Genomic DNA, 52,070 nt, shown 5'->3' on the forward strand with positions numbered 1-52,070 from the left:
CGGCCCAGCCTGATCGTCCACTTTCTGACGTCCACGCTTGGTTTCAAACAGCGTCCCGGCCTGCTCCAGGATCTCCTTTTTCCACTGCCCCACCTGGACCGGATGGACTCCATGCTCCTGTCCGATCTCGTTCGTCGTTTTGACCCCGCGGATCGCCTCCAGGCCGACTTTGGCCTTGAAGGATGCCGTGTACGTCTTGCGCTTCGCTTCGCCCATTATGATATGCCCCTTTTGGTTCGACGCGAGCTTAAATTACTGTCCGGTTTTCAGGGTCCACTATATCCGGCCTTGGGCCCGCAGCTCACACAACGCGACCGCCAGCGCATGGACCCGCTGGTGCAACGCTGCGATGGACTGGAAGGCCGGCCGTGCGCCATGGCGGCCGGGGCCATCGGCATCCAGCCAGATACCGAAGCAGGACTGCGGGTCATCCAGCGGCGGCGGGGCGTCACGCGCGCCCGTGAGGTAGCCTTCCACCGCGGCCATCCAGGCGCGATACGCGGCACCGGCAAAGAGCAGCGGGACCGCATCGCGGCTCACCGCGGCGCAAGCGACCCAGACCGGATCGGGCCGCCAGGTCGCCAGCCAGCTTGGGATATCCGCGGCCGGCATCGGGCGGGCAATGCCGTAGCCCTGGGCCAGTTCGCAGCCGAGTTGCAGCAGCATCTGACCCTGTTCCAGGGCCTCTACCCCCTCGGCAATGACCTGGCGGTGGAAGGCGGCGCACAGGCCGATCACGCCATCCAGAATGGCCAGGTCATCGGGGTCGTCCAACATGTCGCGCACGAAGCTCTGGTCGATCTTGATCAGCTCCACCGGCAGGCGTTTCAGGTAGGTCAGCGACGCATAGCCAGTGCCGAAGTCGTCCAGGGCACACGGCACTCCGATCTCCCGGCAGCCATCGATCACCCGGGACACCCGGGCCAGGTCTGCCAGGGCGCTGGTTTCCAGTACCTCGATCTCCAGATCCCCTGGTCTCACGTGCGGATGCGCTGCCAGGAGCGTGCGCAGGCGCGCGACGAAGTCCGCCTGCTGCAACTGGAGGGCGCCGACATTGACACTGACCGGGATCTTGAGCCCGGCGGCCTGCCAGCGCTCCATCTGGCTCAGTGCGGTCTCGATCACCCATTCGCCGACCTCCACGGTCAGCGGATGATCCTCAATCATCGGCAGGAACTCCGCGGGCGGCAGCAGACCGCGTTGCGGGTGCTGCCAGCGGATCAGGGCCTCGGCACCGAGGACGGCCCCCGTGCGCATGTTCACCTTGGGCTGGTAATGCAGCACCAATTCGCCCGCGTCCAAGGCGCCGCGAATGCGCTCGAGGCTTTCATGATAACGGCGGACGCTGCGGTCCAGTTCGGCATCGAAGACGTGGTACCGGTTCTTACCTGCCAGTTTCGCCTGATACATCGCTTGATCGGCTTGGCGCAGCAGTTGCCCCGCATCGATGACGTCCGCCTGCGGGTAGAAGGTGACACCGACACTGGCGGAGACTTGCAACACCTGCTCACCAATTGGTACCGACTGGGCCGCGGCGGCGAGCAGGCGGGTGATCAGCGGCACGCTGGCCTGGATGTCGGCCAGGTCGAGCAGCACGGCGACGAACTCGTCCCCGCCGATACGGGCGAGGGTATCGCCTTCGCGCAGGACCTGCTGCATGCTGGCCGCCACGGCGATCAGCAACTGGTCGCCCACGGCATGCCCGTGCTCGTCGTTGATGGCCTTGAAGCCGTCCAGATCGAGAAAGGCGACCGCCAGCAGGCGCTCATAGCGCTGCGCCTGGACCATGCCTTGGTGCAGGCGGTCCGCCAACAGGACACGATTGGGAAGGCCCGTCAACGCATCGTAGTGAGCGATGTGCTGCAGCGTCTGTTCTTGCTCTTTGATCAGGGTGATGTCGGAGAACAACGAAACGTACTGCAGGGTGTTGCCCGCGGCATCGGGCACAGCGCTGATGGTTTGCATCACGGCGTACACTTCGCCGTCATTGCGGCGGTTCCAGATCTCGCCGGACCATTGGCCGCGCGCGATGAGGCTGTCCCACATGTTGGCGTAAAATGCCTGATCCTGACGGCCGGAGCTCAGCAGGCGCGGGTTGCGGCCCAGGACGTCCTCGCGACGGTAGCTGGTGATCCGACTGAATGCGTCATTGACATCGATGATGGTGCCGTCAGCGGCGGTGATCATGATGCCTTCATAGGCGTGGGTGAAGACGCTGGCCGCCAACTGGACCTTCTGTTCCGCCTGCTTCCATTCGGTAATGTCCTCGTAGATTCCCAGCAATCCGAACACGACGTGGTCCTGATCCCGGAGCGCGACCTTTGACGTACGCAGCCACATCGTCTGTCCGCTCGGGGTCGTCTGCTGCTCATCATAGGACAGTTTGGGGATACCAGAGGCCATGACGGACTGGTCATCGGCCTGATACAGAGCGGCCTGATCAGACCATCCCAACTGATCGTCGTCTTTTCCGATCACATCCTGTACGTGCGCCATGCCGGCGTCCCTGGCAAAGGCCGTATTGCACCCGAGATAACACAGGTTGCGATCCTTCCAGAACACCCGGATCGGCACGGTATCGATGACCGTCAGGAGCAGCGCCCGCGTTTCCGCAATCTCCGCTTCGATCCGTCTGCGCTCGGTGATGTCGGCGATAAAGCCATGCCACAGCGTCGCGCCGTCCGCTTGCCGGTCCGGCAGTGCGTTGCCCAAGAGCCAGCGGCTGCTGCCATCGTCAAATATCAGCCTGAACTCTTGATCCCATTTGGTTAAGTCGCGGGCCGATTGTTGGATGGACGCCTGGACACGGTCAAGATCGTCCGGGTGAACCAGCGCAAAGAGGCTTGACGCATCGTGACGGACGTCCTGCGGGCTGACCCGGAACATCTCACGGAGGGCCTCGCTGGCGAACGGCATGCAGCTACTGCCATCGGGGTGCAAACGGTATTGAAAGACAACCCCTGGAACGCGGTCAGAAATCTTCTGGAGAAGACGAAATCCCGCTTCCCGTTCATCCTCCAGCCGCTTGCGCTCAGTGATGTCATGAAGACTCGCCAGAAGGGTCGTTTTCCCTTCAAGTTGGATGGCACTGAGCAGGGTTTCGGCGATGAAGGTCTGACCGTTATCCAGCCGTTTGTGTATCCACTCGAAACGGCAGCCCCCGTGCTTCATCGCCATGGCGATATGCCGATTGGACAGCGTCATGGAGTCCGTGCCGCACGGCTGTTGCGGCGGCGATACATCGGCAGGGTGATAGGAGCAGAAGTCCTCCGGTGTCGCGCAACCGAATAACGCCACGGTTGCCTTGTTGCAGTCGAGGAAACCTCCTTCGCCCAGCAACATCACTGCGGCGTTGGTCGAATCGAAGAACGCGCGGAACATCGTCTCGGATCGACGAAACGCCAGTTCCGCCTGTTTACGTTTGGTAATGTCGGTATGTGTGATGACGACACCAGCGCTGGTGTCGCGCCCCAGTGGCGTGACGGTCATCGTGAACCAGCGCTGTTGCGCCGGTGAATGGTAGGGGTATTCCAGTGTGAAGCTGGGTAAGCGGCCGTCCAACACCGCCCGGATGCCCGCGCCGGCGCTCGCTCCATCATCCTGCGCACTGCAACCGGTGCCGGTCCGGCAGACCTCCAGATAATTGATGCCGACTTCCGTATGCAGCGCCGGCTGGCCGGGTTCGTTGCCGTTGTCCAGGGCGAAGCGCCGCCAGGGTTCGTTGATCGCCAGGATCATCCCGTCGTGCCTCACCACGACGATCTCGGCGGGGATAGCATCCAGAATGGCTAGCGTGAAGGCTTCACTCTCCCTCAAGAGCGTCTCGTGCCGTCTGATCGCTTCGGTGAGCTTGCCGGCGATGCGTTCGGCGTTGGTTCGCGTGTTGATTACCGCGAGCATCAACCAGAACAGCAGGCCAGTGAGCGCCAGGCCGCCGGCCAGGGTTGCCCAGACCGGCGCGTCGCCGATGCCGGGGGCGCTTGCGGTGCGCTCGAACATCAGCAGCCACGGCTGGCCGTTGAAGTCGAGCACCCGCTGTTGGTGCAACGGCGAAGGCCCAGCGGGTGCGCTGTCCGGTTGGCTGTCGAACAGGAGTCCGGCGGGCGCCGCCTCGCGACCATCGTAGATGGTCAGGTCGACGGCCTTGCCTTCACGGCTGCGCCAGTCACCGAGGATGCCGGTCATCAGGTCATTCATGCGGTAGGGGCTGTAGGCCCAGCCGAGCAGCGCGGCGCGCCGTTGTTCAAGCGTGTCCACCGGTGCCCCATTGCGATAGACGGGGACATACATGAGAGTCCCGGCCTGGATCTCAGTGCCGGTCTCCTGTACCAGTTCCACTTTACCAGACAGGGCCGCCTCGCCGGTGTCGCGCGCCTGGTCCATGGCAGCCCGCCGGACCGGCTCAGCGTACATATCAAAACCGAAGGCGCGCAGGTTGCGGTCGCGGAAAGGTTCGAGGTAGATGATGGAGGTGTAGAGGGCGCGGGGGCCGGACGGACGGACGCTGTAGTCGGGAAATCCTTCGCTCCGGATGCGGGCGAGGTGGGCGGCGAGTTGCTCCGGGGGGATGACTTCTGCAAACCCGATCCCTTGAACGCCGGGAACACGGCCACTCGCCCGCAGGGTCTCGACGTAGGCCCGCCATTCGTTGCGCTCCACCGTGGTCAACGCGGCAAACAGGGCGGCACCGCCGCGCAGCATCAGGGCATAGGCGCCCAAGCGCTCCTGGACTTTGAGGGCGATCTGATCGCAGTTGAAGGCGAACTGCCGCACCGCATCCTGTTGGATGCCCTGCCTGACCTGAAGGGCAGCGAAGACGCTCGCCAGTAACCCGACGCCGAGGGTGATCCAGGCGAGTCGCGTCTTGCGGAATCGATGAAATTTCTGCATCGGGATCGCGTGTATAGCGGGCAGCGCCGAGCGCGCCGCCCATTATCCACCCAGACGGGGTCGCCGCGGGGTCCTGCCACGACGCTGCCGGCTTCAAGCTCGAACAGGTCGGTCTCGCCGACTGGCTCATTCAGGCTGTAGTCGAGCCGGATCGTCGTCGGCACCCGGCTGGCCAGCAGGCGCTTGTGGGCGTTGCGGTCATCTTTGTCGGCGTAGCCGATGGTGACCTGGATGGTCGGGAAGGTCGCATCGGCGCGTGGCGGATTTTGCTTGCAACGCTGGATATGGTAGATGCCGCCGCACAAGTCAGGCGCGCGGAGCATGTCGAGAAAGGGGCGCCCGATGGTGGCGACGCGCCGCGGCTTGCCCTGCACGGTCACATAGGCTCCGGGGTCGCACTGGACGCTGGTGTGGACGCTGATGATCTTGCGGTTGATTTTGTCGAGCCGCAAGCGGCGTAGCGGCGGCAAGCCGGCTTGGAGGTAGGTGGCGAGACCCTCAGCCCCGAGTGCCCTCTGCATGGATTCGGTCGCCCGCCGGCCCCACTGCGGCGAGGGCAAGGAGGTCACGAACAGCAGCTTGGGCAAGCGGTCGGTGAGGCCGTGGTAGTTCATGGCGCTCAGGTGCGAGAGATAACAGAATGGGTCGACGCAGCAAGAGAAGGTCGTCGCCTTGTACCGAGTGACCCGCGGTGATCCCCGTGAGGCTGACGTTTTTCGCGGCCGGGACCGGATTCCGACCGAGCGAAGGGGTCCGACAATCTTTGGAACCCTTTTAGCGGGTCGGGTCGCTCTCGATCATGGCCGTCTCGCGGATCAGCGCCCGACCCCGGGCGTCCGCCTTGCGGTACATCCCGAGTAGGTCAAGCTCGTCGGGGCTGAAGCGCATCAGCGGCTCGACACAGAGCAGGTAGCCCGGCGTGACCGTGCCCAGGGCCTTGGCCAACAGGCAGGCCTCCTCGATGCCGATGCGCCGTTGGGCCCGCTCATAGTTGCTGATCATCGAAACTGAAACCTTGCCTTCGGTTCGGTCGGACAATTGCGCTAGGGATAGGCTGGACGCGCTGCGGGCGAGGCGCAGCCGCTCGGCGATCTGAAAGTTCAGGGTGAGCCGGTCTTCGATCATGATGCCGCGGCTGGTTTGGCGGTTTGCTCGAACGCGCACCCGTTCAAAACGGGATGTCATCATCGTAGAACGGCACCGGCTCCGACTCAACTGGGGGCGCCGGGTCCCGCGCCGGTTCGCCTCGGCTCTTCGCGCGCGCCCCGCCGGTCGGCTTGGCCGAGGTGGTCACCACCAGCGAGTCGCACAGCATGGCCCAGGACTCGCGCGGTTCGCCGTCCACGGGGGTATAAATGCCGCGCGTCATGCGCCCCAGGGCGGCGACCATCTGGCCCTTCTGCGCCCGCTGCAAGGTCTGCGCGGCGACGCCGAACGCGAGAAGACCAACCCACAGGGTTTCCGGCGCCGCCGCATCCCGGGGCGTGACATCGACGGCAACCTGGACCGTGGTCATGTCTTTGCCGCTCTTGGTGGTGCGGGCCACGGGATCGCCACCCAGGCGACCGTACAAATTGGCGATCAGGCTCATCGGGCGGCTGCTCCTTGGTTGACTAAGTGCTATGGACTTGTGTCGCTTGTTGAACGGTTCCCAACGCGATTGCCGGCAATCGCCTTAACCCGGAGCGTCCACCATGACCAGCGCGGCCGCAATCGCGGCGCGCAGACTCCCGAGGTCGGCGCGATCCGTTCCCGCCAGGTCCAGCGCGGTGCCATGATCCACGGAGGTGCGGATGATCGGCAGCCCCAGGGTGATGTTGACCGCCTGACCGAACCCCAGGTGCTTGAGCACCGGCAGGCCCTGATCATGGTACATGGCCAGCACGACGTCCGCGGCCGCCAGGCGCTCCGGTAAGAAGGCGGTATCCGCCGGCAGGGGGCCGGCCAGGTCCCAGCCGCGTTCGCGCAGTTCGTTGAGGACCGGCGTGATCACCTCGATTTCCTCCCGCCCCAGATAGCCGCCTTCGCCCGCGTGGGGGTTGAGCCCACAGACCAGAATGCGCGGGGCGGCGATGCCGAAGCGTCGGCTGAGATCCGCGTGCAGGACCTCGATGACGTGGCGCAGGTGCGGCCCGGTGATGGCGGCGCTGACTTGACTCAGCGGCAGGTGGGTGGTGACCAAGGCGACCCGCAGACCCGGGGTGGCAAGCAGCATCACCGGATGCGCGTGACACCGCTCGGCCAGGAACTCGGTGTGTCCGGTGAAGTGCAGGCCCGCTTGGTTGAGGATGCCCTTATGGATCGGGCCCGTGACCAGCGCATCAAACATGCCCGTCAGACACCCATCGCAGCCGATTCTCAGTGTTTCGAGCACATAGGCGGCATTGGCGGTATCCAGTCGGCCCGGCAGCACGGCGGCACCCAGCGGCACCGGAGCGACCCATAACTGCGCCGCTGCACTCGGGCGACGCGGGGTGTCGGCCGCAAAGGTGAGACAGCGCAGCGGCAGCCCGAGTGCGTGCGCACGCGCGGTCAGCAAGTTGGGGTCGGCGACGGCGATCAACTGGGCCGCGCCGGCTTCCTGAGCCAGGCGAACCAGCAGATCGGGGCCGATCCCGGCCGGTTCTCCCGGAGTGATGACGAGCCGCGGAGTCATGCGTGCGTTCCTCTCAGCGTTCAGCGTTGGCGGCATCGAGCCGCAGTTCGACATAGGCCTCATCGCGCAGCCGCTTCAGCCAGGCGTCGGTGGCCTCGTCCACCTTGCGCCGCTGGATCGCCTCTTTCGCCTTGAGCCGCAGCAATTCATCCGCGGTGTCCTGGCTGCGGCGCTCCTGCACCTGAATGATATGCCAACCGAATGAGCTGTGGACCGGTTCGCTGACCTCATTGGGGGCGAGCTTATTCATCGCTGCTTCAAACTCCGGCACGGTTTGCCCCGGATTGACCCAGCCCAGGTCGCCTCCCTTCAGGGCCGAACCCGTATCGTCCGAGTGGGCGCGGGCCAGGGTCGCGAAATCATCGCCGCCGACAATCCGCATGCGCAATTGCGCCAGCCGGGTCTTGGCATCTTCATCAGCAACCAGTTCGTTGGGGCGGATCAGGATATGGCGGGCCCTGGTCTGGGTGACGTTACCCGGCACGCCGCCCTTGATCTCCGCCAAGCGGATGATATTGAAGCCGCTCGGGCTGCGGATCGGATCAGTGATCTCACCCTGCGCCATGGTTTGGGCCTTGTCTGCGACCAGGCTCGGCACGGCGGCCATCTCGAACCACCCCAGATCGCCGCCTTGCAGGGCGGTGCGCCCCTCGGAACTGGCGGCGGCAACCGCGGCGAAATCCGCTCCGCCGCGTAATTTGGCCACCAGTTGCTTGGCCTTGGCCTCGGCTTGGGCAATCTGGGCGGGTGACGGATCATCGGGCAGTGCGATCAGGATGTGCTGCAGCCGCACCTGTTCACGCGGCATCAGTTGACCCTTTTCCCGTTGGAGGAAGCGTTCCACCTCCTGATCGCTGACCTGGATGGTGCCCACGACCTCCTGGTTTTGCAGTCGGCCGGTGAGGATCTGCATGCGGGTGTCCTCGCGAAAGGCTTCAAAGCGCATCCCACTGCTCTCCAGCGTCGCCTGCAGTTCTTCGATCGAAAGATTGTTACGGCTCGCGATCGACCGGATCGCGCTGGTCAGGGCCGCCTCGTCGACCGTGATGCCGAGCTGTTTGGCACGCTGTTGCTGGAGCCGTTTCAGGATCAGCCGCTCCAGCACCTGTTTGCGCAACTGCTCCGGCGGGGGTACCGGGGTGCCCTGTTCCTGAAGTTGGGGGATCGTCTGCGCCATCTCGCGGGACACCTCGCTTTGCACCACCACGTCATCATTGACAATGGCGACGATCGAGTCGAGTTCTTCGGCGTTGGCGAGCGGGTGCGTCAGGCCCAGGCAGAGCAGGCCGACGACCAACCAGAACAGCGCCCCGAAGGCGGTGCGGGTCGGTGTGTGTGGGCCGTCACGATCAGTCCGAGTCATAGCCATAGATTCCGTATTCCAGGAGTTTGTCGATCTTGTTGCCGAGTGAGCCCAGGCCGGCGAGTTCGAGTTGCAGCATTACGCTGGTGTTGCCCTCGCTCTCGGCCGTGGTTTTGAGATGACGCCCGAGGATTCGCAAACGCCAGCAGCAGCGGCCGAATTCGATCCCCACAAAGGCATCGACGGTGTCGGAGTCGAGTAGTGAATAGAGCCAGCGCCCGACCAGGCTGATCTGCCGGGTCACCGGCAGGCGAAATGACAGGTCGGTATTCTCATAGCGTTCGGCCTCGGTCTGACCCAGGTTGTAGCGATACGCGAAATTGAACACACGATCATCCCCCGGGGCGTAGCGGAACTGCACCACGCGTTTCTCCCATTGATTGATCGAGAGATTCGGGTCCCACTGAAAGCTGGCCCGCGCGTTCCACCCCGGTGCGGGATTGGTCGACAACTCGCCCGCCACCGACGAGGTGGTGGTTTCATCCGCTGACTGGCCGGTGAGTTGGACCCGGCGCGGGTCGAAGTAATACACCTGACCCAGGCTGGCGCGCAACCACTCCCGACCGCTCTTGTTGCCCAGGGTGCGGGAGGTCAAGCCGATCGTGAAGCGGTTCTCGTCGCCGATGCGGTCATACCCGGTAAACCGATTCGGTCTGAACAGGCTGGCGTAGCTGAAATCCAAAAGCGTGGTGTCGAACAGCGGGGTGTCGGACTGGTTCTCATAGGGTGTCGCGACGTAATAGAAACGGGGCTCCAGGGTCTGCAGGGCACCCTGACCGAACCAGTTGAGATCGCGCTCGAAGACCAGTCCGGCGTCCACGTCGAAACTGGGAATCAGGAAGGACTGCACCGACGGGGTGCCCGGTTGCGTGTCCGCCAGATCATAGCCGGTCGCATACAGGCGCACGCGCGGAATCAGGTGACCGAAACTGCGCCGCAACGGCAATCGCAACGAGGGCAGCAAGACGCCGCGATTGCCGTGGACCTTCGCGTGATGGTCGAAGTAATCGTAACGTCCTTCGAAGGCATATTCGAGCAGGCCCCAGCGGGTCCGCGGGACATCCACTTGGATATGCGGGAGTTGGCCGTAGGGGCGATCGGCGGGCGCGATGGTCGGGTCGACCGTCTGGAAGCCCTGCAACCAGGCTTGCACGCTGTAAGTGCCGCCGTTATACGAGAGATTGCCCCGCTGGACCAGATTGCGAATGCTGGTGACATCCAGGCGGTTGCCGAAGTCGGCCAGGTACTGGTCGTCCGAGACCATGCTGTAGTCGAGCGAGGTACTCCAGCGACCGCCCACGGTGCCCGTCTGCTCCAGCCGCAGCGCTCCGCGCGTCCCGAGGTCTGGGTCCGCGGCATCGTGCGGCAGGATCTCGCCGTTGATCTCGATCTTCTGACTCCCCATGAGGTGACGCACCTGGACGCCGAGCATCAGCCCGCGTGTGCTCATGAAGCGGGGGGTGATGGTCGCGTCCAGGTTCGGGGCAATGTTCCAATAGTAAGGAAGGAGGATGTCCGTGCCGGTGGTGTCGGACGAGCCCACCGTCGGGATCAATAATCCGCTGCGCCGCCGGTCATCGATCGGAAAGCTGACGTAGGGTGTGTAGAACACCGGCAGATTGCCAAACTGCAAGCGCGCATGACGCGCTGTGCCCAAGCCCTCCGGGTGGTCGAGCAGCAAGCTGCGCGCATGGATAGACCAGTCGTAACGGCCGGGCGGACACGTGGTGTAGGTTACCTCGCGATAGCGGGTGATCTTGCCGGGCAAGAGTTCGGCCGTGGCGGCAGTGCCGCGCAGGTTGGCATCGCCGGACAGACGATAATGGACATCCTGCAGGGTGCCTTCCTTGGTTCTCAGATTGTAGTCCGCGGAGTCGGCGGTCAGCCGTGCGGGTGGATATTCCAGATAGACGTTGCCCTGTGCGTCGACCGCGCCGGTGCGCCGATGATAGCGGGAGCGATCCGCTTCCAGGCGTTGGTCGCCCTGGAGGATCTCGACTCCCCCTTGCAGTTGTACGATCTCGCCGGTTTGATCGTAATCGACCTGATCGGCGGTGGCATCGACCGGCACCTCGAGGTCCGCGGCGGGGACCGCGGCGCTCCCGGTTCCGTCGCCGCGGCCTGAGGGGCCGCACTGCTCCCAGGGCAGCCCGGCGTGCAGACGCGCCTCGTCATCGCGCGGCACCACTTTGGGCCGCGGGCCAATGGCCGCGTTCAGCCGTGCCGTGTCCGCCGCGGTGGATGGTTGGTCCGGCGGCGGCAGGACCAGCGGGGCGATGCCGGTGAACACCGGACGTGCGGGGTCCAGCACGATCGGCAGCGTCAGACGGGCCGGTTCCGGGGGTAGGGACACCGGGGACGACGGCGGCGTTGCAGTCGGGATCGGGGGCGCATCCAACCGCTCGGGGATGGGGTCGGCCGTCGGTTTCGGGGCAGTGACTGCTGCCGGCCCCGCCGCCGCGGGAATGGGATCGATCGCGCCCGCGTTGGTCGGCGGCGGTGTGGCCGTCGCCGCGCGGTCAGGCGGGGGTGGCGCCGGATCGGCAGGGGACGGGGTCGTCGTACCTGATGGGCCGGTGGCCGCCGCCGGTACCACGGCAGCGTCGGCTGGGAGCGCCGGGGCTTGGGCTGCGGTCGATTCCAGGTCCGTGACCGGGGCGGGTGGCGCCGCGCCGACGTCTGACTGAGCAGGGTTGCCGGCTGTCGGTTCGGGGGCAGGACAATCCCCGTTGATGCCCAAACCGTCGGCTGCGCTTTGGCCAGGCACTTGGCCGTAGTCTTGGTAGGCACAAGGCCGCGGACCAACCGTGGCGCCCTCGGTAAGCGTCTGCGATGGACTCACGGCGGCCAGGATCAGCGCAACGGATAGGATTAGGGAACGCACGACATGGACGGATTGGGAATTCGCTGCAACCATGTCACATTCTTCGCGGGCCGGCAATGCGGTTATCCTGGAAAAAATCGGTCAGCCGTCAGCGGTCGACCGACCGCTTGCGCCGGAACAGCGCGTCGGGTGCGATGCCGCGGCCCCGTCCGGCCACGTAAACCGCGGCGAAGGCGACGCTGAAGGCGCGTGGCTGATGAGCACTGGCCGCGCGGCTTGGGGTTATTGTTGTCACCATTGCTGAGGGGATCGTCTTGACTGCACGGCATGAGTTATTAACACATTGGGTCGCCATGGTACTCGGAAGGAACGACTTCGCGCTGGAGCCGGCCTCCTCCGACGCCAGCTTTCGCCGCTATTGGCGGGCGCGCTGGCAGGGAAACACCATGATCCTGATGGACGCTCCGCCGGCGCACGAGGACTGCGGTCGTTTTGTCGACTTGGCGCGGCGCCTGCGCGCCATCGGGCTGCACACCCCGGAAATCCATGCGGAGGATCGGGCCAACGGCTTTCTCGCCTGCTCCGACCTGGGCGATCGGCTTTATCTTGCCGAGCTCGATGAGCAGAGCGCGGACCGGCTCTATGGAGACGCGCTCGCCGCCTTGGCGGTCATCCAGGCCTGCGGTCCGCTGGACGGTCTGCCGCACTATGATGACGCCTTCCTGCGTCGCGAGTTGGAGATCTTCCGCGAATGGTTCCTCGTCCGCCACCTGGGACTGGTGCTCACCCCGCGGGACACGGCCGGTTGGGTTCGTGCGGGCGACCGGCTGGTGGCCAGTGCACTGGAGCAGCCTCAGGTCTGTGTCCATCGGGACTATCACTCGCGCAACCTGATGATCACCGATCCGCCGAGTCCGGGCATCCTGGATTTCCAGGACGCGGTGGTCGGACCCGTCACCTACGATCTGGTCTCCCTGCTCAAGGACTGTTACATCGCCTGGCCGCCCGAGCGGGTCACCGACTGGGCCCTGGGCTATCTTCAACTGGCCGTCCAGTCCGGGGTGCTGCCCGAGATCGAGCCGGCGCGCTTCCTGCGCTGGTTCGACCTCATGGGCACCCAGCGTCATCTGAAAGCCTGCGGCATCTTCGCCCGGCTCAACCATCGCGACGGCAAACCGCATTATCTCAACGACATCCCGCGCACTCTCGACTACGTCCGTGTGGTCTGCGCCCGCTATCCGGAACTGGCCGATCTGGATCGATTGTTGACCGAGCGGGTCGACCCGGCCATGGGCGGCACGCCCGCGAGACACTGATGGTGTCACTGAACGAGGCCGACACCTGCCGTCTCCATGTCACCCCCCGGCTGCGCGCCGCCGGTTGGGAGGAGCCGCCCCATGCGCTCGCCGAGCAGCAGACCTACACCGCTGGCCGCGTTCGAATCATCGGCGGCAAGGCCGTACGCGGAGAGCGCAAGCGGGTGGATTATTTTCTGCTCTACACCCGCGACTACGCTCTCGCCGTGGTCGAGTCCAAGCCGGAAGACGCGCCCGTGGGCTCCGGGCTCCAACAATCCAAAGGCTACGCCGAGGACCGAGATCTGAAATTTGCGTTTGCCACTAACGGGCATTGGATCATCGAGTTTGATTTTCTCACCGGCACCGAAACCAGCCTGGACGCCTTCCCCACGCCCGATGCGCTGTTCGCCCGCTTGCAGGCGGCCCAAGGTCTAAGCGATGCAGAGGCGTCGCGCCTCCTGACCCCCTCCCATCATGCGCCGGAGGCCCAACCCCGTTACTACCAGGAGATCGTCATCAACCGCGCGTTGCGGGAGATCCTCCAGGGTCGGCGGCGCTGCCTGGTGTGCATGGCCACTGGGACCGGCAAGACCCTGGTTGCCTTCCAGATCTGCTGGAAGCTCTGGAACGCCCGCTGGAGCCGCGACGGCACGCGTGAGCGCAAGCCGCGCATCCTGTTTCTGGCAGACCGCAATCTGCTGGTCGACGACCCCAAGGACAAGCACTTCGCCCCGTTCGGCGAGGCGCGCTGGAAGATCGAGGGCGGCCGTGTCAGCAAGAGCCGTGAGATCTATTTCGCGACCTATCAGGCTATCGCCGAAGACAAGTCGCGCCCCGGTCTCTACCGCCAATATCCGCCGGATTTTTTCGATCTGATCATCGTCGACGAATGTCACCGCGGCAGCGCCCGAGACCAAAGTCAGTGGCGCGAGATCCTGGAGTGGTTCGAGCCGGCTTACCAACTCGGGATGACCGCGACACCCTTGCGGGAGGACAACCGCGATACCTACGCCTATTTCGGCAACCCCATCTATACCTACAGCCTGCGTCAGGGTATCGAGGACGGGTTCTTGGCCCCGTATCGGGTGCATCGGGTCGTGACCGACGTGGATGCCACCGGCTGGCGCCCGAGCCGCGATGAATTGGACCGCTTCGGGCGCCCGATCCCCGACGAGCACTACGAGACCAAGGACTTTGAACGCATCATCGCGCTCAAGGCCCGCACCCAGGCCGTCGCCCGGCATCTCACCGACTTCATGCGCCGCACCGACCGCTGGGCCAAGACCATCGTGTTCTGTGTCGATCAGGAGCATGCGCTCGCGATGCGCCAGGCCCTGACCAACCTCAATCAGGATCTGGTCGCCAAGCATCCGCATTACGTCGAGCGCGTGACGTCCCGCGAGGGCGATCGGGGCCGCGCCCTGCTCAGCCGCTTCCAGGAGCCCGACGAGCCCACGCCGGTCATCCTTACCACCTCGCAGATGCTCACCACCGGCGTGGATGCGCCGACCTGCAAGAATGTCGTTCTGGTGCGTGTCATCAACGCCATGACCGAGTTCAAGCAGATCATCGGGCGCGGAACGCGGATGCGCGAGGATTACGGCAAGACCTGGTTCAACATCATCGACTACACCGGTTCGGCGACCGCGCGCTTTGCCGACCCCGATTTCGACGGCTTCCCGGAAGCCATGGACCTCACCGAGATCGATGCGCAGGGCCGGGAGACCGGCAGCCATGACCTGGACCCGATCGCTATCGAGGCGGTCGAACCGGGCGGCGCGGCGCCGGGCGAGCCCGGCATCGGCGATGGCGCAGACGGTACAGGCCCGACACCGCCGCTGAAATACTATGTCGATGGTGGCCAGGTTCAGATCATCGCCCATGTCGTCTCCGAACTGGACGATGACGGCAATCAACTGCGGGTGATTCAATACACCGACTACACCGCCGCCCAGATTCGCACTCTGTTCCGCACGCCCGACGCCCTGGCTGCCGACTGGGCCGATCCGGTCAAACGCGAGGCGATCCTCGATCAACTGAACCGCCGCGGTATCGCGTTCTCGCGCTTGGCCGAGGCGGCGGGCCACGCGGACGCCGACCCGCTGGACCTGCTCTGTCATCTCGCGTTCCAACGCCCGTTGCGCACCCGTCGGGAGCGGGCGGAGCACCTGCGCAAGAACCAGCCGGATTTCTTCGACCAATTCAGCGCCGTCGCCCGCGGCATCCTCGACGCCTTGCTGGACCAATACACCGAGCACGGTCCAGACGAGTTCCGGATTCCGCACGCCCTCCAGGTCCCGCCCATCGCCGTCCATGGCAACCCCATGGAGATTGCCGACCTGTTCGGCGGGCCGGTCGCCATGCGGCAGGCCGTCAATCGGTTGCAGACCCTGCTTTATGCGGAGATCGGCAATCGCTGAGTTTGGGTCGGATTTTTCACCACAGAGCTCACTCATGCCCCCCAAGAAGCCAGTCACACCTCAGACCACCGCTCAGCAGCTCGGGGCCATCATCAAATCCGCGCGCAATATCATGCGCAAAGACAAGGGTCTCAATGGTGACCTGGACCGGCTGCCCATGCTCACCTGGATCATGTTCCTCAAGTTCCTCGACGACATGGAGCAACTGCGCGAGACCAACGCCGCGTTGGCGGGGACGCCCTTTCGCCCGGATATCGCGCCGCCCTATCGCTGGCGCGACTGGGGTGCGGAGGCCGGCGGTATCACCGGGGCTGAACTGATCGCCTTCGTCAACAACGACGAGGCCATGCGCCCCAACGGCACCCGCGGGGCCGGGCTCTTCTATTACCTGCGCGGGCTGCGCAGCCTGGATGGGGCCGATCGGCGCGATGTCATCGCCACCGTGTTCAAGGGGATGCAGAACCGCATGGCGGACGGGTACCTGCTGCGCGACGTGATCACGCTGGTCAACGGCATCCACTTCACCGCCTCCGCGGAGATGCACACTTTGAGCCGGCTCTACGAGACCCTGCTGCGCGAGATGCGCGACGCGGCCGGTGACTCGGGTGAGTTCTACACCCCTCGCCCGGCGGTGCGCTTCATGGTCCAGGTGATGGATCCGCGCCTGGGCGAGACCGTGCTGGACCCCGCCTGCGGGACCGGCGGCTTCCTGGTGGAATCGTTCGTCCATTTGCAGCAGCAATGCCGCTCGGTCGCCGATCTGGTCACCCTGCAGGAGACCAGCATCCGCGGCGGTGAGGCCAAATCCCTCCCCTACCTGCTGGCGCAGATGAATCTGCTGTTGCACGGGCTCAACTACCCGCGCATCGACCCCGGCAACAGTCTGCGCGTTCCACTACGTGACCTCACCGATCAGGACCGGGTGGATCTGATCCTGACCAACGTCCCCTTCGGCGGCGAGGAAGACCGCGGCATCCTGAGCAACTTCCCCAAGGACCGCCAGACCGCCGAGACCGCGCTGCTCTTCCTGCAACTCATCATGCGCCGTCTGAAACGCCCCGGGCCGGGCAATGACCGCGGTGGCCGGGCCGGCGTGATCGTCCCCAACGGCACCCTGTTCGGCGACGGCGTCTGTGCCCGGGTCAAGGAAGACCTGCTCAAGCACTATCACGTGCATACCATCGTGCGCCTGCCCGAGGGCGTCTTCGCGCCCTATACCGACATTCCGTCCAATCTGATCTTCTTCGACCGCTCCCGGCCGACCCAGGCGATCTGGTACTACCAAATCCCGCTGCCCGCCGGCCGGCGCAAATACACCAAAACCAAGCCGATGGAAGACGCCGACCTCGCGGCCTGTCTGGCCTGGTGGGACGATCGGACAGAGAGTGCCAATGCCTGGCGGGTCAATGTCGCGGATGTGCTCAAGTACGACGCCGAGGGGCGGTTGCTCTCGGTCAATCTGGATATCAAGAACCCGAATGGGTTGGAGGCGTTGGAGCATCGGGAGCCGCGTGAGTTGATCGCGGACATCGCACGTAAGGAGCAGCGGGTTCTGGATCTGATCGCGGAAATCGACACTTTGCTTAGCGCGGAATCTGCCTGATGAGCGGTTGGCCACTGGTACGACTCAGTGAGGTGTTGACTCAATCCATTGACCGGCATCCGGTAGAAGCTGGAAAATGCTATCCGAACATAGGAATCTACGGTTTTGGGCGAGGCGTTTTCGAGAAGCCGCCGATTGATGGGGGGGCCTTTGCCGCAGATAGCCTCTACCGAGTAAGCGCTGGACAATTCATCTACAGCCGACTCAAAGCATTCGAGGGCGCCTATGGATTGGTGCCTGATTTCGGGGATGGTTCTTATGTCACTAACGAATTTCCGGCCTTCGACATGGACAGTCATGCCCTGCTGCCGGCGTTTCTTTACTGGTACTTCAAGTGTCCGAGCACCTGGGAACAGCTTGCCAGGCACTCTACGGGAATCGGGGCTCGGCGTGAGCGGCTTCACCCAAATGCGTTCTTGTCGGAGTTGATTGCGCTTCCGCCACTTAAAGAACAAGAACGCATCGTAAGGGAAATCGAGGACATCACCACCCGCCTCGACGAGGCGCGGCGGCTGCGCAAGGAGATCCAGGACGACGCCAAGGCCCTGCTGCACAGCGTCTTTCACCGCTTGATCCAAGGCGCCGCGTATTGCCCGCTCGCCGAGGTCGCGCCCATCGTTCGGCGACCAGTCGCGATCGAATTGGACGGCGTCTACCCCGAGTTGGGCGCGCGCTCATTCGGCAAGGGTCTTTTCCATAAGCCGACCCTGAGCGGCGCGGATCTCGATTGGCAGAAGCTCTTTCGCGTTCATGCCGGGGACCTAGTCATCAGCAACATTAAAGCCTGGGAGGGCGCCATCGCCGTTGCCGGAGAGGCCGACCATGGCCGGGTCGGCTCGCACCGTTATATCACCTGCGTTGCCAAGGAGGGGGTCTCAACCCCTGAATTCCTATGCTTCTATCTCCTGACGAACGAAGGGATTGAGCAGGTGCAGGGCGCCTCACCCGGAAGCGCGGACCGCAACCGGACCCTGGCGATGAGCCGTTTGGAACAGCTCCTCGTGCCGGTCCCAACGATCGAGAAACAGAGAGAATTTAGCACGCTTCAAGCCAAGGTGACCGCTATCCACCAGGCTCAAGCCGCCAACCAACCTGAACTGGACGCTCTACTGCCCGCCGTGCTGGATAAAGCCTTCAAAGGCGAGCTATAACCGAGCGGGCCGTGATCGTCGTTCCGGCCGCCGGAAGACCGGAGGCCGACGCTTTAGCCGGTCGACATTGCGTCTGCGTGGGGCTTGTTCGGCTAACGGCGATGGAAGGAACATCAGCCACCCCGGAAGATGAATGTCTCCCGTGGGAGCGGCGTCCCGCCGCGATGGGTGCCGCGGTGATCTCGAACGGTAGGGCGACGCGCCCGGCCCCATCGCGGCGGGACGCCGCTCCCACAGTGTCGCGGCGCGACTTTCACGGTAAAGCCGCGAGCTCTAGTGCGCGAAGCCCGTGATCTGGCCGGAACGATGATCAACGCCCAGCACGGCGAGCGCGAGCGATCGGAGTCTAACGCGATCATCGGATGTAGAGGGGAGTTTCAAACCCGCCGGTACGCCAAGGCCATGTCCGGACGTCAGGTGCGAAGGCTATAATCCCGTGACGCGTGATCATCAGCTCGAAAAACGGAGTTCTCACACAAAGACACAAAGATCACAAAGATCTCAACGCGCTGCGCCGGTCGCGCGGTACCCAAGCACGGTGATCGGACCAACGCTTCCAATGGCCTGTTTTTCTTTGTGTTCTTTGTGCCTTTGTGTGAGCAATTCCGGATTGCGGATCGTCTGATGATCCACTGCTAAAAACCCGCCCCGCTCGCCAGTCCGGGCGGGGCCTCACTGGAGACCTGAGATGAGCATCGAAGTCAGCGGCCTGCTTGGGCTGCTTCATTTGATTCTGACCGTCTATGCCATGGTCAAGATCGTCCAAAGCAACGCGGGCACGGGCTCCAAGGTTATCTGGATCGTCCTGGTCCTGCTGCTGCCGGTCCTCGGGCTGATCCTGTGGCTGCTGTTCGGGCCGAAGGGCTGAGCCGTCCCGGTCGTGCCGATCGGACGCCCCGACGGTCTGAGGCAAGTGCTCAATCGCAAGGTCGTGCCAGCCACTTCAACAGCGTCTTGAAAAGCGCATCCGGTGCTACCGGTTTGGCAACGTAGTCGTTCATACCGGCAGCAAAGCACTTCGCCTTGTCTTCTGCAAAGGCGTTGGCTGTCAGGGCAAGAATGGGAACCCTGGAGCCGTTCGGCTGCTGCCGTATCCGGCGCGTCGCTTCGAGCCCGTCCATGTTGGGCATCTGTATGTCCATCAGAATCATGTCGTAGGCATGTCGATCGGCCAGTTCTACCGCTTCGGCACCATCCGCGGCCACATCCGCCAACAAGCTAACGGACTCCAGCAGATCTCTGGCAACCTCCCTGTTGGTCGGCTCATCTTCAACCAACAGGATACGGCAACCACAATAATGGCGCGACAGCGTCGCCTCGATGCAATCGGTCGCCGGGGATGTCGCCGTTGTCGGGTTCGGCCTGCCGATCTTGAGCCGTGCCGTAAACCAAAAGGTGCTGCCTCCGCCGAGGGTGCTCTGCGCCCCGGCATCCCCGCCCATCGACTGCGCCAGGCGGCGCGCGATGGCGAGGCCCAGGCCGGTGCCGCCATATTTTCGGGTAAAGGAGTTGTCGGCCTGTTCGAAGGTCGAGAACAGCCTGGGTAAGGTCTCCTGCGCAATACCGATGCCCGTATCCCGGACTTCAAAACACACCAGGACGCTATCTGCGCTCTCCGCTTCGGCGGTGGCACGCAGTGTCACGGTGCCGGTTTCGGTGAATTTCACCGCATTGTTGGCGTAATTCAATAGCGCCTGCTGGAGCCGCGTGGGATCACCCCGTAGCGTGCAGGGCACCGGCGGAACCTCGACCAACAGCCGGATATTCTTGGCCTGCGCCTGACTTCTGAGCATGTCTACAACATTGGTTACGATGGCGCTGAGATTGATCTCCACCTCCTCAAGACACAACTTTCCCGCCTCGATCTTCGAGAGGTCGAGAATGGCGTTGATGATTTCCAGCAAGTGTTGACCGGCCGCCTGAATCCGGTCGAGCCGTTCGGCTTGTTTCGCAGCAAGGCCGTCCCGTTTCATCAGATGCGCCATGCCGGTAATCGCGTTGAGCGGGGTGCGGATCTCATGGCTCATGTTGGCCAGGAAGGCGCTCTTGGCGCGGTTGGCCGATTCGGCGGAATCCTTGGCGAGCAATAACTCGCGAGTCCGCTCGACGACCAATTGCTCCAGCTGGCGATGGTGGCGCTCAAGCTCGGCCTCCGCCCGCTTGCGGTCGGAAATATCCTGTAGCAAGGCGATGAAATAGTCCGCCGCGCCTTCCGCCATGCGAACGCAGTGCACCGAAAGGGCAACAAAGATCTCCGACCCATCCTTACGGATGAATCGTTTATCGAGCGCGTAGCGGTCGATCTCACCCCGTAGCACGCGGTCGAACTGAGCGACGTCGGGCGCCAGGTCGTCGGGGTGGGTCACTTCCGCCCACGTCAGCTGCGCCAGTTCCTCCCGTGAATAGCCAAGCATCCGACACAGGTGTTCATTGACTTCGACCCAGCCCTTGGCGAGCGACGTGATGGCAAGGCCGACCAAGGGCAGATTGAAGTAGGAGCGTAATCGACGCTCGCTTTCACGCTGCGCGTTCTCGGCGGCCTTACGATGGGTCGCGTCGATACAGATCCCGGTCATGCGAACGGCTTGCCCCGCTGCGTCGTAGGCGGTGTCACCAACTGCATCGACCCAACGCACCTCGCCGGAGGGCAGAACAATCCGGTATTCGCTGTTCAGCGGGAGGTGCTCGCGGATGGCATCGTGAATGCGCGCTTCAGCTTCCAGCCGATCGGCCGGGTGAAGCGCGTTGCGCCAGACCTCGAAGCTCGCCGCGAACCTGGCCGGATCAAGTCCGAAGAGCTGGAAGAGCTCCTTCGACCAGTTCAGGTGGCCGGTCCGGATATCCCAGTCCCAGATACCTGCCGCGGCGGCGCGTTGCGCCATGGAGAGGCGCTCCTCGGCCTCAAGCAAGGCCGCTTCCTGTTGCCTGCGGGCGGAGATGTCCAGTCCGATGCCGGCGACGAAGGTGTTTCCAGCCGCGTCCTTGCACGGGAACTTGGCGTTGAGCCAGACCGCGCGACTGCCATCGTGCTGGGGGGTCTCCTCGATCACTTCGAGCGGATTGCCGCAGGCGAGCACGTCCAGATCGTTCCGGCGTAGGGTGGCAGCAACCTCGACCGGCCACATGTCGGCATCGGTCTTTCCCTGCCAGTCCGCCAGGTGCACCCCAAACCGCTCCTCGCAGGTCTTGTTGATGTATACATACCGTCCCTGCGCATCCTTCATCCACACGATCGCGGGGCTGTGGTCCATGAAGAGCCGGAAGCGCTCCTCGCTTAGCAGCAGCGCGTCCTCCGCCTGCTTGAACCGCGTCGTCTCGCCTAGCGTGAACACGAGTCCCGTCACTGCGTTGCGCTCGTCCTTGACCGGCTTCAGACTCCAATTCCAATAGGTCGTGCCCCGTTCCGGGTGACCCGGGAACGCGAACGGCCTGTCTTTGTAGAAGACCGCCTCGCCAGAGTCGCGGACCTGGCGGAAAATCGCCTCGTTTTCGGCGTGGGGGCACAAGGTGAAATGGTTCTTTCCAAGCAGCGCCTCCGGCGCCATCCGGCAGGCTTGCGCGTAGGCGGGGCTCACCCACACGAAGTTGAACGCCGGATCGAGCAGGACCAGCATCGCGTCGGTCGTCTGCATGACGCTGTCGAGCGCGTGGTATTTACGCAGCTCTTGAATCAATGCGTCCCGACTTAGGTCGTCATAGTGAGGCAACTGCGCATCTCCGACTTCGCTGATGTGGTGAGATCCGCTATGCCGATCTCAGCCCCACGGTGGGTGCCCAAGGCAACGAAAGGCCCAACAAACGCCGCCCGGTGCTGATCGTGAGCAACGACGCCAATAATCGCGGGGCGAGCACCGTCACGGTCTTGCCCATCACGTCCAACCTGACCCGGGTTTACCCCTTCGAGGTGGCGCTGTCGCGGGGGGAATCCGGTCTGCCCAAGGACTCCAAGGCCCAGGCTCAGCAGATCCGCACCATCGCGAAGGAGCGCATCACCGGCACGGCGCTGGGCCGACTCGCCGCGGACAAGCTGCGGGAAGTCAACGCGGCGATCCGTTTGCACCTGGTGCTGTAAGCGCCACGTCAGCCCTCCAGGGAAACCGCCATGAGCCTCAAGCTGAAGGAAGGGAGCGGCTACCTCCGTGGCATCAGCTCCGCCGAAGCCTCGCGCGCAATCGCCCGATACCCGATATCGGTGCGGTAATAGGCATCCGGCCAGGTGATCTCCTGCACCCGGCGGTAGGCGCGTTCCTGGGCGTCCCGGGCGGTCTCGCCCAGGGCGGTGACGCAGAGCACCCGGCCGCCGGCGGTGAGGGTGGCGTCGCCGTCGCGGCGCGTGCCGGCGTGGAAGACCTTGACGTTCGCGCCATCGTCGGCACTCAGGCCGCTGATCGGCAGTCCTTGGGCATAGGTGTCCGGATAGCCGCCGGCGGCCATGACGACCCCCAGGGCGACCCGCGGGTCCCAGTCGGCCTGGACTTCGTGCAGTCGCCCGTCCAGGGCGGCGAGGCAGAGGGCGACCAGATCCGAGCGCAGCCGCATCAGGATGGGCTGGGTCTCGGGGTCGCCGAAGCGGCAGTTGTATTCCAGGACCTTGGGGGTACCGTCGGCGGCGATCATCAGGCCGGCGTAGAGGAAGCCGACATAGGGCGTGCCCTCGGCCGCGAGTCCGGCGACCGTTGGGGCGATGACCTCGCGCATGACGCGGTCGTGGATCTCCGGGGTCACCACCGGCGCCGGGGAGTAGGCGCCCATGCCGCCGGTGTTGGGGCCCCGGTCGCCGTCGTCGCGCGCCTTGTGGTCCTGCGAGGTGGCCATGGCCAGCGCGTGGCTGCCGTCGACCATGACGATGAAGCTCGCTTCCTCGCCGGTGAGGAACTCCTCGATCACCACCCGCGCCCCGGCGCTGCCGAACCGTCCGGCGCCGAGCATGTCACGCACCGCCGCCCGTGCGGTGTCCAGGTCCGGCGCGAGGATCACACCTTTGCCGGCGGCCAGGCCATCGGCTTTGATCACGATGGGCGCGCCGACCTGGTCCAGATAGGCGAGGGCTGGTTCGACCTCGGTGAAGGTTCCGTAGGCCGCGGTGGGGATGCCGTGACGTTCCAGGAAAGCTTTGGAGAAGGCCTTGGAGCCCTCCAGTTGAGCGGCGGCCCGGCGGGGGCCGAAGCAGGGCAGGCCGGCGGCGGCGAAGGCGTCGACCACCCCGGCGACCAGCGGCACCTCGGGTCCGACGATGGTGAGCCCGATGTTCTGCGCCGCGGCGAAAGCGACCAGTCCGGCCAGGTCATCCGCGGCGATGGGGACGTTCTCGAGGCCTGGTTCGCGGGCGGTCCCGCCGTTGCCGGGGGCCACATAGATACGCTGCGCCAGGGGCGACTGCGCGGCCTTCCAGGCGAGCGCGTGCTCTCGCCCACCGCCGCCGATGATGAGGATGTTCATGGGTTTGATTGCTTACCTGGGAAACGAAAAAGCCCGCGACGATGACGGGCTTTGGTCTTGGTGCGTCGGCCCGGCGGGCGTCGGCATCGCTGAATGCGGGTAGTTTACCGGTAAAGACCGGCTGGTCCGTGCTCGCTGCGAGGGACCATCCATGGCGACTTCCTTCCGGCATCCTGCCGGAATGACGCTGCAACCTGGGAGGGGTATCAGTTCCGGCTGGAACCTACGATCTGATGGGCCAGATCCACCACGCGGTTGGCCATGTCCATGTAGTCTTGCCGATAGTTGAGCAGCAGACCTTCGCTCGGGGCCCAGTAGTCCTTGCCGCTGAGGCCGTGCTCATGCTCGTAGGCGATAAACTCTCCCTGCATGGCGATCATCTTGTCGATCAGGTCCTGCTTTTCTTTCTTCAGCGCGGCGATGTCGGTCATGATGCTGTCCCCCATAGGGTTAAAATCGTATGCCGGCGGCAAATTCAGTAAATGCCGAAATCTTAATATACCATGGAGCGCTTGGCTCGGGTCAACCGGGGCGGGTCCCCGCGGACCCGCCCGCGGCATCCTCCACTGTCCGCGCGATGGCCGCCCGCGATGTTCGCTCTGATACTCTACCAACCCGAAATTCCGCCCAATACCGGCAATATCATCCGCCTCTGCGCCAACACGGGCGCGGCGCTGCATCTGATCGCGCCCCTGGGTTTCAGTCTGGAGGACCGGCTGCTGCGCCGGGCCGGCCTCGACTACCACGAGTACGTGAACGTTGCGGTGCATCAGTCGCTCGCTGACTGCTTGGTCTTGCTGGCCGGGCGTCGCCTTTTCGCGCTCAGCACGAAGGGCCGGGTGCGTCATGATGGTCCGCGCTACCGGCCGGGCGACTGTTTCCTGTTCGGTCCCGAGACGCGCGGATTGCCGCCGGAGGTGCTGAACAGCATCCCGGCGGAGCAGCGGTTGCGCCTGCCGATGCGGCCGGGCAATCGCAGCCTGAATCTGTCGAACGCGGCGGCGGTCGTGGTATTCGAAGCCTGGCGACAGTTCGACTTTGCCGGTGCTGCGGTGCCTGACCCGGCGGACGGGTGAACTCAATCGAACTCCTGCTTGGGCTCGCGTTCGAGCAGCGCGGCGGTCGCCTGCAGGGGTGAGCGCCCCTCATAGAGCACGCGGTAGACCTGTTCGCTGATCGGCATTTCCACGCCATGGCGCTGGGCGAGAGTCCGCACGGCCTGGGCCGTCACCACCCCCTCGACTTCCTGGCCGATTTCCTCGCGTGCCTGGGCGACGCTGAGTCCGCGGGCCAGTGCCAGGCCCATCCGCCGGTTGCGCGATTGGTTGTCGGTACAGGTCAGCACCAGATCGCCCACGCCCGCCAGACCCATGAAGGTCTCGCCGCGGCCGCCCAGGGCGGTGCCGAGTCGAATCAGCTCGGTCAGCCCGCGCGTGATCAACGCGGCGCGGGTGTTGGCGCCGAAGCCCAGGCCATCGGCGATCCCGGTCGCGATGGCCAGGACGTTCTTGGCCGCGCCGCTGATCTCCACGCCGACCATATCCGCGCTGGTATAGGCCCGGAAGCGCTCACCATGCAGCAGGGCCGCGGTCCGCCGGGCGAATTCCGGCTGTGCGGAGGCGACCGTGACCGCGGTCGGGAGGCCTTGCGCGACCTCGCGGGCGAAACTCGGCCCGGAGACGATCGCCAGATCCTCGCCGGGCAGCGCCTGCTGCGCCAGGGTGTGCAGGAGTCCGCCGCTCGCCGGGTCCAGTCCTTTGGTCGCCCAGGCCAGGCCGATGCCACGGGGCAGCAGTCCGGCGACCGCGCGGGTCACGGCGGCGAACGCATGGCTCGGCACCACTGCCAGACAGTCGGTCGCGCCGTCCAGCGCCTGGTCCAGCGCGGTGAGCGCAACGAGACCGGGCGGGAAGGCGATGCCCGGAAGAAAACGCCGATTCTCACCTTCCGCGCGCAGTTCGGCGATATGGTCGGCCTCGTTTCCCCAGAGCGCAACGCGATGCCCATTGCGGCACAGGCGGATTGCCAAGGCCGTGCCCCATGACCCGGCGCCGAGGACCGCCACACAAGCCCCGCCGGTCTGGCTTCCGGTCTGGATCATTGATGCTTGCTCATGGCCGCGGCCCCGTGGGTCCTTAACTCAATGCTGACGCGCACCGTCACCAGCCTCGGCGGCTTGTGTCGCTGCTTCCTGCTGATGCTGGGCGAACAGGGCGTCGAAGCTGACGTGCTGCAGGACCAATTGCGGGAAGCTGCCCTTGGTCACCAGGTCCGAGACGGTTTCGCGCGCGTAGGGGAACAAGAGATTGGGGCAGTAGGCGCCGAGCATGGGCCCGAGCTCCTGCTCGGTGAAACCGGCCATGGTGAAGATGCCCGCCTGTTGCACTTCGACGATGAACGCGGTCTTGTCGCCGACCTTGGCCGTGACGGTCACGGACAGCACGACCTCGTAGGCCTGATCGGAGAGTCGGTTGACCTTGGTGTTGAGGTTCAGCTCGTTCTGGGGCTTCCATTCGCCGCGGAAGATCTCGGGGGCGTTGGGTGACTCGAACGACAGGTCCTTGGTGTAGATGCGCTGGACGGCGAACTGGCGTTCCGGGTTGGTCTGGTCGATGTCGGCCATGCGTGTCTTGCTCTAAAAACTTGGTTAAAGAATATTAGCCTTCGTACCTGATATCCGGACAGACCCTTGGTCTAAGGGCGGGTTTGAAACCCACCCCTACGTCCGGTTATCACGTCCGACGGCTGTAACAGGTGAAATCCGACCGGGGGTCAGCGTTTTTTCCGGGTCAGCGGCAGATTGGCTGCCTGCCAGGACATGACACCGCCCTTGAGATTGTACACGTCATCGAACCCCTGTTTGCGCAGAAGGCCGCACGCGGTACTGGACTGGGCTCCCGAGCGGCAACTGACGATGATCGGTTTGCCCTTGTACTTACTCAAGACGCCCATCTGGTTCTTGAAGCCGTTCATCGGGATGTTGACGGCATTGATGATGTGGCCTTGGGCGAAATCGGCCGCCGGCCGGACATCGATCACCGCGGCGTCCTGCTGATTGATCAGCGCGGTTGCTCCCAGGGGGTCCACGCTGCCGCGTTCCCCGACGATCAGGTTATAGGTCAGCAGTCCCGCGATCACGGCAAGCGCGACGAACAGGTACCAGTGGTTACCGACGAACGCGATCAGTTGGCTCAACTGCATCGGCCTAAAATCTCATGTGGAGTGGATTGGTCACCGACCGTTGCGACTCGGCTCACGCGGACGCGTGACCGACGCGGGTCGGCAGGGTGTTGGGCGCGGAGTATAAGGAGCGCGGGCGCGGGCGTCACCCCGTCTCGTATCGTTGGCGCGGGGCTCGCCCTGATCAGGGACCTGTCAGTCGTGGTGGCAGAAGACCTCGCGCATCATCCCGATGAGGCGTAAGGTCCGACCGTCGCTCACACGGTAGTATACACGATTTGCGTCTTTGCGCGAGGCCAGGATGCCCTTGTCGCGGAGAATCGCCAGGTGTTGGGAGATGTTGCTCTGTGAGGTTCCCACGAGATCGACGATATCCTGCACGCTGACCTCCTGCTCGCCCAAGGTGCACAGGATTTTCAGTCGCAATGGATGGGACATCGCCTTGAGCGAACGGGAGGCGCGCTCGATGTCCTCGTCGTCCGCGAAGAGCGACATCGCGTCCTCGCCGTCCGATTCGTGGTCTTCCAACATCGGCAGAGATCTGTGGTTCAGGATGGTGACCATCGCCTTTGACGAGGAATCAATTATTCATAATACAATAATAAGCTCTTTTGCACGTGCTGCGAAGCGCCGCGACGGCCAACCTTCGGTTTTTTCCGAGCGAAGGTGGTGACTATACTGCCGTCCGTGCTCTCAGCGTGACCCTCTGAATCCCATGTTTTTCGGTCCTCATCAACGCAGATCCCGACTGCCCCGGCGCGGGCGGTGGTGCCGCGCGGTCGCCGCGGCCCACCTCGCCTGTGGTCTTGCGGCGGGTTTCGCGGCGGCGCACGCTCCGACGATCCGGGCGCAGGAAACGGATACCGTGATCGATGCGCGGTCGCGTGATCTTTCCGATCTCGATCGGCAGATGGAGGGCATCGGTGCGGAATTGACCGGGCAGAATGCCGAGCGACAGGCACTGATCGCGGAACTCGAACAGCGCGAAAAAGACGTCGCGGCACTGGCCATCGCCGGCCGGGAGCTTGATCGGGTGGTCGGGGAGCAGACCCGGGTCGCGCAGGAACTGCGTGTTCGCGAGTCCCAGGCGCAGACCGCACTGGCCGAGCAGACCCGGCGTCTGGCCGAATCGCTGCGTACGGCTTACGCAATGGGGCGGACGGACGGACTGCGCATGTTGCTGAACCAGGAGGATCCGGTCCGCGCGAGTCGGGTCCTGTCTTACTTCGCCTATTTCAATCGCGAACGCGTTCGCGGCATTCAGGCGGTCGAGGCGAGCGCCGCGCGTCTGACGCGGTTGGCCGGTGATGCGGAACGCGAGGCCGGGCGCCTGCGTGAGTTCGCCCTTGAGCAGGAGGCCGCGCGTGTCCGTCTGGAGGCGGCGAAACAGGAGCGCGCCCAGGTCCTGGCGGCGTTGGAGCAGACCATCGTGAGCCGCGAAGCGGATCTGGTGAGTCTTGGCCGCGATGCAGAAAATCTGCGGCTCCTGGTTGAACACCTGCGCCAGCGGGCGCAGATCCAGGCGGAACTGGAAATTCGGCGCGATCCCTTCGCCACACGTCAAGGCCGGTTGGCCTGGCCCCTTCTGGAGGGCCGCATCCGGGCCGGATTCGGCACCCAAAAGCCGGATTCGGACTCGACCTGGGATGGCTGTCTCCTGGCCGCGCGCGAAGGTGAGGAAGTGCGTACGATCTACGACGGTCGGGTGGTCTATGCCGACTGGCTGGTCGGCTTCGGTTTGTTGCTGGTGATCGACCACGGCGACGGCTTCATGTCGTTTTACGGCCATAATGAGGCGCTCCTCAAAGATGTCGGTGAATGGGTGTCGGCCGCCGAGGTCATCGCCTTGAGCGGCAACAGCGGCGGCCGTGACGAACCGGTGCTCTATTTCGCCATCCGCCACCATGGTGAGGCGCTCGATCCGACCCGCTGGTGTGGTTGACCGCGGGTCCGGCGGTGGGTCCGCGCACCGCGCCGGTCATGCGCGTCTGTCGAGCGCTGTTGAAACATGCGATGCTTGCGCCACTTCGGTCGATGCGCACCGCGCAACCGGCGGCGGCCGCCCGATCACCCGCGCGACATCATCACCCCATCCACCTGCGAACCCGCACGACCATGCCCAAACGTTTGTCCCATGCTTTGCTGATCTGGATCGGTATCACCCTCGGAACCGTCGCCCCAGTGGGCGAGCCGCGGGCGCAAGAGCAGCCGTCCGCGCCGGCTGTCCCGAGCGTGCCGGCCGCGCCGGAGCCGCCGGTTGTTCCGGCGGCGCCGGGTATTCCGGAAGCCGGTGCGCCCGAGCCGGCGGCGGCGCCCGCGATCCCGGCCGAACCGCAGACCCCGGCGGTTTCGGCCGCGCCGGCCGCCGAGCCGACCGCCGAGCCGACCGCCGAGGAGTTGCCGTTGGACGAACTGCGGACCTTCGCCGAGGTTTACGGGCGGATCAAGGACGACTATGTGGAAGGTGTCAAGGACAAGAAATTGTTGGAGAGTGCCATCCGCGGCATGCTTGCCGGGCTCGATCCGCACTCCTCCTATCTGGATAAGGAGGAGTACCGGGAACTCCAGGTCGGCACCAGTGGCGAATTCGGCGGTCTCGGGATCGAGGTCGGCATGGACGATGGGTTCGTCAAGATCATCGCCCCGATCGATGATACCCCGGCGCAGCGGGCCGGACTCCAGGCGGGCGATCTGATCGTGCGCATCGATGACAAGCCGGTGAAGGGTTTGAGTCTCAACGAGGCGGTCAATCTCATGCGCGGCAAGCCCGGGACCGAGATCCGCCTCACCATCATGCGCGGCACCGACGGCCGGCCGCTGGACGTGAAGGTGGAGCGCGACATCATCCATGTCGCCTCGGTCAAGAGTCGCACCCTGGAGCCCGGCTTCGGGTATGTGCGGCTGTCGCACTTCCAGGCGCGGACCACCGAGGACATGCGTACGGCCATCGATGCCTTGAAGAAGGAGAACAAGAATGAACTCAAGGGTCTGGTGCTGGATCTGCGCAATAATCCGGGCGGTGTGCTCAATGCCGCCGTTGGGGTGAGCGATGCCTTCATCGTCGATGGGCTGATCGTGTATACCCAGGGTCGGCAGACCGACTCCAGGCTCCAGTTCAAGGCGGGTCCGGATGACGTGCTGGCCGGGGCTCCGCTGGTGGTCCTGGTGAACGGCGGCAGCGCCTCGGCCTCGGAGATTGTGGCGGGGGCACTCCAGGATCATCGACGTGCCCTGATCATGGGGACTCAGACCTTTGGCAAGGGGTCGGTCCAGACCATTGTTCCGATCGACGACACCACCGCGTTGAAGCTCACCACGGCGCGCTACTACACGCCGTCGGGCCGCTCGATCCAGGCCGAGGGAATCAATCCCGATGTCACGCTCGACCCTGGTGTGTTCAAGCCATCGACCGAGCGGGAACAGGATCCGCTGAAAGAGTCCGATTTGGTCCGCCACCTCGACGAGGGTAAGGCGGCTGCGGACGACACGTCCGGCGAGGTGAAGAAAACCCTCGCCGCCGAGGATTTCCAGCTCGCCGAAGCCCTGAATATGCTCAAGGGCCTGACGATTCTGGGCCGCGCCAAGGGCGGCTGACATCGCGCTCCGGGCGGCGTGTGCCAGTCAGCGCGGGTTGCCGATTGCGACGCCGGAACGACCGCGTGCCCGCTTCGAGAACATACCAAGACACCAGTTTGCAGGAGAGTTTCAAGATGCCGAAGGTACTGGTTTTACTTGCCCAAGGATGTGAGGAGCTGGAGGCTGTCACGGTCATCGACTTGCTGCGTCGGGCACAGATCGATGTCGTGACCGCCGGCTTGACGACCGGCGCGGTGATCGCCAGCCGCGGCACTGTCCTGGTACCCGACAGCACGCTGGAGGCGGAACAGGACAAGGACTTCGCGATGGTCGTGTTGCCGGGTGGTTTGCCGGGTGCGCGGTTCCTCGAAGAGGACCCGCGGGTCCAGGTCTTGTTGCGCCGCCAGGTCGCGGCGGGACGCTTCGTCGCGGCCATTTGTGCCGCACCCAAGGTGCTGGCCGCCGCCGGCCTGCTCGACGGCAAGCGCGCAACCGCCTATCCTGGTTCAGTCGCGGCGGCCGATTTTCCGCGGATGATGCTGACCGATGCGCCGGTGGTGGTGGACGGCCTGGTCGTGACCTCCCGCGGTCCCGGCACCGCCATGGATTTTGCATTGCAACTGATCGCATTACTGATGGGCGAGGCGAGCCGCCAAACCGTGGAGTCGCAACTGGTGCGCGATCTGTGAGGCCCGGATGACCACCAACGTCCGCGCGCCATGAGCCCGACCCTGCTTGGATTGGCGGCGCTACCCACCGCCGTGGGACTCAGCGCCGTTGCCGCGCGCTGGCTGGCCGGACGCGGCGCCCTGCTCGATCACCCCAACGCACGTTCGCTCCATCAGGTTGCGGTGCCGCGCAGTGGTGGTCTGGCGGTGCTCTTCGGTCTGGTCGTCACGCTTTGCCTGTGCCGGCTCGCCGGGCTAAACCCCGACCAATTGCCGTGGATCGCGGGGGCGCTGCTGCCGGTCGCGGCCGTGTCGCTGCTGGACGATCTGGGCGAGGTCTCGCGCCGTCAGCGCTTCGCCGTTCATCTTGGTGCTGGTCTGATCCTGGCTGCCGGTGGGCTGTTGTGGGGTTCGCTGGGGCTGCCCGGCGCGGATTGGCCCTTGCCCGCGCCGCTCGCCTGGCTGTTGACGGTGCTCTACGTGGTCTGGATGATTAATCTGTACAATTTCATGGATGGCATGGACGGCTTCGCCGGTGGCATGGCCCTGTTCGGCTTCGGTGCCCTGGCGGTTTTGGGCTGGCAGGGGGGCGATCCGGTCTTCGCCCTGGTCGCCGCCTGTATCGCCGCGGCCGCGGGGGGCTTTCTGTTCAGCAATTTTCCCCCGGCCCGGATTTTCCTCGGCGATCTGGGCTCCTCCAGTCTTGGTCTGCTTGCCGCCGCGCTCTCGTTATGGGGTGCCGCGACCGGGCTCTTTCCGCTGTGGGTCGCCTGGCTGGCCTTCTCACCCTTTATCGTCGATGCGACCTGGACGCTGGCGCGGCGGCTGGTGCGGGGCGAGCGCATCTGGGAGGCGCATCGCAGTCACCATTACCAGCGTCTGGTGCTCGCCGGTTGGGGCCATCGCAAGACGGTGTTGCGCGGTTATCTCGTGATGGCCGCCGCAGCGGCCTGTGCCGTCGCTGCCCCAGGCCTGCCGTCGCATGAGCAATGGCTGGTGCTGCTGGTCTGGGCGGCGATCTACGCGCTGATTCACGTACGTGTGCGTCTGGCCGAGGGCCAGCCCCCCGCGGAGTTCCAATAGTGCAGGAAGAGCCCTTCTTGGACGATCTCCCCGTCTTTACCGGGACCCGCGATGATCCCGAGCCGTTGCTCCCCGCCCCTGACGGAGCACAGCGGTCGGCCCTGGCGGCAGACACGATCACGGACCTTGGCCCGGAATCCGCTCCGGACATCGACCCACACGCGGAGCCATCCGCGGGTTTGGGCGCCGATCAGGCCCCGGCCGAGCGCCCGCCGGAGGCCCGTATCGTCGCCTTACTCTATGAGCGGGGCAAGCTCACCGCGGGGGACCTGGCCCGTGCCCGTCGGTTGGCCGACGACGGCGGCGAGCCCTTGCTGCGCATGTTGGTGCGCCTGGGTCTGATTTCCGAGCGGGATATGGCGCAGGCGATGAGCGAGGTTCTGGACCTGCCCTTGGCGGACCCCGCGCAGTTCCCCGCCGAACCCGTTGCCGAAGGCCTCTTCACCCTGCGGTTTCTCAAAGACGCGAGGGTGTTACCCATGGAGGAAGACGAAGAACACCTGCGGGTCGCGGTGGCGGATGCAGTCGACCCCTACATCCTGCCGGCGGTCGCAATGGCCGCGGGCAAGCGGGTGGAAGGAGTCATTGCCCTGGCCTCCGAGATCGAACTCGCCTTGGCGCGGCTTTATGAGAAACAGGCCGAGCCGGACCCGAACGCGGAACCCGATTACGGGGACTTCGACGAGGAGGATATCGAGCATCTGAAGGATTTGGCCAGCGAGGCACCGGTGATCCGCATGGTCAATCACATGATCCAGAAGGCGGTGGAATCCCGTGCATCCGATATCCATATCGAGCCGTTCGCCGATGAATTGAAGGTTCGCTATCGCATCGACGGCATCCTGAAGGAGGTCGATGCCCCGCCGGTGCGTTCCACCGCCGCGGTGATTTCGCGCGTCAAGATCATGGCCAAGCTCAATATCGCGGAGCGCCGTCTGCCGCAGGACGGGCGCATTCCCGTCCGTGTGCAGGGCCGCGAGCTCGACCTGCGTGTCTCCACCGTGCCCACCATGTTCGGTGAGAGTGTGGTCATGCGTTTGCTGGACAAGGAGAGCGTGCGCTTCGACTTCGATGCCCTGGGTTTCGACGGTACCCCCAGACAACGCCTGATCGACATTCTGGAACAGCCATACGGCATCCTGCTCGTTACCGGGCCCACCGGTTCCGGCAAGAGCACGACGCTCTATACCGCGCTGTCGCGCCTCAATACCGAGGAGCGCAAGATCATCACGGTCGAGGACCCGGTCGAGTACCAACTGCCGGGCATCAACCAGATTCAGGTCAAGTCCGCCATCGGCATGACCTTCGCGGGGGCCCTGCGCGCCATCGTTCGCCAGGATCCGGACATCATCATGGTCGGCGAGATGCGCGATATCGAAACCGCCCGCATTGCCGTGCAGTCGGCTTTGACCGGGCACGTGGTATTGTCCACTCTGCATACCAACGACGCGGCCAGCGGCGTTACCCGTCTTTTGGATATGGGGGTGGAGGACTACTTGCTGACCTCCACCATCAACGGCATCGTCGGCCAGCGACTGGTGCGCAGCCTCTGCCCTCATTGCCGTGAGCCCTATGACGCTTTGCCGGAACTCGCCGCGCGCTTCACGCGTTTTCAGCCGGATGGTCCCGAGTTGATCAAACTGTATCACCCGGGTGGCTGCGACCTCTGCAATGGTACCGGCTACCGCGGTCGGCTGGTCATCTCGGAGGTGCTGCGCATGACCGATCCGATTCGCAAGCTGGTGCTGAGCCACGCGACCGCCAACGCGATCCAGCGTCTGGCCATGGAGGAGGGGATGGCCACCATGTATGAAGACGGGCTGCGCAAGGCGATGGCGGGGCGCACCACGGTGGAAGAGGTATTGCGGGTCGCGGAGGACGATTAGGTGCCCAAGTATTTCTATAAGGCGGTTAAACTCGACGGCGAGCCGGTCGAAGGCGAGCTGGATGCAGCCGACGAGCCGACGCTGGTCAGTCTGCTTCAGGCCCAGGGGCTGCTCCCGGTCGAGATGCGCTCCGCCGGCGGTCTGCGCGCGCGACTCGGGCGCACCCGGCGGCGTCGCCTGAATCAGAAGGAGATCGGCATCCTTACCCGTGAGCTGGCCACGCTGATCGAAGCCGGCATGACGTTGGACCGCTCGCTCCAGGTCCTGATCGACCTGACCGCGGAGGAGCATCTGGTGCGTGTGCTCGCGGACCTGCAGGAGCGGGTACGCGGTGGTGCCACCTTCTCCAGCGCACTGGAGGCCCAGGACGGGCAGTTCGCGCGCCTCTACATCAACATGGTGCGGGCGGGCGAGGCCAGCGGTGCCCTGGATCAGGTCCTGGATCGGCTGGCCGACTATCTGGAGCGAGTGGCCGAACTGCGTCAAACCGTCACCTCGGCGCTCGTCTATCCGGCCATCCTGTTGTTCGTGGCGGCGTCCTCGGTCATCCTGCTCCTGGTCTTCGTGGTGCCTCAGTTCACCGTCCTCTTCGATGACATGGGCAAAGCGTTGCCGTTGCCGACGCAGATCGTGGTCGCCGCCGGCAACCTGTTCCGCAACTATTGGTGGGCTATGCTCGTGGTCGCCGCCGTGACGGCTCTGGGCCTGGAGCGCTGGATGCAGGACGAACAGGTGCGCGACCGGCTGGACCATCGCGTGTTGCAGATCCCCTTATTCGGCGACCTGATCTGGAAGATGGAGACCGCCCGTCTCGCCCACACGCTCTCCACTCTGCTCAAGAACGGACTGCCGCTGCTCAGTGCTTTGACGCTGGCCAAGGAGGTGGTGAGTAACCGTAAGATCTCCGGCCTCCTGGACGAGGCGGGTGAGGATCTCAAACACGGACGCGGGCTCGCCGGCCCCCTGGCTCGGCTGAAGGCATTGCCCGACTTGGCCTTACAGATGATCCGCGTCGGCGAGGAGTCCGGCGCGCTGGACGCCATGCTCGCCAAAGTCGCCAGCATCTATGATCGGGAGACCCGCACCAGTGTCCAGAGCATGCTGACCCTCCTGGAGCCTATCCTCATCGTTGGCCTGGGTATCGTGGTCGCGGGGATCATCATTTCCATCCTGATGGCGATTTTGGGGGCCAATGATCTGGTATTCTGACAGCGTAATCATTCTGAGTATCGCCGGAAGCTTGAGCAACTCAAAGGGTGCTGCGGAAGAGCGCTAAGAGTAGATAATCGCAAAACGTGTCATCTTTAACAGGCCACCTGGCGCGCAGTACATGTGCACCAAGGTCGGCCACGATTGCCGTGCCGGCCAAAGCGATCCTCCGGATTTATCCACAGATGTCACAGATTTCCACAGATGAAGAAAAACCTCGGAGAACTGTGATGCTTACGAAGGCCGATAGTTCCACGACACCCGACGTGGCGAGGATCACCAGGCCTGCCCCGCTGGTGTTGCGCGGCGCGACGATTTTTGCCGGCGACGCGCTTACCGTTCTGCGCCGCTTACCCTCGGAATCGGTACGGTGCATCGTCACGTCACCGCCCTATTGGGGCTTGCGGGATTACGGGTATGACGAGCAGATCGGGCTGGAAGCGACCTTATCGCAATTCCTGCACCGCCTGGTCGCGGTGTTTGCCGAGTCGAAGCGCGTGCTGACAGATGATGGCACCCTATGGCTTAACATCGGCGACGGCTACACCAGCGGCAACCGTGGCTGGCGAGCGCCCGACAAAAAGAATCCGGCGCGGGCCATGGACGTTCGTCCGGATACACCGGAAGGTTTGAAGCCCAAGGATCTGATCGGTGTACCTTGGCGGCTCGCCTTCGCCTTACAAGAGGACGGCTGGTATCTGCGCAGCGATGTCGTCTGGAATAAGCCCAATGCCATGCCGGAAAGTGTGAAGGACCGTCCCGCCCGTTCACATGAGTACCTGTTTATGCTTTCTAAGTCGGAGCGTTATTTCTATGATTGGCGGGCCGTCAGAGAACCGGCGGATGGCGGGGGGTTGCGCAACCGTCGTTCCGTTTGGCACGTCAACACCAAACCGTTCGCCGGCGCGCATTTCGCAACCTTCCCGCCCGATCTGATTCGGCCCTGCATCTTGGCATCTACCGAGCCAGGGGATTATGTGCTTGATCCTTTTTTTGGATCGGGCACCGTGGGCATCACTTGCCAGGAGGAGAACCGACAATATGTCGGAATCGAACTCAATCCTGATTATGTGGCATTGGCTGCGTTACGTTTGCAGGGACAGAACAGTAATGTGATCAAGATCGCGGCGACATGACTAAGAAGATCAAATTTCCCCCGCCGGATTTGCAGATCAGTTTTGCTCTTGCGCTTAAACGGTTCCGCGCTCTCTACTTGCAGAACGCCTTGCTGGAGACGGTACGCAATATGGATATTCCGGAGCTGGATCGTCAACTCGCACAATTCGTCTCACCAACGGATCTGTCGGCCATGGCTCAATATGGATTGCGCGGGGAGTTACTGTTTCCGGTGCCGATCCTGCTCGAATCAAAACCTCATCTTCTGGGATATTATCGGATGCTTATGGGCTTCAGTCAGAAGGAGTTCTACGGGCATGACAAAGGTTTCGGGGTCGGGTACTTCAAGTCCATGGAAGAGAAAGGTAAAATCAGCAAAACTGCGGCTGAAGATTTGCCTGCGCTGTGCACCGCGTTCTGCGAAACGGCTTCTATTTTGCTGGAGGGTATCGGCCCATTGCGCCTGAGCCGAGACCTGCTGGACGATCTGACGCTTTTGACCGTCGGGCCTCAGTTGCGGGGAGGCGCGAACAATAAACGCGGTAGCGATGGCATAGTTCAGGTTTTCACGATCATCCGGGAAATCGTTTCTCATGTGATCGCTGAAGTGCACGAGAATGCTATTGAAGTGAACAGTGCTACCGGTCGTCTTTTCTTGATCGAATTCGCGCCCGATCCGGATATAATAATCCGGGAAGAGATGGCCCATCACAATTACCGCAACGTCGTTGCGATCGAGATCAAGAGCGGCACTGATGTTTCAAACATTCATAACCGAATTGGCGAGGCCGAAAAGAGCCACCAGAAAGCGCGGCAGCGCGGCTTTACCGAGTGCTGGACTATCGTCAACGTCAACCGTCTCGACTTACTCAAGGCGCGAAGCGAATCGCCGTCGACTGATCGCTTTTACTCGCTCATCAGTCTCGTGACACGAACCGGCGAAGAGTACGCCGACTTTCGGCGCAGGGTGATGTCGCTGACAGCGATTCCGGCACCGTGACTCGTCTTCTGCGCTCCAGCAACGAGTCAGAAATAAGTTAAACAACGAATACAATCGTTGTCGTTGTCGTTGTCGTTGTCGTTGTCGTTGTCGTTGTCGTTGTCGTAATCGGAGGAACGATTCAACTTGGGTATGAGCAGCCGGTCTATCGCGCTTCGATAAGCCACCCCGGAAGATGAAAGTCTCCCGTGGGAGCGGCGTCCCGCCGCGATGCGGTGCTGCGGTGACCCCGAACGCTGCGGCTGCGCGTCCGGCTCCGTCGCGGCGGGACGCCGCTCCCACAGGGTCGCTGCGCGACTTTCACGGTAAAGCCTTGACCTCCAGTTGCGGACCGGCCGTCGCTTGCCGGAACGATGATCAAGGCCGAGAGAGTCTTTGCGGGTATGATATAGCGTTCGCACCTGATATCCAGGCAGACTTTCGTGTAGGGGCGGGTTTGAAACCCGCCCCTACGTCCGGTAATCACGTCCGAAGGCTATAATCTCGACAACGACAACGATGTTAAAGGCATTCTCTGACGGACTTATTTAACTCAGTTAGTGAGCCGTTCCTGAGGCAAAACCGACGACACCCTCCCGTGCTGGGCGGCGCAACGAGTGATCCGAGATGACGACAACCAAGCTCTGCATCACCAGGCATGGCGAGACCAACTGGAATATCTTCGGGATACTTCAGGGCTGGATCGATGTGCCGCTGAACGACAAGGGCCGCATACAGGCTCTGGAATTGGCCCAGGCGCTGGCGGGCCAGGGTTTTTCGCGGGTCTGTACCAGCCCGTTGCGACGGTCGGCGGAGACCGCCGAGATCATTGCCGAGGCCTGGGGGATGCCGCCCCCGATGGCTTACGAGGGCCTGAAGGAGCGCAATTTCGGTCTGATTCAGGGCCAGCCCAAGAGCGAACTGGCCGAAAGCCACCCAGGTCTCTACCAGGAGATTCTGCGGCGCAATCCGGCGGCGCATTTCGACGAGGGGGAGTCCGTGGATCATTTCGCCGATCGGGTGATCGCCGCCTTGCATGAGGTTGCGGAACAGCATTCCGGTGAGCGGGTGCTGATCATCACCCACGGTTGGGTCATGGATGTGATCACGCGCCACATCAGCGGCCTGCCGCGCACCGCCGTGCTGGATTTGAAGCGCAAGAACGGCGAGTCGATCTGGCTTGAGCTGACGCCCGCCGCGACCTTTGTCGAAAGTGATGCCGCAAGCGTCCTGGGATCCGGTTGATAGGTCACGCAGTGTGCGTGCTGGTCGGGGTCGCCTGACGGCGCTCCGCGGGAACCGCTCAGTCGCCACATGGTCACACTGTCGCGGGTCAACGCTGGCCCTCGGTGTTGAGCCTCACTAGAATGATGTTGTTTTTTACAACGGTCCGGAGGACCTGCAATGCGTCCGAAGTTGTCTAAGCGTACCGTCGGCTTCACCCTGGTCGAACTCCTGGTGGTGCTCGCCATCCTGGGTCTGCTGGCCGGGCTGGTGGGGCCTCAGGTCATGAAATTTCTGGGGAGTTCCAAGACCAAGACCGCCAAGCTGCAAATCGAGGACTTGGTTGCGACCATGGATCTCTATCGTCTGGAGACGGGGCGTTATCCGACCGGCGAAGAGGGGCTGGAGGCACTGGTGACCAAGCCGGGCAATGCCGCCAATTGGAACGGTCCCTACCTCAAGAAGGGGGATGTTCCCAAGGATCCTTGGGGCTTCGAGTATCAGTACCGCTTTCCCGGCGAGCACGGCGGGGTCGATATCTGGACCCTGGGCGCCGACAACCGGGAGGGTGGGGAAGCGGAGAACGCGGACGTCAGGAGTTGGGAGTAAGCAGCCGCCAGTCGCATCAGTGATGCGCGTTGACCGTTGGTCGGGCGGCACGGCCGTAGGTTCTCGGGGTTTCACGCTGATCGAACTGGTGGTCGTGCTGGCCGTTGCGGCCTTGCTCATGACGGTGGTCCCGCCCTTGATCTCAGCGGCCTTGCCCGGCGTGGAGCTCAAGGCCGCGGCGCGGCGCACTGCGGCCACCCTGCGGCTCGCCCGCGAGACCGCCATCCGCACCGGTGTGGATACCGTGTTGGTGGTGGATGTGGAAGAGCGGTTGTTGGAACTCCCCGGTTTTCGTACGGTCTCGCTGCCGCGCCGGCTGCGGGTCAAGCTCGACGCGGCGCAACGTGAGATGTTGGATGACCAGCGCGGCGCCATCCGGTTCTTTCCGGACGGCAGTTCCACCGGCGGGGTCATTCTCCTGGCGCGTGGTGACGCACGGGAGGATTCGGGCTTCCAGGTCGGTGTCAACTGGCTGACCGGCCGGGTGCGCATGGCTGCCGTGGGTGGCAAATGATTCGCGGTCGGTCCTGGTCGACGGGACAGGCCGGCTTTTCGCTGCTGGAGGTGCTGGTCGCCTTCGCGATCCTGGCGGTCTCGCTCGGGGTGCTGATGCAGATCTTCTCCCGTGCCACCCAAACCACCATGACCGCGGCTCAGTACAGCCGTGCCGTCTCGCTCGCGGAAGCGCGGCTGGCCGCGGTCGGGAGCGCGATTCCCCTGGAGGCGGGCGTGACCTCCGGCGACCCTGAGGATGGATTTGCCTGGGAGCTGACCGTCATCCCGACCCAACTCACCGCCGAGGAGCCAGGATTGCTTGCCGAAGCGCCGATGGTTACGCCCTATCGGATCACGGCGCTCGTGGTATGGCAAGACGGCGCCCGGACCCGGCGCCTGACGCTGAGCACCCTGCGCCTGGGCGAGCGGGTGGAATAGTGTATACGTTCCTTCCCCTGTTGGGTCAAGGTGCAAGGTCTGACGCGGGACCGCGCCGCGCCCGCGGTTTTACCCTGGTCGAATTGCTGATTGCCCTGGCGATGGTCAGTCTGATCACCGTCCTGCTGTTTTCCGGATTGCGGCTCGGTTCCCGTTCTTGGGACGCCGTGGAGGCTTCCGCTGACCGTACCGGTGCCTTGCGTCTCGCCCATGGCTTTCTACTGCGCACACTCATCCAGGCACGGGCGGCATCTCTGGTGTTTGACGGTGCGATGCTTCCGGTTTTCGCCGGCGATGCGGAGCGGCTCGAATACGTCGCCCCCTTGTCGGAACATGTCGGTGTGCCTGGACTCTATGTCTTGCGACTGCAAGTGGAAGGGTCGGGAGATCGTCGCAATCTGGTCCTGACCCGCTGGCTGATCCATCCCGAGATACTCGAAGGTACTGATGAGATACCCAAATGGGAGCCGCTCAAGGAGGATTCGCAGATGAGCCTCGGGTCGATACCCCCGGACCAGGATGCGGCCGCGGGGGCCTTTGGGCGCACCCTGCTCCTGGAGGGCGTGGCTGGGCTGGAGTTGAGCTATTTCGGCGTGACGGGGGGCGAGAGCGATCCCGAATGGCATAACGAATGGTTGGAGCAAGCGACGCCCCCGTCCCTGTTGCGCATCCACCTGACCACGAGCGAGCAGACATGGCCGGACTTGATCGTCGCGTTGCCCACCCAGCCCGGCTGAGCTGCCTTGTCGGTTCGCGCCGCGGCATCGCCTTGGTGCTGGTCCTCTGGGTCCTGACGCTATTGACTGTGATGGCCGTGGGTATGACTGCGGCGCAGCGCACTGAGACCGCCCTGACCGAGAATCAGATCGCCGACGCCCGTTTCCGCGCGCTGACCGATGCCGCGATCGCCTACACCCTGTTCGGCTTTCTCAACCCGCCGCCCGCGGCGCCTGAGGTCGGGTTGGGTACCGATGAGACCGCGGCACCGGTTTGGCTGCCCAACGGTGCGCCACGGTCCTGGGAGTTCGACGGTACCGCGTTGAGCATCGCGGTGTTCAACGAGCAGTCGCGAATCAACCTGAATCAGACGCCGGCGCCGATCCTGGCCGCTCTGATGGTTGCGTTGGGGGTGGAGGATGAAGCGGCCGGCGCAATCGGCGACGCCATTCTCGACTGGCGCGACGAGGATGATCTGAAGCAACTGAACGGGGCGGAGGACAGCGATTACGAGGACGACGGACGGGTCGCCGGGGCCAAGGACGCCCCGTTCGTCGCTGTCGAGGAACTGCAGCAGGTGCTGGGGATGACGCGCGAACTTTACCTGCTCTTGGCCCCGGAGTTGACCGTCGATACCGAGGGCGATCAGGTGGAGCAGACCTTTGCGTCGGCGGCGGTGCTGGCCGCCCTGCAAGGCATCTCGATGGAGGAGGCGCAGCTTCAGGTTCAGGAGCGGGACCAGCCGACGCTTCCGGACGGCCAGATACCACCCGCTGCGAATCGTGGCGGACCGCTTTATCGCATCCAGGTCAGGGAGCAGGGACGGACGGCGAGCGCCCGCGGCATGGAGGCGTTGGTGGAGGCGGCGCCTGGTCAGACGCCGCCCTACCAGGTCCGTTGGCGACGCTTCGGATTGATAACCGCCTCGCCGACTCCGCTCGTGGTCGAAGATGGCGGATGACTGGCGTCGGGCGCAGTCCTCGTCTTACACTGCAACTCCCGTGGCGGATTCGCGGCAAGCCGAGCCGAGCCCAACAAATTCCATCGCTTCCGATACCCGTCGTTGTTGGTTTCTCGTTTCTCGTTTTTCGTAACCCGATGCTTGATCAACACGAACGAAAAACCCAAAACCGTTCCGCATATCTATGTCACTGATCGACCGTTTACGCAGTATTGGGAGCGGACTCCTGCGCCGCCCATCCGCCGTCGATCTGGGCCTGTCCGGGGAGCCCTTTGTCGCCTGTTTACCGGCGGCCGTGCGGCATTATCTGGCGCAGCGGGATCGGCGCCTGATCGTCTCACCCGATGGCCCGATCGCGAAACTCTTGCTGGCGACAGGTGAGGCGCAAGCGGTTTTGGGTACGCTGGAGATGACCGGGCGCGACCCGCTGCCCGCGGCCGTTGCCGGGGGCACCAAGGATCAGCACCGACTCACCGTGCTGATGCTCCAGGGCGCCGCAGTGTTGTCCCGCCGCACCTCATTGCCGTCGCAGGTCCGGGACAACCTGGTCCAGGTCCTGCGCGTTGAGTTGGATCGGCTGTCGCCCTTCAAGCCGGAGCAGGTCGCGTACGATTATCGTATCGTCAGCGGTGGTCCAGGGGACGCGCGGATTGGGGTCGAACTGGCGTTGGCCCGGCGCGATCTGATCGATGGTTGGCTGAAACGGCTGCGCGAGCTCGGGTCGCCGGTCGACCAGGTGACCTGGGAGGGGGCTTGGCCACGCGCCAATCTCCTGGCGCCGGCGGAGCGTCCGCGTCGGCGGCAGCCGCTGTTCGATCCCACCAAACTGTTGCTTGTCCTGGTTCTGTTGCTGGGTGTCGCGGCGCTGGCGACCCCACTCTGGCAAAAGGGCCAGCGGCTCGAAGCCATCGAGTCGGAGGTGCGTAAGGCGCGAACCCAGGCCGTGCAGGTGGATGAACTGCGCCAGGAACTGGAGCGGGCGAGGCGCGGGAGTACGGAGGTCCTACGCCAGAAACTGGAACAACCGCGGATGCTTGCGATGTTGCGCGAGCTGACCGATCGGATTCCTAATGACACCTGGGTGCAGAGTCTGGAGTACCAGAACAGCGAAGTCCAACTCCGTGGCGAGTCCGGTCAGGCAACGGCTTTGATCGGACTCCTGGAGGACGCCCCGGGGATCGATGGCGTGTCCTTCCGCTCCCCTGTGACCCAGGTGGCGCGGACCGGCAAAGAGCGTTTCAATCTCGCCTTCACCTACAAGCAGAGCGAGCCCGCGCCATGACTGAGGTTGTCCCGGTGAAGCGCTATTGCGTCGTCGTCTGGGCGGCGGCGATGCTGCTGCCGATGCTGCTGATTGCCACGATCGCGGTTCCCTGGTTTGGCCAGGTGCAGCGGCTTGACGAGGGGATCGCCGCGGGCGAGGAGCAACTTCAGCGGTATCGCAGACTGATCGCGACGCTGCCGTCATTGCGGTCGGAACTGGAACAGGTCAACGACAATCAGGCGTTCAAAGCCTTCTATTTTGATGCGGCGACCGCGGCCTTGGCGGGCGCGGAGCTGCAGCGCAAGGTCCAGGACATCGTTACCGCCGCCAAGGGTCGGTTGATCAGTACGCAGTTGCTGCCGGAGGAGAAGGAGGAGCAGCCGGCGCGGGTGCGGCTGCGTACCCAGATTCAGGGGTCGACCGAGACCCTGCTCGAGGTGCTCCATCAGGTCGATCAGGCGCGTCCTTTTCTTTTTGTCGACCAGGTCTCGATTCGTTCCTCCGCACGCCCGGAACAACCCGAGCAGATGGTCCGCGGTCGCCCTGTTCGCCGCCCTCAGGTTGATGAGACGGGTGAATTGACCATTCGTCTGGACATCTTCGGGTTCGCTCTCGGGGACAAGACGTGATCAGAAGCAGCTTGTTATTGCTGACCATGACCCTCGCGGGTCTGCTGGTTATCCAGTGGTGGCAATGGCCGCCGCCGCTGCCTGAGTTCGACAGTGAACGGCCGGACACCGCGGCGGTGAATGGTCCGGACGACCCGGCGAGCGGTCAGTTGGACCAACTCGCCCTGCCCGATTCCAAGGAGGCTTTCGCCAGCGTGGTCGAGCGTCCCCTGTTCCGGCCCCAGCGCAAACCTCCGGACCCGCAGCCCGCGGAGCCCGCGCCCGAGGCGGCCGCCACGGAGGAAACCTCGCTGGAGGGAGCGGACTTGACCGCGGTTCTGATCTCACCAGGCATCACCATGGCCTGGATCAGGGATCCAAGCGCGCCGGACCTCAAGCGTCTGCGGTTAGGTGATGAACATGCGGGCTGGTCGGTCAAGGGCATCCTGGCCGATCGCGTCGTTCTGGAACGACAAGGAGAGACGAATGAGTTATTATTGCGCGACTTCGTGCAAACTCAAACCCCGCCCCCTGCGGTCCCTGTGCCGGCTGCGCCAAATCCAGCGGCGCGTCAGAATCCGGCGGCACAACGCCCGCCTCGACCATCCCAACGGGTTCCTCAGAACGCTGCGGCACCAGGCGGAGACCAGCGGGTCGTGCCGCCAAGAGCGCCCCAACCGAGACCTAATGTACCTCGACCAACACCGCAACGGCCGCAGTAACAGCCGCCTCCGGCGTACCGGCCTGGCGTTACTTACCCTCATCCTTTTGGTGTTGGGTCTGGCGGGCTGCGAGCGCAGCTATTGGGATCCGACCGTCAGGATCGGCGACACCGAGGGTCACCTGACCGATCGCACCAAGCCGGGAACGACCCCATCAGGGGCGCGCACAACTGGACTGGGCGATGAGGGCATCGCTTTGGACGCGGACGACGCGGGCAGCAAGAAAGCCGTCGACTCGGTCACCCGCGGGACCGGGGCCTTCGTCCGGCGAGTCACGGGCCCGACGGTTGATACCAGTCCGGGCGATGTCACCCTGAACTTTGACGGGACCGATATTCGCGAGGTTGTGAAGGTCATTCTCGGTGACCTGCTCCAGGTCAACTATGTCCTGAGCCCGGCGGTGCAGGGCGTCGCCTCATTGCAAACCGGGCGGCCCTTACGTCGAGACCACCTGATCCCCACGCTGGAGACCCTGCTGCGGATGAATAACGCGGCCATGGTCTATAAGGCCGGAACCTATGAAGTGGTCCCGGTGGCCAACGCGGTGCAGGGGAATCTGGTCCCGCAACTCGGCGAGTCGACCCGTGCACTCCCCGAGGGGTACAGCGTGCAAGTCGTTCCCCTGCGGTACATTAGTGCGGATGAAATGAACCGCATCCTCCAGCCGCTGGCCCCGGAGGGCAGTATCATTCGTGTTGATACCCTGCGTAACCTGCTGGTGGTGGCCGGTACCAGCCCCGAGATGGTCAATCTCATCGATACCATCAAGGTGTTCGACGTCGATTGGATGAAAGGGCTGTCGGTGGGGTTCTTCGTCCTTGAATACGCCAAGGCCAATGAGGTCGTGACTCAGCTTGAAGGGCTGCTCGCCGACGACTCCGGTAATCCGATGAAGGGCCTGTTCCGCTTTATTCCGGTGGAGTCCTCCAACAGCCTGATGGTGATCTCGCCCCAGGAGAGCTACATCCAACAGGCACGCAACTGGATCGAGCGGTTGGATATGGCGGAGGCGACGGGCAGCGCGGCGCAGCGGCTATTCGTCTACCGTGTCAAGTACGGTGATGCCGAGAACCTGGCCAATGTTCTGTCCGAGCTGTTCCAGGGCGAAAGCGGTGAACGTAAGCAATCGGTCGGCGGGGTGGCGCCGGGGATGGGATCATCGAGCATCGGCTCGCGGGCCGTGATTGGTCAGATGGGCAGCAGCCAAACGGGCGGGAGTCAGTTGGGCGGAAGCCAGTCGGGTGGCTTCGGGAATAGCAACCGTAACACCGATGGGGGCGGTTTCTCCGGCGGGTCGGGCGGGTCGGGCGGCGGGTCGGGCGGGATCGGCAACCAGCGCCAGGCGACGGCGCGGACGTTCGAACTGACCTCCGAGGTCAGTGTCGTCGCCGATGCCGTCAACAATTCGATCCTGGTCCGTTCAAGTCCCAGGGATTACAAGAAGATTCTGGACGCGCTCAAGCAACTCGATATCACCCCACTCCAGGTGCTGGTGGAGGCGACCATCATCGAGATCAAGCTCGAAGGATCGCTGAGGTACGGTATTTCGTGGAATCTGCTCGCCCACGCCAGCGACGGCTACAAGAGCGACTGGTCGCTGAACGGCCTGCAAAATCGTCAGACCACGACCGGAACGACCGATCCCAACACTGATACGACGGTCGCCGACACCATCACGACCCCGCTTGCGCGGACATTTCCCGGCTTCAACTGGACCATCGTCGCCAATCCATCGCGAATCATTGCCAACCTCAGTGCACTGGCCGGCCAGAATCTGGTCAATGTCCTGTCCTCACCATCGGTGATGGTGATGGATAACAAGACCGCGAGAATCCAGGTCGGTGACCAGGTGCCGGTGGAGACGACCCAGCAGCAGAGCACGATTACCTCAAACGCCACGATCGTCAACCAGATCGAGTACAAGGATGCCGGTGTGATTCTTGAGGTAACACCGCGTGTCACCCCCGGCGGTATGGTGCAGATGGACATTAAGCAGAAAGTATCGAAGGTCGCCCAAACCACCAGTTCGAACCTGAACTCACCGACCTTTTCCACCCGCGAGATCGAAAGTCTGGTCGCCGTCCGCTCGAACCAGGCGGTGGTGCTGGGCGGTCTGATCCAGGATGATCGGGAGGAAGGAAAGAACGGCATCCCCGGGCTTTTCGATCTGCCCTACGCCGGCGCACTGTTCGGCGAGCGAAGTAAGAAGGCGACACGGACCGAGTTAGTGGTCATCCTGATGCCCAAGGTCATCACCAGTGACCAGGATGTCGAGGCGGTCAACGCCGACTTTCGGAGTCGGCTGCGGGGGTTGGAGTTCAAGTTTTAGCCGGGCGTCGCCTCTGACCGGCGATGCCTGTGTCGGAGTGGACCTGCCAAGACCGCCTTCGATGATCGGGGTGAGAAACCCGTAGAAATCCACGAGCACACTGACGCTTTCGTGTGGTCCTTGAGCAATATACGTCATGGCGCTTGCGGCACCCAATGAGAACCCAACCAGTCCAAGCCGACTCGAATCGGCATCCGGCCAATGCGAACGGCACCGCCGATGGACGCTTTCCATCGTCGCTCTCGCCGCGGTTTCGAGCGGCTGCAGCACCCTGGACCGCATCGCCGCGGGAACGGCTGCCAAGCTGGTCTGCTCGGGGCACTTCATGGCGCACCGATCGGTCCGCGATATCATTGATGACGACTTGAATTCCATCGCCTTTCCCAACTCGCTGCTGGTTCGAGGGTTGGATATCGAGGAGCGCCACCGGGGCCAAATCCTCGCCACGAAGGGCAGCGCGAAGCGGCGCGCGGTGTTCTACCCGGGATATGGCTGTGCGCTGTTGTCCGACGCGGATGACGCGCCGGCGGCTGTCGCGCGGGCGCCCGCCGCGCGTTTCCCCCTTCCGGACGCGTCGCGCCGATGGCCTGACGGGGATTTCGTCGAGCCCGATTTGCCTCTCCCGCGGTCGCTCGCAAGCGCCCTGAACGCGGAATTCGCCCCGAGCGATGCCGCGCCGCGCAGCGCGGTGCGCGCCGTGGTGGTCGTCAAGGGGGGGCGCCTGATTGCCGAACATTATGCCGACGGGTTCGGCCCGGAAACTCCCCAATTGGGCTGGTCGATGGCAAAGAGCGTGCTTGGGATGCTGATCGGCCAACGCATCGCCGACGGCGCGCTGTCCCTGGATCGGGACCACCTGTTCCAGGAATGGGCGAGCGACTCCCGTGCCGGCATTACCGTCCGCGATCTGCTGTTCATGCGTGACGGCCTGGATTCACGCGAGGGGTATCTGCCGTTTGTCCCTGGCTCGGTGCCCCACATGCTGACCTTGGAGGACGACGTGTCGGCGGTCGCCCGGCGGGCCGCGGCGGACCGACCCCATGGTTCCCATTGGGCCTATCGGAGTGCCACAACCAATCTGCTCTCACGGGTCTTGCGCAACGCGTTCGCCGACGACGCTGCTTATTGGGTCTACCCGCGTGAGCGCCTGTTCGGGCCTATCGGTGCCGCGACCGCGGTCTTCGAAACCGATGTCGCGGGCAACTTCGTCGGCTCTTCGTACCTCTACGCAAGCGCGCGGGACTGGGCGCGCTTGGGACTCCTGCTGCTGCGCGACGGCGCGTGGGAGGGGCGCCAGGTGCTGCCGCGGGGCTGGCGCGATTTCGTGTCGACACTCCCGGATGAATACCGGCGGAGCGATCCCCGCGCTTATGGCGCCCACGTCTGGCTGCGCGGCGACCCGAGAGAGACGGAACTGGGTGTGCGCTTGTGCAATCTGCCGGACGACGGGATCTATTTCTCCGGACATTGGGGCCAGATCATCGCGATCCTGCCGCAAGACGACCTGGTGATCGTCCGTCTCGGGTGGACCACGCGGGCATCGCGGTGGAACCAGTGCAAATTTCTGGAATCGATCGTGGACGCGGTGCGCGCCGTCGATGGACGCTCGCCGCCCTCCGGCGCCTGAACTATCGACGCCGGCTTGCAGCCGGCGCTCGGGGCGCGGTTCCTGGGGTTATTCGGCGAAGATCTCGTTGAAGAACGCCTGCATGCGCTGCCAGGACCGTGCATCGGCCTGGGCGTTGTAGCTGAGGTTCTCCATCCCGAAGGCAGCGGCGTCCGGGTTGGTGAATCCGTGACGCGCGCCGCCGTAGATGTCCATCTCCCAGTTGGCCCGGGCGGCCTCCAGCTTGTCCTTGAAGTGGGCCACCACCTCGGGGGCGACGAAGCTGTCGGCCTGACCATGGGCCACGAGCATCTTGGGCCGGATCTTGCCGGCGGCCTCCGCCGGTGCGGCGGGCAGCGAGCCGTGGAAGCTCACCACGCCGTCCAGATCGGTGCCGCCATAGGCCATCTGCATCACGGTGCCGCCGCCGAAGCAATAGCCGATGGCGGCCAGCCTGTCCGGATCCGCCAGATCGCTTCCCTTGAGCTGGGCGAGACCGGCGGCCGCTCGTTGGAGCCAGGACTCGGGGTCCACGGTGATCTCCTGCATCCACTCCTTGGCCTGGGACGGCTGATCGGTGACCTTACCGTCGCCGTACATGTCGGCGGCGAATGCGACATAGCCGAGCTCGGCGAGCAGGTGGGCGCGCTTCTTCGCATAGTCGTTGAGCCCCCACCACTCATGGATCACCAGGACGCCGGGCCGCTTGCCGCTCACCGCGTCGTCCCAGTAGAGATGGCCGGTCAGCTTGGCGCCGTCGTCCTCGTAGGCGATGGTCTTGGTCTGGACCTCGGCCTGGACAGCGGTGACGGCGAGCAGCAGCGAGAGACAGAGTGGCTTGCGCATGGGTTTCGAGCTCCGATGGATGACGTTGCAGTTGGATTTGCGGTGACGCGGCAGCGGGCTGGACGGCGACTTCCGCCGCTGGGATCGTCCCTACTCGGTTGGCAGGTCAGTCTTGCAAGGCGCTGCACCGGCCTGCCCCCGCTCCCAACAGGTGCCGTCGGATGACGGCGCGGGATGCGGAATTCCCTGGCCGTCGAGGCGTGCGACGAAGGTCCGCCAGCGGCGCACGCCCTGGCGATCCACTTCCAGGCGCAACAGCCAGCCGGTGTTGTTGATTGTCTCACTGAAGCCGTTGAAAATGAAGTTGCCGAGACTGTAGATGATGGGTCTGGCACGATACTGCTCGGTGTCTTGGACGACATGCGGGTGGCCGCCGACCACGGCATCGGCCCCGGTGTCGATCATCAGGCGGGCCAATTGCCGCTGACGGGGACTGGCCGTTGTTTCGTGCTCCCAACCCCAGTGCATGACCGGAATCACGAGATCGGCATGAGAGTGATCGCGTGCCGCGGCGATATCGTATTGCACCTGCTCATCCTCGCTCCAGGCGACCCCCGGTTGGTCGTAATCGGCCTCGAAACTGCGCGGTAAGAATTCGTTGTAACCGAGCAGCGCGATCCGCAGCCCGTGACGCTCGATGACCAGTGGCCGATGGGCTTGCGCCAGCGTGGCGCCGCCGCCGAAATAGCCGATGCCGTGCTGCTCCAGGAGGGTAAGCATCTCGCCAAAGGCGCTCGGTCCAAAGTCGCCGGAATGATTGTTCGCCAGGGTCACCGCATCGAAATGTTGCTTGAGCGGCACCAGGGTGCGCGGATGGGCGCGGAAGGTATAGGGCTTCCCGGGCTCGGCCTCGCCGCTGGTGGCAACGACACATTCCAGGTTGCCGATGCGAATGTCCGCGCCATCCAGGATGGCGGCAAAGGGTGCGAATGGATCGCGACCGCGCGCGATCTCCGCTCCGGGCGTCTCGTCGAGCATGATGTCGCCGACGAAGGCCAGCGTCACGGTTGGCTCGGCCAGCGCCGTTTTCGCCATGACGACCGTTGCGCTGATGCAGGCACAGCCGAGCGCGGCGGCCTTGATCATCGCGCCGGCCGTAGGGTGGACAAGCGACAGCGCAGTCCACCGAATCCCGCGCTGCCGCTGGTGGACTGCGTTGCGCTTGTCCACGCTACGATGCCGCGTGGCCGAAGCCATGATCAAGGCCGTCGCGGCAAGCAGGCGGGCACAATAGCGCTGCATCATGGATTTGCCTCGACGAGCGCACAACCATACTGGAACTCGCGCTCGCGGCCTGGTGCATACAGTGAGTGCCGCCCCGTCAGCGCGGCGCCGGAAGACTCGGGCTGCACCCGTGGTGCCAGGTAGTTTGCTTCGTGGAGCAACATCCAGCGCCGCGCGGTTTGATAGTAGGTGTAGAGCTTGATGTATTGAATCAGTTGCGCGTCACCGATCACGACGGCTTTGAAGCGGAACCTGCCATTGATCGTAATAGCTTCGACACTGTACGGGTCGGTTACCGGACCGACCTCGATCACTTGGGATGTCCCGCCCTGATCGAGCGTGCAGCGCAGGCGCGGTCCGCCCGCGGCCGGGAAGGCCCAGACGGCAAGGAGACTCAACACGACTGGAACACGCATGGGCAATACCCCGATATGGGCTAAGGAAGTGTTCACTATACTCAACTCGGCCTTGATCACGATCCCAGCCATCTCATCTAGAGCAAGCCCTCTGGTCTACCCAACAGGCTTTACCAATCAAGGCTTTGCCATATGGTCCGGGCTCTCTGGGATTTCCCGTGGCACTTTACCGTAACATAATCAATAAGATATTGCGCATCGTGAAAATTTAACGGCCCCTATCATAGTCGGCACTGCGCACCGTAATGTGTTGATTTTTCAAGCGTACAGCTTGTACCCGACAAGGTCTAATACCTTGGGAATACTTCGGAAAAACTTTATGACCGTTTCTTTCATGCGGTCCTCTAGGACGCCCAAGATGCGGGTTTCATTGCCCTGCCGCGCGGTCACAATTGCGACGAAATCCTTATGTCCTTTTTTGAGAGAAATTTCATCAATACCGATCACCTCAAAGGGTTCCATTGTTGACCAATCTACGGATTTACGAATATGTCGATCTAAGACGCCTTGGCTTTCGTCGCACGTCACCTTTTTCTTGATGGCGACATCGGCAGTGGTACTATTAACACAATCGAGTAAGAGATATGCCTCGTAGGCTATTGTGAACGGACTGCGACGCGTAAACCAGCTGACTTGTTGCGTGGTCGTTGGTTCGCCGTCGCAGTCACACTGGTAACGCGGTAATCTAATGCGGAGATACACCGGCTTCTCAAAAATGGCGGTATGGCGCAACGTCACCCACTCACCATGACCATTGGACTTATCAATTCGCTTATTGCATTTATGACACGTCGCGCCATGCTCTGTACTGACCAACGTTACGATGTAACTTCCGTTGCGATCTTGGTGCACTGCCTGCACTTGGACATTGGGCAAATCTAGCAATAGCTCTATTGCTTGTCTAAGTGGCTCGTTGTTGGAGTCCATGATAACCTTCAAAACCTCGCAAGATGCTGAAATATAAGTATATCATAACCTACTGAGATCCCGAAGAGCCCCCATTCGTGAGACATTTGCGCTGCGGCGTTTTTCGCGGACGCGCCGGAACCCGGGGTCGGCGCCAGGTGGGCTGACGCACAGGCATTTCCTGGCGAGCATCGGCGAAATCGGGTCGCCGGGGCGCCCATTTGAGAATTATTCTCAACAACCCTGTCCCGCGGACAGCCGCGCCCGCAGGCGACGCGCGAGCGGCCTGGCCGGACGTGGCAGTCGGTGAGGGGCTATCCGGTCGCGGGGATGGGCTGAACCAGCGAACGCATTTGTTCGAGGC

The 52,070-nt window shown here is 63.7% G+C and carries 45 protein-coding genes and 2 pseudogenes; 27 read left to right on the plus strand and 20 right to left on the minus strand.

What is annotated here, in order from left to right; translation table 11 throughout:
- The 3 genes and pseudogenes from A39O_RS0122145 to A39O_RS43845 form a co-directional block, all read right to left on the minus strand.
- The coding region (locus A39O_RS0122145) for an IS3 family transposase (protein ID WP_020506856.1) at window positions 1-216 on the minus strand (216 nt) is incomplete at its 3' end.
- Window positions 217-282: 66 nt separating this feature from the next.
- Window positions 283-2,655, minus strand: a pseudogene (locus A39O_RS43840) (EAL domain-containing protein); the annotation flags it as partial.
- Window positions 2,629-4,890, minus strand: a pseudogene (locus tag A39O_RS43845) (CHASE domain-containing protein); the annotation flags it as partial. The pseudogenes A39O_RS43845 and A39O_RS43840, both read right to left, overlap by 27 nt.
- 185 nt (window positions 4,891-5,075) lie before the next feature.
- Between A39O_RS43845 and A39O_RS0122155 the strand changes: the two are divergent.
- Window positions 5,076-5,351, plus strand: coding sequence for a hypothetical protein (locus A39O_RS0122155; RefSeq protein WP_020506858.1), 276 nt, complete (start codon window positions 5,076-5,078; stop codon window positions 5,349-5,351).
- A gap of 313 nt (window positions 5,352-5,664) precedes the next feature.
- Here the strand turns inward: A39O_RS0122155 and A39O_RS0122160 are convergent, their stop codons facing one another.
- The 6 genes from A39O_RS0122160 to A39O_RS41140 all read right to left on the minus strand — a co-directional run bounded on the left by A39O_RS0122160 (window position 5,665) and on the right by A39O_RS41140 (window position 12,031).
- Window positions 5,665-6,015 (minus strand): helix-turn-helix domain-containing protein, encoded by a 351-nt coding sequence (locus tag A39O_RS0122160; protein ID WP_020506859.1) that lies wholly within the window; start codon window positions 6,013-6,015, stop codon window positions 5,665-5,667.
- A 43-nt stretch (window positions 6,016-6,058) separates the two neighbouring features.
- Window positions 6,059-6,481: a single-stranded DNA-binding protein gene (locus A39O_RS0122165; protein ID WP_020506860.1), complete on the minus strand. Its 423-nt coding sequence runs from the start codon at window positions 6,479-6,481 to the stop codon at window positions 6,059-6,061.
- Window positions 6,482-6,565: 84 nt separating this feature from the next.
- On the minus strand, window positions 6,566-7,600 hold the full coding sequence (gene pdxA / locus A39O_RS0122170) for a 4-hydroxythreonine-4-phosphate dehydrogenase PdxA (protein WP_083924832.1): 1,035 nt from the start codon (window positions 7,598-7,600) through the stop codon (window positions 6,566-6,568).
- Entirely contained in the window at window positions 7,560-8,909 is a 1,350-nt protein-coding gene (locus A39O_RS0122175; protein ID WP_020506862.1) for a peptidylprolyl isomerase, read from the minus strand. The genes pdxA and A39O_RS0122175 overlap by 41 nt, the downstream gene beginning before the upstream one ends.
- On the minus strand, window positions 8,896-11,793 hold the full coding sequence (locus tag A39O_RS0122180; RefSeq protein ID WP_245561960.1) for an LPS-assembly protein LptD: 2,898 nt from the start codon (window positions 11,791-11,793) through the stop codon (window positions 8,896-8,898). Before A39O_RS0122180 ends, A39O_RS0122175 begins: the two co-directional genes overlap by 14 nt.
- Window positions 11,794-11,881: 88 nt before the next feature.
- On the minus strand, window positions 11,882-12,031 hold the full coding sequence (locus A39O_RS41140; protein ID WP_020506865.1) for a hypothetical protein: 150 nt from the start codon (window positions 12,029-12,031) through the stop codon (window positions 11,882-11,884).
- Between the two features lie 55 nt (window positions 12,032-12,086).
- Here A39O_RS41140 and A39O_RS0122195 point away from each other — a divergent pair, with 55 nt between their 5' ends.
- The 5 genes from A39O_RS0122195 to A39O_RS0122215 all read left to right on the plus strand — a co-directional run bounded on the left by A39O_RS0122195 (window position 12,087) and on the right by A39O_RS0122215 (window position 19,073).
- Complete coding sequence (locus tag A39O_RS0122195) at window positions 12,087-13,049, plus strand: aminoglycoside phosphotransferase family protein (protein ID WP_020506866.1); 963 nt, start codon at window positions 12,087-12,089, stop codon at window positions 13,047-13,049.
- Window positions 13,049-15,451, plus strand: coding sequence for an EcoAI/FtnUII family type I restriction enzme subunit R (hsdR, locus tag A39O_RS0122200; protein WP_020506867.1), 2,403 nt, complete (start codon window positions 13,049-13,051; stop codon window positions 15,449-15,451). The genes A39O_RS0122195 and hsdR overlap by 1 nt, the downstream gene beginning before the upstream one ends.
- Window positions 15,452-15,485: 34 nt before the next feature.
- The gene (locus A39O_RS0122205; RefSeq protein WP_020506868.1) at window positions 15,486-17,054 is read left to right on the plus strand and encodes a class I SAM-dependent DNA methyltransferase; all 1,569 of its coding nucleotides are present in this window, start codon (window positions 15,486-15,488) and stop codon (window positions 17,052-17,054) included.
- Complete coding sequence (locus A39O_RS0122210; RefSeq protein ID WP_020506869.1) at window positions 17,054-18,205, plus strand: restriction endonuclease subunit S; 1,152 nt, start codon at window positions 17,054-17,056, stop codon at window positions 18,203-18,205. Before A39O_RS0122205 ends, A39O_RS0122210 begins: the two co-directional genes overlap by 1 nt.
- A 688-nt stretch (window positions 18,206-18,893) precedes the next feature.
- Entirely contained in the window at window positions 18,894-19,073 is a 180-nt protein-coding gene (locus A39O_RS0122215; RefSeq protein ID WP_020506870.1) for a PLDc N-terminal domain-containing protein, read from the plus strand.
- Between the two features lie 49 nt (window positions 19,074-19,122).
- Here A39O_RS0122215 and A39O_RS34630 read toward each other — a convergent pair whose 3' ends face one another.
- A complete protein-coding gene (locus A39O_RS34630; protein ID WP_020506871.1) occupies window positions 19,123-21,879 on the minus strand; it encodes a PAS domain-containing hybrid sensor histidine kinase/response regulator in 2,757 nt (918 codons plus the stop codon).
- A 65-nt stretch (window positions 21,880-21,944) separates the two neighbouring features.
- Between A39O_RS34630 and A39O_RS0122225 the strand changes: the two genes are divergently transcribed.
- Complete coding sequence (locus A39O_RS0122225; protein WP_026199643.1) at window positions 21,945-22,277, plus strand: type II toxin-antitoxin system PemK/MazF family toxin; 333 nt, start codon at window positions 21,945-21,947, stop codon at window positions 22,275-22,277.
- Window positions 22,278-22,336: 59 nt separating this feature from the next.
- Here A39O_RS0122225 and purD read toward each other — a convergent pair whose 3' ends face one another.
- The gene (gene purD / locus A39O_RS0122230; protein ID WP_020506873.1) at window positions 22,337-23,644 is read right to left on the minus strand and encodes a phosphoribosylamine--glycine ligase; all 1,308 of its coding nucleotides are present in this window, start codon (window positions 23,642-23,644) and stop codon (window positions 22,337-22,339) included.
- Window positions 23,645-23,850: 206 nt separating this feature from the next.
- Window positions 23,851-24,075 (minus strand): hypothetical protein, encoded by a 225-nt coding sequence (locus A39O_RS0122235; protein WP_026199644.1) that lies wholly within the window; start codon window positions 24,073-24,075, stop codon window positions 23,851-23,853.
- 159 nt (window positions 24,076-24,234) lie between these two features.
- Between A39O_RS0122235 and A39O_RS0122240 the strand changes: the two genes are divergently transcribed.
- A complete protein-coding gene (locus A39O_RS0122240; protein ID WP_020506875.1) occupies window positions 24,235-24,720 on the plus strand; it encodes a tRNA (cytidine(34)-2'-O)-methyltransferase in 486 nt (161 codons plus the stop codon).
- Window positions 24,721-24,722: 2 nt separating this feature from the next.
- On the opposite strand, the gene A39O_RS0122245 is transcribed toward A39O_RS0122240, so the two are convergent.
- The 4 genes from A39O_RS0122245 to A39O_RS0122260 form a co-directional block, all read right to left on the minus strand.
- Complete coding sequence (locus A39O_RS0122245; protein WP_020506876.1) at window positions 24,723-25,745, minus strand: NAD(P)H-dependent glycerol-3-phosphate dehydrogenase; 1,023 nt, start codon at window positions 25,743-25,745, stop codon at window positions 24,723-24,725.
- 39 nt (window positions 25,746-25,784) lie between these two features.
- Window positions 25,785-26,267: a protein-export chaperone SecB gene (gene secB, locus A39O_RS0122250; RefSeq protein ID WP_020506877.1), complete on the minus strand. Its 483-nt coding sequence runs from the start codon at window positions 26,265-26,267 to the stop codon at window positions 25,785-25,787.
- Between the two features lie 149 nt (window positions 26,268-26,416).
- Window positions 26,417-26,845 carry a rhodanese-like domain-containing protein gene (locus tag A39O_RS0122255; protein WP_020506878.1) on the minus strand — a complete coding sequence of 143 codons (429 nt, stop codon included), beginning with the start codon at window positions 26,843-26,845 and terminating at the stop codon, window positions 26,417-26,419.
- A 174-nt stretch (window positions 26,846-27,019) separates the two neighbouring features.
- The gene (locus A39O_RS0122260) at window positions 27,020-27,355 is read right to left on the minus strand and encodes an ArsR/SmtB family transcription factor (protein WP_026199646.1); all 336 of its coding nucleotides are present in this window, start codon (window positions 27,353-27,355) and stop codon (window positions 27,020-27,022) included.
- A 334-nt stretch (window positions 27,356-27,689) separates the two neighbouring features.
- Here A39O_RS0122260 and A39O_RS0122265 point away from each other — a divergent pair, with 334 nt between their 5' ends.
- The 19 genes from A39O_RS0122265 (at window position 27,690) to A39O_RS34640 (ending at window position 48,335) form a co-directional block, all read left to right on the plus strand.
- Window positions 27,690-28,766, plus strand: coding sequence for a murein hydrolase activator EnvC family protein (locus A39O_RS0122265; protein ID WP_245561961.1), 1,077 nt, complete (start codon window positions 27,690-27,692; stop codon window positions 28,764-28,766).
- A gap of 173 nt (window positions 28,767-28,939) precedes the next feature.
- Window positions 28,940-30,418, plus strand: a complete 1,479-nt coding sequence (locus A39O_RS0122270) for a S41 family peptidase (RefSeq protein ID WP_157640332.1) — start codon at window positions 28,940-28,942, stop codon at window positions 30,416-30,418.
- Between the two features lie 116 nt (window positions 30,419-30,534).
- Window positions 30,535-31,089 carry a DJ-1 family glyoxalase III gene (locus A39O_RS0122275; RefSeq protein ID WP_026199647.1) on the plus strand — a complete coding sequence of 185 codons (555 nt, stop codon included), beginning with the start codon at window positions 30,535-30,537 and terminating at the stop codon, window positions 31,087-31,089.
- A gap of 30 nt (window positions 31,090-31,119) precedes the next feature.
- Window positions 31,120-32,151 (plus strand): MraY family glycosyltransferase, encoded by a 1,032-nt coding sequence (locus tag A39O_RS0122280; RefSeq protein WP_020506883.1) that lies wholly within the window; start codon window positions 31,120-31,122, stop codon window positions 32,149-32,151.
- Window positions 32,151-34,037 (plus strand): type II secretion system ATPase GspE, encoded by a 1,887-nt coding sequence (gene gspE / locus A39O_RS0122285; protein ID WP_020506884.1) that lies wholly within the window; start codon window positions 32,151-32,153, stop codon window positions 34,035-34,037. Before A39O_RS0122280 ends, gspE begins: the two co-directional genes overlap by 1 nt.
- The gene (locus A39O_RS0122290; protein WP_020506885.1) at window positions 34,038-35,246 is read left to right on the plus strand and encodes a type II secretion system F family protein; all 1,209 of its coding nucleotides are present in this window, start codon (window positions 34,038-34,040) and stop codon (window positions 35,244-35,246) included.
- Window positions 35,247-35,476: 230 nt separating this feature from the next.
- Complete coding sequence (locus A39O_RS0122295; RefSeq protein ID WP_211211681.1) at window positions 35,477-36,382, plus strand: DNA-methyltransferase; 906 nt, start codon at window positions 35,477-35,479, stop codon at window positions 36,380-36,382.
- Window positions 36,379-37,362: an XcyI family restriction endonuclease gene (locus A39O_RS0122300; RefSeq protein WP_020506887.1), complete on the plus strand. Its 984-nt coding sequence runs from the start codon at window positions 36,379-36,381 to the stop codon at window positions 37,360-37,362. Before A39O_RS0122295 ends, A39O_RS0122300 begins: the two co-directional genes overlap by 4 nt.
- Window positions 37,363-37,968: 606 nt before the next feature.
- Window positions 37,969-38,586, plus strand: a complete 618-nt coding sequence (locus A39O_RS0122310; protein WP_020506889.1) for a histidine phosphatase family protein — start codon at window positions 37,969-37,971, stop codon at window positions 38,584-38,586.
- A gap of 159 nt (window positions 38,587-38,745) precedes the next feature.
- Entirely contained in the window at window positions 38,746-39,174 is a 429-nt protein-coding gene (gene gspG / locus A39O_RS0122315; protein WP_020506890.1) for a type II secretion system major pseudopilin GspG, read from the plus strand.
- Between the two features lie 22 nt (window positions 39,175-39,196).
- On the plus strand, window positions 39,197-39,688 hold the full coding sequence (locus A39O_RS0122320; RefSeq protein WP_020506891.1) for a GspH/FimT family pseudopilin: 492 nt from the start codon (window positions 39,197-39,199) through the stop codon (window positions 39,686-39,688).
- A complete protein-coding gene (locus A39O_RS0122325) occupies window positions 39,685-40,107 on the plus strand; it encodes a type IV pilus modification PilV family protein (RefSeq protein WP_020506892.1) in 423 nt (140 codons plus the stop codon). The genes A39O_RS0122320 and A39O_RS0122325 overlap by 4 nt, the downstream gene beginning before the upstream one ends.
- Complete coding sequence (locus tag A39O_RS0122330) at window positions 40,107-40,844, plus strand: prepilin-type N-terminal cleavage/methylation domain-containing protein (RefSeq protein WP_020506893.1); 738 nt, start codon at window positions 40,107-40,109, stop codon at window positions 40,842-40,844. The genes A39O_RS0122325 and A39O_RS0122330 overlap by 1 nt, the downstream gene beginning before the upstream one ends.
- The gene (locus A39O_RS0122335) at window positions 40,802-41,785 is read left to right on the plus strand and encodes a type II secretion system minor pseudopilin (RefSeq protein ID WP_020506894.1); all 984 of its coding nucleotides are present in this window, start codon (window positions 40,802-40,804) and stop codon (window positions 41,783-41,785) included. The genes A39O_RS0122330 and A39O_RS0122335 overlap by 43 nt, the downstream gene beginning before the upstream one ends.
- A 184-nt stretch (window positions 41,786-41,969) precedes the next feature.
- Window positions 41,970-43,067, plus strand: coding sequence for a PilN domain-containing protein (locus tag A39O_RS0122340; RefSeq protein WP_020506895.1), 1,098 nt, complete (start codon window positions 41,970-41,972; stop codon window positions 43,065-43,067).
- On the plus strand, window positions 43,064-43,678 hold the full coding sequence (gspM, locus tag A39O_RS0122345; RefSeq protein WP_020506896.1) for a type II secretion system protein GspM: 615 nt from the start codon (window positions 43,064-43,066) through the stop codon (window positions 43,676-43,678). The genes A39O_RS0122340 and gspM overlap by 4 nt, the downstream gene beginning before the upstream one ends.
- The gene (locus tag A39O_RS36985; RefSeq protein ID WP_157640334.1) at window positions 43,675-44,379 is read left to right on the plus strand and encodes a type II secretion system protein N; all 705 of its coding nucleotides are present in this window, start codon (window positions 43,675-43,677) and stop codon (window positions 44,377-44,379) included. The genes gspM and A39O_RS36985 overlap by 4 nt, the downstream gene beginning before the upstream one ends.
- Entirely contained in the window at window positions 44,345-46,708 is a 2,364-nt protein-coding gene (gene gspD, locus A39O_RS0122355) for a type II secretion system secretin GspD (RefSeq protein WP_020506898.1), read from the plus strand. Before A39O_RS36985 ends, gspD begins: the two co-directional genes overlap by 35 nt.
- Before the next feature lie 136 nt (window positions 46,709-46,844).
- Window positions 46,845-48,335, plus strand: a complete 1,491-nt coding sequence (locus A39O_RS34640) for a serine hydrolase domain-containing protein (RefSeq protein ID WP_020506899.1) — start codon at window positions 46,845-46,847, stop codon at window positions 48,333-48,335.
- A 48-nt stretch (window positions 48,336-48,383) separates the two neighbouring features.
- Here A39O_RS34640 and A39O_RS0122365 read toward each other — a convergent pair whose 3' ends face one another.
- From A39O_RS0122365 to A39O_RS39030, 4 genes are all read right to left on the minus strand, one after another.
- Window positions 48,384-49,160 (minus strand): dienelactone hydrolase family protein, encoded by a 777-nt coding sequence (locus A39O_RS0122365; RefSeq protein WP_020506900.1) that lies wholly within the window; start codon window positions 49,158-49,160, stop codon window positions 48,384-48,386.
- Between the two features lie 90 nt (window positions 49,161-49,250).
- Window positions 49,251-50,246, minus strand: coding sequence for a CapA family protein (locus tag A39O_RS34645; RefSeq protein WP_157640337.1), 996 nt, complete (start codon window positions 50,244-50,246; stop codon window positions 49,251-49,253).
- Between the two features lie 155 nt (window positions 50,247-50,401).
- Entirely contained in the window at window positions 50,402-50,860 is a 459-nt protein-coding gene (locus A39O_RS0122375) for a hypothetical protein (RefSeq protein WP_157640335.1), read from the minus strand.
- Between the two features lie 198 nt (window positions 50,861-51,058).
- Entirely contained in the window at window positions 51,059-51,727 is a 669-nt protein-coding gene (locus tag A39O_RS39030; RefSeq protein WP_040528493.1) for a transposase family protein, read from the minus strand.
- Window positions 51,728-52,070: the final 343 nt, after the last annotated feature.

The sequence above is a fragment of the Lamprocystis purpurea DSM 4197 genome (assembly GCF_000379525.1).
Lineage (GTDB): Bacteria > Pseudomonadota > Gammaproteobacteria > Chromatiales > Chromatiaceae > Thiodictyon > Thiodictyon purpureum.

Coding starts and splice junctions, on each gene's coding strand:
- A39O_RS0122270 (WP_157640332.1), top strand. CDS start 28,940: ATGCCCAAACGTTTGTCCCATGCTTTGCTGATCTGGATCGGTATCACC.
- A39O_RS0122255 (WP_020506878.1), bottom strand. CDS start 26,845: ATGCAGTTGAGCCAACTGATCGCGTTCGTCGGTAACCACTGGTACCTG.
- A39O_RS0122210 (WP_020506869.1), top strand. CDS start 17,054: ATGAGCGGTTGGCCACTGGTACGACTCAGTGAGGTGTTGACTCAATCC.
- A39O_RS0122205 (WP_020506868.1), top strand. CDS start 15,486: ATGCCCCCCAAGAAGCCAGTCACACCTCAGACCACCGCTCAGCAGCTC.
- A39O_RS0122365 (WP_020506900.1), bottom strand. CDS start 49,160: ATGCGCAAGCCACTCTGTCTCTCGCTGCTGCTCGCCGTCACCGCTGTC.
- A39O_RS0122160 (WP_020506859.1), bottom strand. CDS start 6,015: ATGATCGAAGACCGGCTCACCCTGAACTTTCAGATCGCCGAGCGGCTG.
- A39O_RS0122260 (WP_026199646.1), bottom strand. CDS start 27,355: ATGTTGGAAGACCACGAATCGGACGGCGAGGACGCGATGTCGCTCTTC.
- A39O_RS0122320 (WP_020506891.1), top strand. CDS start 39,197: ATGCGCGTTGACCGTTGGTCGGGCGGCACGGCCGTAGGTTCTCGGGGT.
- A39O_RS0122165 (WP_020506860.1), bottom strand. CDS start 6,481: ATGAGCCTGATCGCCAATTTGTACGGTCGCCTGGGTGGCGATCCCGTG.
- purD (WP_020506873.1), bottom strand. CDS start 23,644: ATGAACATCCTCATCATCGGCGGCGGTGGGCGAGAGCACGCGCTCGCC.
- gspM (WP_020506896.1), top strand. CDS start 43,064: ATGACTGAGGTTGTCCCGGTGAAGCGCTATTGCGTCGTCGTCTGGGCG.
- A39O_RS0122300 (WP_020506887.1), top strand. CDS start 36,379: ATGACTAAGAAGATCAAATTTCCCCCGCCGGATTTGCAGATCAGTTTT.
- A39O_RS0122335 (WP_020506894.1), top strand. CDS start 40,802: ATGGCCGGACTTGATCGTCGCGTTGCCCACCCAGCCCGGCTGAGCTGC.
- A39O_RS0122175 (WP_020506862.1), bottom strand. CDS start 8,909: ATGACTCGGACTGATCGTGACGGCCCACACACACCGACCCGCACCGCC.
- A39O_RS0122215 (WP_020506870.1), top strand. CDS start 18,894: ATGAGCATCGAAGTCAGCGGCCTGCTTGGGCTGCTTCATTTGATTCTG.
- A39O_RS0122325 (WP_020506892.1), top strand. CDS start 39,685: ATGATTCGCGGTCGGTCCTGGTCGACGGGACAGGCCGGCTTTTCGCTG.
- A39O_RS0122275 (WP_026199647.1), top strand. CDS start 30,535: ATGCCGAAGGTACTGGTTTTACTTGCCCAAGGATGTGAGGAGCTGGAG.
- hsdR (WP_020506867.1), top strand. CDS start 13,049: ATGGTGTCACTGAACGAGGCCGACACCTGCCGTCTCCATGTCACCCCC.
- A39O_RS34645 (WP_157640337.1), bottom strand. CDS start 50,246: ATGATCAAGGCCGCCGCGCTCGGCTGTGCCTGCATCAGCGCAACGGTC.
- A39O_RS0122310 (WP_020506889.1), top strand. CDS start 37,969: ATGACGACAACCAAGCTCTGCATCACCAGGCATGGCGAGACCAACTGG.
- A39O_RS39030 (WP_040528493.1), bottom strand. CDS start 51,727: ATGGACTCCAACAACGAGCCACTTAGACAAGCAATAGAGCTATTGCTA.
- A39O_RS41140 (WP_020506865.1), bottom strand. CDS start 12,031: ATGGTGACAACAATAACCCCAAGCCGCGCGGCCAGTGCTCATCAGCCA.
- A39O_RS0122240 (WP_020506875.1), top strand. CDS start 24,235: ATGTTCGCTCTGATACTCTACCAACCCGAAATTCCGCCCAATACCGGC.
- A39O_RS0122340 (WP_020506895.1), top strand. CDS start 41,970: ATGTCACTGATCGACCGTTTACGCAGTATTGGGAGCGGACTCCTGCGC.
- A39O_RS0122245 (WP_020506876.1), bottom strand. CDS start 25,745: ATGATCCAGACCGGAAGCCAGACCGGCGGGGCTTGTGTGGCGGTCCTC.
- A39O_RS0122235 (WP_026199644.1), bottom strand. CDS start 24,075: ATGACCGACATCGCCGCGCTGAAGAAAGAAAAGCAGGACCTGATCGAC.
- A39O_RS0122280 (WP_020506883.1), top strand. CDS start 31,120: ATGAGCCCGACCCTGCTTGGATTGGCGGCGCTACCCACCGCCGTGGGA.
- A39O_RS0122195 (WP_020506866.1), top strand. CDS start 12,087: ATGGTACTCGGAAGGAACGACTTCGCGCTGGAGCCGGCCTCCTCCGAC.
- secB (WP_020506877.1), bottom strand. CDS start 26,267: ATGGCCGACATCGACCAGACCAACCCGGAACGCCAGTTCGCCGTCCAG.
- pdxA (WP_083924832.1), bottom strand. CDS start 7,600: ATGTCGAACTGCGGCTCGATGCCGCCAACGCTGAACGCTGAGAGGAAC.
- gspG (WP_020506890.1), top strand. CDS start 38,746: ATGCGTCCGAAGTTGTCTAAGCGTACCGTCGGCTTCACCCTGGTCGAA.
- gspD (WP_020506898.1), top strand. CDS start 44,345: ATGTACCTCGACCAACACCGCAACGGCCGCAGTAACAGCCGCCTCCGG.
- A39O_RS34640 (WP_020506899.1), top strand. CDS start 46,845: ATGGCGCTTGCGGCACCCAATGAGAACCCAACCAGTCCAAGCCGACTC.
- A39O_RS0122295 (WP_211211681.1), top strand. CDS start 35,477: ATGCTTACGAAGGCCGATAGTTCCACGACACCCGACGTGGCGAGGATC.